The organism is Enterobacter sp. Ag1, from assembly GCA_000277545.1.
In the GTDB taxonomy this organism is placed as follows: domain Bacteria; phylum Pseudomonadota; class Gammaproteobacteria; order Enterobacterales; family Enterobacteriaceae; genus Cedecea.
In genome coordinates this window covers 55,711-101,685 of sequence record AKXM01000032.1, presented here as the reverse complement: position 1 = coordinate 101,685, position 45,975 = coordinate 55,711, and the positions used below count along the sequence as shown (strand labels likewise).

41 protein-coding genes and 1 tRNA gene are annotated in these 45,975 nt (G+C 56.8%); 20 read left to right on the top strand and 22 right to left on the bottom strand.

All coding sequences use genetic code 11. From position 1 onward, the window contains the following. From A936_RS22870 to dsdX, 3 genes are all read right to left on the bottom strand, one after another. Positions 1-312 (bottom strand): helix-turn-helix domain-containing protein (locus A936_RS22870; protein WP_008458766.1); only part of this gene is annotated, 312 nt, incomplete at its 3' end. A gap of 117 nt (positions 313-429) precedes the next feature. Continuing rightward, positions 430-1,758: a D-serine ammonia-lyase gene (gene dsdA / locus A936_RS13720; RefSeq protein ID WP_008458764.1), complete on the bottom strand. Its 1,329-nt coding sequence runs from the start codon at positions 1,756-1,758 to the stop codon at positions 430-432. A 17-nt stretch (positions 1,759-1,775) separates the two neighbouring features. After that, the gene (gene dsdX / locus A936_RS13715) at positions 1,776-3,113 is read right to left on the bottom strand and encodes a D-serine transporter DsdX (protein WP_008458762.1); all 1,338 of its coding nucleotides are present in this window, start codon (positions 3,111-3,113) and stop codon (positions 1,776-1,778) included. A gap of 224 nt (positions 3,114-3,337) precedes the next feature. Here dsdX and dsdC point away from each other — a divergent pair, with 224 nt between their 5' ends. Further along, entirely contained in the window at positions 3,338-4,273 is a 936-nt protein-coding gene (gene dsdC / locus A936_RS13710) for a DNA-binding transcriptional regulator DsdC (RefSeq protein WP_008458760.1), read from the top strand. Here the strand turns inward: dsdC and emrD are convergent, their stop codons facing one another. After that, positions 4,274-5,458 (bottom strand): multidrug efflux MFS transporter EmrD, encoded by a 1,185-nt coding sequence (gene emrD, locus A936_RS13705; protein WP_008458757.1) that lies wholly within the window; start codon positions 5,456-5,458, stop codon positions 4,274-4,276. 362 nt (positions 5,459-5,820) lie between these two features. Here emrD and fhuE point away from each other — a divergent pair, with 362 nt between their 5' ends. Then, a complete protein-coding gene (gene fhuE / locus A936_RS13700) occupies positions 5,821-7,986 on the top strand; it encodes a ferric-rhodotorulic acid/ferric-coprogen receptor FhuE (RefSeq protein ID WP_008458755.1) in 2,166 nt (721 codons plus the stop codon). Positions 7,987-8,044: 58 nt separating this feature from the next. On the opposite strand, the gene A936_RS13695 is transcribed toward fhuE, so the two are convergent. From A936_RS13695 to A936_RS13685, 3 genes are all read right to left on the bottom strand, one after another. Beyond that, on the bottom strand, positions 8,045-8,323 hold the full coding sequence (locus tag A936_RS13695; protein WP_008458753.1) for a hypothetical protein: 279 nt from the start codon (positions 8,321-8,323) through the stop codon (positions 8,045-8,047). 112 nt (positions 8,324-8,435) lie between these two features. Then, a complete protein-coding gene (locus tag A936_RS13690; protein WP_008458750.1) occupies positions 8,436-9,218 on the bottom strand; it encodes a metallophosphoesterase family protein in 783 nt (260 codons plus the stop codon). Then, positions 9,208-10,746, bottom strand: coding sequence for an MFS transporter (locus A936_RS13685; RefSeq protein WP_008458748.1), 1,539 nt, complete (start codon positions 10,744-10,746; stop codon positions 9,208-9,210). The genes A936_RS13690 and A936_RS13685 overlap by 11 nt, the downstream gene beginning before the upstream one ends. A gap of 114 nt (positions 10,747-10,860) precedes the next feature. On the opposite strand from A936_RS13685, the gene A936_RS13680 reads away from it, so the two are divergent. The 7 genes from A936_RS13680 to idnR all read left to right on the top strand — a co-directional run bounded on the left by A936_RS13680 (position 10,861) and on the right by idnR (position 18,030). Then, positions 10,861-11,754, top strand: a complete 894-nt coding sequence (locus A936_RS13680; protein WP_008458746.1) for a LysR family transcriptional regulator — start codon at positions 10,861-10,863, stop codon at positions 11,752-11,754. Positions 11,755-11,839: 85 nt separating this feature from the next. Further along, the gene (locus tag A936_RS13675; RefSeq protein ID WP_008458743.1) at positions 11,840-12,451 is read left to right on the top strand and encodes a hypothetical protein; all 612 of its coding nucleotides are present in this window, start codon (positions 11,840-11,842) and stop codon (positions 12,449-12,451) included. 260 nt (positions 12,452-12,711) lie between these two features. Beyond that, entirely contained in the window at positions 12,712-13,212 is a 501-nt protein-coding gene (locus tag A936_RS13670; RefSeq protein WP_008458740.1) for an HAD-IA family hydrolase, read from the top strand. Between the two features lie 419 nt (positions 13,213-13,631). Beyond that, positions 13,632-14,663: an L-idonate 5-dehydrogenase gene (idnD, locus tag A936_RS13665; protein WP_008458737.1), complete on the top strand. Its 1,032-nt coding sequence runs from the start codon at positions 13,632-13,634 to the stop codon at positions 14,661-14,663. A gap of 24 nt (positions 14,664-14,687) precedes the next feature. After that, a complete protein-coding gene (idnO, locus tag A936_RS13660; protein WP_008458735.1) occupies positions 14,688-15,452 on the top strand; it encodes a gluconate 5-dehydrogenase in 765 nt (254 codons plus the stop codon). 194 nt (positions 15,453-15,646) lie between these two features. Next, positions 15,647-16,966 carry a gluconate:H+ symporter gene (locus A936_RS13655; RefSeq protein ID WP_008458734.1) on the top strand — a complete coding sequence of 440 codons (1,320 nt, stop codon included), beginning with the start codon at positions 15,647-15,649 and terminating at the stop codon, positions 16,964-16,966. Positions 16,967-17,031: 65 nt separating this feature from the next. After that, on the top strand, positions 17,032-18,030 hold the full coding sequence (gene idnR, locus A936_RS13650) for a DNA-binding transcriptional regulator IdnR (RefSeq protein ID WP_008458732.1): 999 nt from the start codon (positions 17,032-17,034) through the stop codon (positions 18,028-18,030). Positions 18,031-18,450: 420 nt separating this feature from the next. Here idnR and A936_RS23490 read toward each other — a convergent pair. The 3 genes from A936_RS23490 to A936_RS13640 form a co-directional block, all read right to left on the bottom strand. Further along, positions 18,451-18,545, bottom strand: a tRNA-Sec gene (locus A936_RS23490). A 128-nt stretch (positions 18,546-18,673) separates the two neighbouring features. Next, positions 18,674-19,588 (bottom strand): alpha/beta hydrolase, encoded by a 915-nt coding sequence (locus A936_RS13645; RefSeq protein ID WP_008458730.1) that lies wholly within the window; start codon positions 19,586-19,588, stop codon positions 18,674-18,676. An 83-nt stretch (positions 19,589-19,671) separates the two neighbouring features. Next, a complete protein-coding gene (locus A936_RS13640; protein ID WP_008458728.1) occupies positions 19,672-20,007 on the bottom strand; it encodes a nuclear transport factor 2 family protein in 336 nt (111 codons plus the stop codon). Between the two features lie 204 nt (positions 20,008-20,211). Between A936_RS13640 and A936_RS13635 the strand changes: the two genes are divergently transcribed. Beyond that, positions 20,212-20,433, top strand: a complete 222-nt coding sequence (locus tag A936_RS13635; RefSeq protein WP_008458725.1) for a YgdI/YgdR family lipoprotein — start codon at positions 20,212-20,214, stop codon at positions 20,431-20,433. Positions 20,434-20,484: 51 nt separating this feature from the next. Here the strand turns inward: A936_RS13635 and fdhE are convergent, their stop codons facing one another. Genes fdhE through fdnG form a run of 4 tightly spaced genes read right to left on the bottom strand, consistent with a single transcriptional unit; the run spans position 20,485 to position 26,008 of the window. After that, positions 20,485-21,414, bottom strand: coding sequence for a formate dehydrogenase accessory protein FdhE (fdhE, locus tag A936_RS13630; RefSeq protein ID WP_008458723.1), 930 nt, complete (start codon positions 21,412-21,414; stop codon positions 20,485-20,487). After that, positions 21,411-22,046 carry a formate dehydrogenase cytochrome b556 subunit gene (gene fdoI / locus A936_RS13625; RefSeq protein ID WP_008458721.1) on the bottom strand — a complete coding sequence of 212 codons (636 nt, stop codon included), beginning with the start codon at positions 22,044-22,046 and terminating at the stop codon, positions 21,411-21,413. Before fdoI ends, fdhE begins: the two co-directional genes overlap by 4 nt. Continuing rightward, the gene (fdxH, locus tag A936_RS13620) at positions 22,043-22,945 is read right to left on the bottom strand and encodes a formate dehydrogenase subunit beta (RefSeq protein ID WP_008458719.1); all 903 of its coding nucleotides are present in this window, start codon (positions 22,943-22,945) and stop codon (positions 22,043-22,045) included. Before fdxH ends, fdoI begins: the two co-directional genes overlap by 4 nt. Before the next feature lie 12 nt (positions 22,946-22,957). After that, entirely contained in the window at positions 22,958-26,008 is a 3,051-nt protein-coding gene (gene fdnG / locus A936_RS13615; protein ID WP_157141417.1) for a formate dehydrogenase-N subunit alpha, read from the bottom strand. A gap of 179 nt (positions 26,009-26,187) precedes the next feature. On the opposite strand from fdnG, the gene fdhD reads away from it, so the two are divergent. Next, a complete protein-coding gene (gene fdhD, locus A936_RS13605; protein ID WP_008458712.1) occupies positions 26,188-27,012 on the top strand; it encodes a formate dehydrogenase accessory sulfurtransferase FdhD in 825 nt (274 codons plus the stop codon). Between the two features lie 210 nt (positions 27,013-27,222). Here the strand turns inward: fdhD and exaC are convergent, their stop codons facing one another. The 4 genes from exaC to A936_RS13585 form a co-directional block, all read right to left on the bottom strand. After that, positions 27,223-28,761, bottom strand: a complete 1,539-nt coding sequence (gene exaC, locus A936_RS13600) for an acetaldehyde dehydrogenase ExaC (RefSeq protein WP_008458710.1) — start codon at positions 28,759-28,761, stop codon at positions 27,223-27,225. 135 nt (positions 28,762-28,896) lie between these two features. Next, the gene (gene selB, locus A936_RS13595; protein WP_008458708.1) at positions 28,897-30,732 is read right to left on the bottom strand and encodes a selenocysteine-specific translation elongation factor; all 1,836 of its coding nucleotides are present in this window, start codon (positions 30,730-30,732) and stop codon (positions 28,897-28,899) included. Next, the gene (selA, locus tag A936_RS13590; RefSeq protein ID WP_008458707.1) at positions 30,729-32,117 is read right to left on the bottom strand and encodes an L-seryl-tRNA(Sec) selenium transferase; all 1,389 of its coding nucleotides are present in this window, start codon (positions 32,115-32,117) and stop codon (positions 30,729-30,731) included. The genes selB and selA overlap by 4 nt, the downstream gene beginning before the upstream one ends. A 69-nt stretch (positions 32,118-32,186) precedes the next feature. Beyond that, positions 32,187-32,795 carry a glutathione S-transferase gene (locus A936_RS13585; protein ID WP_008458705.1) on the bottom strand — a complete coding sequence of 203 codons (609 nt, stop codon included), beginning with the start codon at positions 32,793-32,795 and terminating at the stop codon, positions 32,187-32,189. Positions 32,796-32,926: 131 nt separating this feature from the next. Between A936_RS13585 and A936_RS13580 the strand changes: the two genes are divergently transcribed. Beyond that, positions 32,927-34,516: a KAP family P-loop NTPase fold protein gene (locus A936_RS13580; protein ID WP_008458702.1), complete on the top strand. Its 1,590-nt coding sequence runs from the start codon at positions 32,927-32,929 to the stop codon at positions 34,514-34,516. 84 nt (positions 34,517-34,600) lie between these two features. Here A936_RS13580 and A936_RS13575 read toward each other — a convergent pair whose 3' ends face one another. Further along, positions 34,601-35,491: a LysR family transcriptional regulator gene (locus A936_RS13575; RefSeq protein ID WP_008458699.1), complete on the bottom strand. Its 891-nt coding sequence runs from the start codon at positions 35,489-35,491 to the stop codon at positions 34,601-34,603. 100 nt (positions 35,492-35,591) lie between these two features. Between A936_RS13575 and A936_RS13570 the strand changes: the two genes are divergently transcribed. From A936_RS13570 to A936_RS13545, 6 genes are all read left to right on the top strand, one after another. Then, a complete protein-coding gene (locus A936_RS13570; RefSeq protein ID WP_034809208.1) occupies positions 35,592-36,191 on the top strand; it encodes an NAD(P)H oxidoreductase in 600 nt (199 codons plus the stop codon). Between the two features lie 466 nt (positions 36,192-36,657). Then, entirely contained in the window at positions 36,658-38,577 is a 1,920-nt protein-coding gene (locus A936_RS13565) for a PTS mannitol transporter subunit IICBA (protein ID WP_008458694.1), read from the top strand. Positions 38,578-38,720: 143 nt separating this feature from the next. After that, a complete protein-coding gene (mtlD, locus tag A936_RS13560; RefSeq protein ID WP_008458692.1) occupies positions 38,721-39,869 on the top strand; it encodes a mannitol-1-phosphate 5-dehydrogenase in 1,149 nt (382 codons plus the stop codon). Between the two features lie 45 nt (positions 39,870-39,914). Then, positions 39,915-40,454 carry a mannitol operon repressor MtlR gene (mtlR, locus tag A936_RS13555; protein WP_008458691.1) on the top strand — a complete coding sequence of 180 codons (540 nt, stop codon included), beginning with the start codon at positions 39,915-39,917 and terminating at the stop codon, positions 40,452-40,454. A 71-nt stretch (positions 40,455-40,525) separates the two neighbouring features. Next, on the top strand, positions 40,526-40,888 hold the full coding sequence (locus tag A936_RS13550; RefSeq protein WP_008458687.1) for a YibL family ribosome-associated protein: 363 nt from the start codon (positions 40,526-40,528) through the stop codon (positions 40,886-40,888). Between the two features lie 260 nt (positions 40,889-41,148). Next, positions 41,149-41,394: a YdgH/BhsA/McbA family protein gene (locus A936_RS13545; RefSeq protein WP_008458685.1), complete on the top strand. Its 246-nt coding sequence runs from the start codon at positions 41,149-41,151 to the stop codon at positions 41,392-41,394. A gap of 43 nt (positions 41,395-41,437) precedes the next feature. Here the strand turns inward: A936_RS13545 and A936_RS13540 are convergent, their stop codons facing one another. From A936_RS13540 to A936_RS22865, 3 genes are all read right to left on the bottom strand, one after another. After that, entirely contained in the window at positions 41,438-41,965 is a 528-nt protein-coding gene (locus tag A936_RS13540) for a GNAT family N-acetyltransferase (protein WP_008458683.1), read from the bottom strand. 4 nt (positions 41,966-41,969) lie between these two features. Further along, positions 41,970-42,299 carry a DHCW motif cupin fold protein gene (locus A936_RS13535; protein WP_008458680.1) on the bottom strand — a complete coding sequence of 110 codons (330 nt, stop codon included), beginning with the start codon at positions 42,297-42,299 and terminating at the stop codon, positions 41,970-41,972. 89 nt (positions 42,300-42,388) lie between these two features. Next, positions 42,389-42,562, bottom strand: a complete 174-nt coding sequence (locus A936_RS22865; protein ID WP_008458678.1) for a DUF1127 domain-containing protein — start codon at positions 42,560-42,562, stop codon at positions 42,389-42,391. A gap of 177 nt (positions 42,563-42,739) precedes the next feature. On the opposite strand from A936_RS22865, the gene A936_RS13530 reads away from it, so the two are divergent. Both A936_RS13530 and A936_RS13525 read left to right on the top strand, forming a co-directional pair. Further along, the gene (locus A936_RS13530; RefSeq protein ID WP_008458676.1) at positions 42,740-44,149 is read left to right on the top strand and encodes an aminotransferase-like domain-containing protein; all 1,410 of its coding nucleotides are present in this window, start codon (positions 42,740-42,742) and stop codon (positions 44,147-44,149) included. A 182-nt stretch (positions 44,150-44,331) separates the two neighbouring features. Then, positions 44,332-45,969 carry an STY4199 family HEPN domain-containing protein gene (locus A936_RS13525; protein ID WP_008458674.1) on the top strand — a complete coding sequence of 546 codons (1,638 nt, stop codon included), beginning with the start codon at positions 44,332-44,334 and terminating at the stop codon, positions 45,967-45,969. Positions 45,970-45,975 lie beyond the last annotated feature (6 nt).

The following is a 45,975-nucleotide window of genomic DNA, read 5'->3' as shown; positions in this document are numbered from 1 at the left end:
GGGCAACTGATGCCCGTGGTCTTCAAGCCAGCCCTTAATCTTGCGGGCTCCCCAGCGTGGATGTGTGGCATGTGCCATCCGCAGCAGGTCGGTAATGCTGTCGTCGGTTCTTGCGGGGGAAAAGTGTGGTGCACGTGAACGGTCAGCAAGACCGGCAGTGCCGTCCTGTAACCAGCGATGAAGCCACTTGTAGCCAGTGGCAGGAGAAATGCCATAGCGACGGCACAGAAGACGAATGTTCGCCCCGTCCTGCGAGGCGAGCAGAACAAACTCAGAACGTAATGACATGGTATCTCTCGCATCCCACGGCATAAGCGGCTCCATAAACGGGTTCTTATGCCTTAGTTGTAAGTGTCTACCATGTCCCCGAACAAGTGTTCACGATGTCCCCGGACCGTACATGGGGAGAGGGCTGGGGTGAGGGGCTAATCAGCGAGCCTTCGTTAAATACTGCGCCATCTCAGCCTCAGGAACCATACCGCCTCCGGTGGCCCAGACCAGGTGCGTCGCGTTATCAAGCTGTTGGGCGCTGAAGCCCTGCAGCTCATGGTAAGACGTCGTCGCGCACACGCGCTGCGGCCCGGCCATACCAGCCAGGGCCGACGGCTCCAGGCGAATATTTTCCTCTTCAGCCAGCCAGCCTAGCAGGTTGTACAGCGTTTGATCGTCCACGGTATAGAAGCCGTCCAGCAGCCTTTGCATTGCTCTGCCGACAAAGCCGGAAGCCCGTCCCACGGCCAGACCGTCGGCGGCGGTCAGGTTATCTATCCCGATATCCTGCACGGAAAGCGCATCATGCAGGCCGGTATAAACCCCCAACAGCATGCAGGGGGAGTGGGTTGGCTCGGCAAAAATACAATGAACGTGGTCGCCAAAGGCCAGTTTCAGCCCAAACGCCACGCCACCGGGGCCGCCGCCGACGCCGCAGGGCAGATAGACAAACAAAGGGTGCTGCTCATCGACGGTAATAGCCTGTTGCGAGAATTGATCTTTTAGCCGTTGCCCGGCGACGGCGTAGCCAAGGAACAGCGTGCGGGAATTTTCATCATCGATAAAGAAGCAGTTGGCGTCAGCCTCGGCGGCTTTTCTCCCTTGCTCAACGGCAACCCCGTAATCTTCGGCGTATTCAACCACCTCCACGCCGTGGCTGCGCAGTTTAGCTTTTTTCCATTCGCGGGCGTCGGCGGACATATGCACCGTGACGCGGAAGCCAATTCGGGCGCTGATGATCCCAATCGACAGACCCAGGTTGCCGGTAGAGCCAACGGCGATGCTATAGCGGCTGAAAAACTCGCGTAATTCAGGAGAAAGCAGCTGGCTGTAGTCATCTTCAGGACTCAGTAGGCCCGCCTCGGTAGCCAGTTTTTCTGCGTGAGTCAGGACTTCATAAATGCCCCCGCGAGCCTTAATCGAGCCAGAAATAGGCAGATGGCTGTCTTTTTTCAGCCACAGTTTACCGAAGAGCCGCTGCCCATTTTCTTTTTCCAGGCGCTTTTGCATCGCCGGAATGGCGGCCAGCTCTGACTCGATAATCCCACCGGTTGCGGCGGTTTCCGGGAATGCTTTGGCCAGATAAGGCGCAAAACGAGCCAGCCTGGCGTGCGCCTCTTTCACGTCCTGCTCAGTCAGGCCAACATGCGGTAAGCCTTCGGCAAGGGAGGTGGCTCCCGGATTAAACCAGGTCGTTTCGTTCAGGGCGGTAAGCTCGCTGAGCAGCGGAAATTTTTCGGTTAACGCGTGTAATTCTGTCGATTGCATAACGAGCCTCCTGGCGCTCAGATGATAAAGGAAAGCAGGAATGTGCCGGCCAGTGCAACTAAAGAAGCGATGAATGTCGCCGTGGTGTAGTACTTAAAGGTTTCATGGAGCGTCGCGCCGCAGTACTGCTTCACCAGCCAGAACAGCGAATCCGTCACAATGGTGCAGCCGATAGCGCCGGAGCCGATGGCGAGCGTCACAATCTCCGGACTGACGTTGGGATAGAGCGGCAGCAGCGGAGCAACGATAGCCGTGGCGCCCATCATCGCCACGGTCGCAGACCCGACGGCGGCGTGAAGGATAAGGGCAACCAGCCAGGCCAGCAGGATCGGATGCATATGCAGGCTGGAAAGGCTCAGCGCCAGGCTGTCTGCCATGCCGCTGGCCTTGAGAATGGCGTTAAACGCGCCGCCTGCCCCGATGATCATCAGGATATTCGCGATGGAGCCAAAGCCAGTTTCGGTGTGGCTCAGCAGCGTAGCTATACCCATGTTCTGACGCAGTCCCAGCAGATAATAGGCCACGAAAACGGCGATAAACATGGCGGTAATCGGGTTGCCGATAAACTCCAGCGCGGTATAAGCCGTGCTGCCCGGGGTCATGTTCAGCTCAGCGAGCGTCTTCGCCAGCATCAGGCCAATGGGTAGCAGCACGGTAAACAGCGTGGCGCTCAAGGACGGCAGAGAAGCCGCATCGCGCGTTTGCAGATATGAAAATTCGACGGGAACGGATTTAAACGGCAGACGCTTGCCCAGGCATTTCAGAAAGAGCGGGCCACCCACCAGAGACGCCAGCAGGCCAACCGCTAAGCCATACACAATCACGGTGCCTACATCGGCGCCGAGTTTATTGGTCACAAACAGCGCCGCCGGATGTGGGGGCACCACGCAGTGAACGGCCATCAGCGCGGTACACAGCGGGATCGCCAGTTTCAGCAGCGAAGTGTGGGTCTTTTTGGCGATGGAAAAGGCCAGCGGGATGAGCAGCACCACGCCAACCTCAACGAACAACGTAATGCCGCAAATCAGGCCGACCAGTACCATAATCACGTCGGCGGAAAGCCAGCGGCAGCGCTGCAGCGCCAGGCCAATGCGTTCGGCGGCGCCGGAGACTTCCATCATTTTTCCCAGAATGGTCCCCAACCCGATGACCGCGGCTAAAAAGCCGAGTGTGCCGCCGATGCCGCTTTCCACTGCGTTGACCATCTCCAGCGGGCCCATGCCCATCATCACGCCGACGAAAAAGCTCGCCAGCAGCAGCGCGAGGAAAGGATGAAGCTTCAGTTTTATGATGGTCAACACGATTAACACTATGCTGGCAAGCAGCGTACCCACCACCCAGATTTGCGATCCCATTAGCCCTTCTCCTGTGCATCATTTGCGGGCTATTGGATATAAATCCATCCGGGCTGACAAACGATAAAACTGGCCTTTCACATGAGGTAAATTGAATCAATAGGGTGATTTGAGTCGAAATCAGGCGATGAAATGTGTTTCAGGTTCGCTTTTCTTCAACTAAATGCTGCTGGTTAGCCACGGATTTTTTAAACTTGGCCGCTGGAATTGAGAGAGAGGTCACGATGGAAACGTCACGCGAGGGGCGAAATCGGTTATTAAACGGCTGGCAGCTGTCGAAGCTGTACACTTTTGAGGTGGCGGCGCGCCATCAATCTTTTGCACTGGCGGCGGATGAACTGTCACTCAGCCCCAGCGCGGTTAGCCACCGGATAAACCAGCTGGAAGAGGAGCTAGGGATCCAGCTTTTTGTTCGCTCGCATCGTAAAGTGGAACTGACGCACGAAGGCAAGCGGGTGTTCTGGGCGCTGAAATCGTCTCTGGACACGTTGAACCAGGAGATTCTGGATATCAAAAACCAGGAACTCTCGGGGGTGCTGACCGTGTACTCCAGGCCGTCGATCGCCCAGTGCTGGCTGGTGCCCGCGCTGGGGGATTTCACCCAGCGCTACCCTGCTATCTCGTTAACTATTCTGACCGGGAACGACAACCTCAATTTACAGCGTGCGGGTATCGATCTGGCGCTCTATTTTGACGATGCGCCTTCCTCGCAACTGAGCCACCATTTTCTGATGGATGAGGCGATTCTGCCGGTTTGCAGCCCGGAATATGCCCGCCGCTTTGAACTCAATTCCCGGCCTGCTCAACTGCGCCACTGTACTTTGCTGCATGACCGGCAGGCGTGGAGCAATGATTCCGGCACCGATGAGTGGTACAGCTGGGCTCAGCAGTTTGGTATTGAACTCCCGGCCTCGACGGGCATAGGCTTCGATCGCTCTGACCTGGCGGTGATTGCCGCGATGAACCACGTTGGCGTAGCGATGGGGAGAAAAAGGCTGGTGCAAAAGCGGCTGGAGCGGGGCGAGCTCATCGCCCCGTTTGGGGAGAAAACGTTAAAATGCCATCAGCATTACTACATTTCGACCCTCAGTGGCCGACAATGGCCGAAGATTGACGCTTTTATTAGCTGGCTGAAAAACCTTGCCGAAGAGGCTAAATAACTAAACTGTCTCGCCATGATGCTGGAACCGCTGCGCCAGCGGCAGCCAGCAGCACAGGATCAGCACGCCCATCGCGGTCATCAGCATGCCGATGCTGTATTGCCCGGTTTGTGGCATCAGCGCGGAGAACCAGGCCATCACGCCGGAGCCGATGTTTTGCAGACCGCCAACCAGCGCCCCTGCGGTACCGGCCAGGAACGGGAACGGCTCCATCGCGCCGCTGGTCGCCAGCGGGAACAGCATGCCTGCGCCGAAGAAGAACAGCGCCGCAGGTACCAGCAGTGTCCAGATATTCATGATGCCGAACCAGCCTGGGATCCACATGAAAATCCCGGCGAACAGGCAGCTCAATACCGCCTGCCACATCAGGCTGGAGAAACGCACGTTCTGGCGGCCCGCGTACCAGGAGCCAAAAAACGCCGCCGGAATGGGCAGAATAAACAGAATGCTGACCACCACGCCGTTCAGGCCGAGTACGCCGCCCATCAGTACGCCGGAGCAGGCTTCAAACACCGCCACGCCCGCCAGGCCACCAACCAGCATCAGCAGATAGCAGTTAAAGGAGATATTGCCGAGCAGCATTTTGTAGCTGCGCATCAGGCGAGGCGGCGTGGCGTCTGCCGGGCGAGTTTCGGGCAGCCAGCGCCACATAGAAAACGCGACAATGGCACACAGCAGCAGCAGGAAACCGTAGCAGGCCCGCCAGCCCCAGACGCTGTCCAGCATCCCGCCAATAACCGGTGCCAGCAGCGGACTCACCAGAATGCCCATGTTCAGCAGGCTGTTGGCCTGGCGTAAATCACCGCCTTCGTAGAGATCGCGCGGCATGGTTCTCGCCATCACGCCCGCGACCCCGGTGCCCATGCCCTGCAGGGCGCTTGCCAGCACCAGAATATGCAAATTAGTGGTAAACAGTGCACCGAGCGTCGCCAGCATAAAAATCACCATGCCGGCGAGGATCACCGGGCGGCGGCCAATGCGATCGGAAAGCGGGCCATAAAACAGCTGAGACACGCCGTAGGTAAACAAATAGGCCGCCATCACGCGCTGAATCGCGCCGCTGCGTACGCCCATTTCATGAGCCATATCGGGAATAGAAGGAATATAAATCGTCTGTGTCATCTGCCCGACAGCAACCAGCAGAATCAACATCATCAGCAGGTGGATATTGGCTAACTTTCTCATGGCGTCCGATCGTTTACCTGAAAAAAGAGAGAGGCTTCGCAGCGTATTTTGCTGTGTATGTTTTGAAAGCGAGAGGAATCTATCACAACCTATGCAATAAGCCAGATGATGAGGCTGTTTTAACAGCAGAATTACGTGTCGGTTTGTAAAGCGAAAGCGGCAATTTTTATTGCCACCAAACGCCCATTTTTGCCCCGCAACGGTGCAATCTTCGTTAACCCTCAGAGGATTACATTTGTTTACAGGTTAAATACAAATGCGTATATTTCTCATCCGCATTTAATCGTGCGCGTCTTTATAAAAATCAAAAAAAGGTGCCGGCCACGGAAAACGCCGCAGCACTGCAAAAATGAGGGTTTAACATGGCATTTGTTAACTTCTCCAGGGATCGGTTCACGTTACGGGCAGGCGGCCCATCACTCCTGGCGGCGGCCATTGCGCTGGCGCTGCTGCCTTCTGCGCAGGCAGAAGACACCATCACGGTGAATACTCAGGCGGACAATCCGCTGGCGGGACAGGAACAGGATTACAGCGTCAAAACCACCACCACCGGCACCAAGCTGCTGCTGGTTCCGCGCGATATCCCGCAATCCGTCAGCGTCATCAGCCAGCAGCGTATTCAGGATCAGAACCTGCAAACCATCGGCGAGGTGCTGGATAACACCACCGGCATCAGCACCAAGCTGGTGGACAGCAGCCGTGCCACCTACTTTGCGCGCGGCTTCTTCATCAGCAACTATGCCTACGACGACATGCCCACGCAGGTTAGCGACGTCTGGGACTTCGGTGATACCGGATCGGATACCGCCGTGTTTGAAAATATTGAAGTAGTGCGCGGCGCGGCGGGGCTGATGAGCGGCAGCGGCAATCCATCGGCGTACATCAACATGGTGCGCAAGCACGCCGACAGCCGCGAATTTAAAGGCAACGTGTCCGCCAGCTACGGTAGCTGGGACAAGCAGCGCTATGTGGCCGATCTTTCCGCGCCGCTGAGCGAGTCCGGCAACGTGCGGGGCCGCGTGGTCACCGGCTACCAGGACAACGACACCTGGCTGGACAAAAGCCACTACCGCAAGAAATTTATCTACGGCGTGGTGGATGCCGATTTGACCGACTCCACCACGCTTTCCGTCGGCTACGACTACCAGGAAAGCAATGACGACAGCCCGACCTGGGGCGGCCTGCCCACCTGGTATGCCGACGGCAGCCGGACGCACTTTAGCCGCAGTGCCACCACCGCGCCGGACTGGGCTTACTCCAATAAAGACGCCACCAAAGTGTTCGCCAACCTGGTCCAGCGCTTTGATAACGGCTGGGAAGCGCGAATTAACACGCTGCACGCCGAAACCAACTTCGACTCTAAGCTGATGTACGTCACCGGCTTCCCGGATAAAGTCACCGGCGCGGGCACCAGCGCCTATGGCGGCTGGAACCGGGGCGAGCGTAAACAGGATTCGGTGGATGCGTTTGTGCGCGGCGGCTTTGACCTGTTTGGCCGCCAGCACGAGCTGATGTTCGGCGGCAGCTACAGCCGCCAGCGTAACCACTACGACAACGCCATGCCGAACACCGGCTTGCCTTACGGCGGCATCGCGATGGACAGCTTCTACAGCAGCGTCGCAGACCCAAGCTGGTCAGCCTTCTCGCTCTACAGCAAAGATGTGGTGCGCCAGCAGGCCGCCTACACCGCCGCACGTTTCTCGCTGGCTGACCCGCTGCACCTGATTGTGGGCGCCCGCTATACCGAATGGGACGCGGACTACAATCCGTCCACCGCGCCGCAAACCAGCCTGAGCAGCAAAAAACACGACGTGACGCCGTACGCGGGGCTGGTTTACGACATCAATGACACCTGGTCGGCCTACACCAGCTATACCTCCATCTTCCAGCCAACCGACAAGCGCGACGTCAACGGCGATTACCTCGACCCAACCACCGGGAAGAGCTATGAAGCGGGCGTGAAAGTAGACTGGTTTAACACGCGCCTGACCACCTCGCTGGCGGTGTTCCGCATCGAACAGGACAAAGTTGCCCAGTCGCTCGGCACGCCGGTTAACGGCAACCCTGGTGAAACGGCGTATAAATCCGTGGACGGCACCGTAAGCCGCGGCGTGGAGTTTGAGCTGAACGGCGCGCTGACCGATAACTGGCAACTGACCTTCGGGGCTTCCCGCTATGTGGCAGATGACAATAACGGCGACGCGGTAAACCCGGACCAGCCGCGCACCACGCTGAAGCTGTTCACCCGCTACCAGCTACCGATGCTGCCGGAAGTGACCGTGGGCGGCGGTGTGAACTGGCAGAGTAAAACCTGGCAGGATGCCTACGGCCCGAACGGCAACACCCGCATCAAACAGGGCAGCTACGCGCTGGTGGATCTCTTCACCCGTTACCAGGTAACGAAAAACTTCGCCGTGCAGGGCAACATCAATAACCTGTTCGACAAAGAATATGAATCCTGGCTTTCCGACTATGTGGTTTATGGCGCCCCGCGCAGCTTCTCGCTGACGGCAAACTACAGCTTCTAAGCGTGACGGGGAGGTCAGTGACCTCCCTGATTATGTGGGGAGAAATGGCGCCAACCGTTTAGAAATGTACCGGCTGGCCGAAACCGTCGCCGCTGTCGGTACTGTTATCCCTGCGGCCTCTGGCTTCCAGCTGGTCGGCGCGGATGCGGTCCCGGATATCCTGGCGCTGTTCCGGCGTCAGGTAGCGGCTATTGTAGTAGGGATCGGGCCACGGGGAGCGCATAAAGCTGTCGTCCAGGCGTTGCCTGTCCTGGCGGTCTATTCCTGAATTGTCTGATGACGAACAGGCCGCCAGCAGCAGCGGAGCCAACAGAACGAGTGCATATTTAGAGGCCATTTTTCTTCCTGAAGCGGCAAGCAATGAAAGTGAGGCAGTATCGCGCATCGACATATTGATGTGCGTTATCTGCCGCCAATATTGCGCAGCTTATCACGAAATAGTGAGCCGCTCAGAATACCGACAGCGCCCGTGAACAGGCCATGCCGTGTTGATACAGCTCCTCCGCGTAAAAGTCAGGCAAGGGGCTGTCTTTAATCGCCTGGGCCACGGCGGCGACGTCATAATTTACCGTTTGAACCGCCAGTTTTAGCTTCCCGTGACGGTAGTGCCCCCTCAGCCAGGTGGCCTGCGGCTCGCCGGGTTTGATTCGCCCGACGGCACCGGTATTGGCGACGATTAGTCTGCGGCCATCGCTGCGGACTAATTCGCGAATATCCGCGTAGTGCGTATGCCCGGAAACCATCACATCGAACTGATGCGTGGTTTGCCACTTCATCAGTTGGCTGCAGGAGAACTGGCGATGCACATACTCGGACAGAGAATCCGGGCTGGCGTGAACAAGCAGAATTCTGAGCGGCCCGGCGTAAAACGCTCTCGACCGGGGCAGGGCGCTGAGCCAGCGGCGGTTCTCCTCCGTCAGTGTGCGTTTGCTCAAGGCAATCGCCTGTTCACGGGCTTGTTGTTCATGGACGGAGTGCTTAGCCAGCGGCGTGACCGGCTCGTCCATTGCTACGCGGCGGTCGTGGTTGCCCATCACCACCGGAATGTTGCGGCTGCGAATCAGGTTTATCACTTCATTAGGCCACGGCGCAAAATCCACCAGATCGCCCAGGCACCAAATTTGGTTGATGTGGTGGCGGTCAATGTCCTGCAAAACGGCCTCAAGTGCCGGTAAATTGGCGTGAATATCGCTGAAAATCGCAAACTGGAAATCAATATCTTTAGCGTTCATTGAGCTGACTCCCGGCGCGATCCCGCACGGTGAAAACGACAACCAGAGCAATGAAGAAAGCGAACAGCGCAGCGCAAACCAGCATCAGCGAGAAGCCGCTGGCGTAGCTGTGGCGGATCAGCGAGCTTAGCGTCTGAGCCTGTTTCTCCGGCCACAGCGCAAGGGCGCGTTGCACATCTCCGGCCACAACCTGAGTAATAAAATCGTCGCGTACCGGCAGGTTGCTAGCCTGCATCGTTGAGGTCAGCACGTGACGCGTATGCCCGGCCAGAATGGCCCCCAGCAGCGCAAAACCTTGCAGAATGCCGGAGAAGCGCGCCGTGGTGCTGATCCCCGAAGCCATGCCCGCCCTTTCGTGAGGCACGGTGCCCATAATCGCCTTCTGCGTTTCGCCGTTAAGAATACCTCCGCCGCTGCCCAGCACGGCCATACCGGCGATAACCAACCAGGGCCACTGCGCCAGCACACCGCTGGCGATAATCAGGTTGCCGACGCCAACCAGCCCTAATCCGGCGGCTAAGATCCAGCGGGCGGCCATGCGGTGTGCCATCCAGCGGGCCACCATCGGGAAGAACAGCATGGCGAGCGCGAACGGCAGCATACCCACCCCGGATGCCAGGGCGGTTTTCCCCTCGACGTTTTGCAGCATCAGCGGCAGCAGCGAGGTCATTACCTGCGCCGTAGCCGCATAGGTAAACATGGCCAGCACTGCGCCAATAAACGGCAGCGAGCGGAACAGGCGGAGATCGAGCATTGGCTGGCCTTTGTAACGTTCGACCAGCGCAAAGAACAAAAAGAACCACGCCGAAGCGATAAAGCGCCCCATCACTTCGGGACTGCCCCAGCCGTGCTCCGGGGCGAGGATCAGCGCCCAGGTGAGAGAAAACATGGCGGCGATAAACAGCGAAATGCCATGTACATCCGGCTTACCGGCGGCAGGATTGCTGGACTCTTCGATGGTGCGCAGCACCGCCATCGCCAGCAGCAGGCAGATGGGAATGTTGATGTAGAACGCCCAGCGCCAGCCGAAATAGGCGCTGATGATGCCGCCGGCCAAAGGCGCGAGCACCATGGTGATGCCCATCATGCCGCCCCAGATGGCCCACGCCCGGCCCCGTGCCTGAGGTTCGCGGAAGGTATGGCCGATGATCGCCAGCGCGGGTGCCAGCAAGAACGCCGAGCCTACGCCCTGCAGCGCGCGGGCAATATTCAGCATCAGGATGGTGGTGGCCGCTCCGCAGGCAAGGGACGCCAGGGCAAACAGGGCGATACCGAATAAAAAAATCCGCCGTCTGCCGAAGCGGTCCGCCAGCGAACCGGCGGGCAGCAAAAGGGAAGAGAAGCACAGCACGTAGGCGCCAATCACCCACTCCATATCGGCAAACGTGGCGTCCAGCCCGCGGGCGATGGTCGGCAACACGACGCCAACGATATTTGTGTCGATGACCGTCATCGCGCAGCCCATGGAAGCAACCAGCAGCACGGTGGTGTCGTTTTTGGCCACGGGCGCGGCCAGCACAGTAGACATAAAAGCTCCGAAAACGCGGGAAGAACACGCCTTAAGCTTCACGATCCGGGGCGCGGTATTCAATTTCCACGTTCGGCATTATTATTAGTTAATACCTAATAATCAGGAGTAAACATGGAGCTTCGCCATCTGCGTTATTTCCTCGAAGTTGCCCGAACGCTCCATTTTGGCGCGGCGGCGGAAACGCTGAATATCTCCACGCCGACGCTGTCGGTGCAAATCAGTCAGCTTGAGCGGGAGTTTGGCACCCCGCTATTTTTACGCACCAAAAGGCGCGTACAGCTGACCCAGGCCGGGGAGATTTTCCGCGAAGAAGCCGAAGCCACTCTGCGGCAGGCTGAGCTGACGCGTGAGCGTGTGCTTAGCGCTGCACGCGGCGAGCAGGGCTACATTCGCGTCGGCTACGTGGCGTCTTCGCTTTGGTCGGGGACGCTTAGCTCGGTGATGGGGGCGTTTCGGGGGAGATATCCGGATATCTCGCTTGGTGCGCGAGAAGTGCTGATGGACAGCATGGCGGCAGCGCTGGTGGAGGGCAAAATCGACGTTGGGTTTGTGCGAGCCCCGGTTGCGCTGCCGTCAGAAGTCGGGCACCTGTTGGTGCAAAGCGACTGTTTTTGCCTGGCGCTCCCCGCTTCCCATCGTCTGGCTTCCCGCGCGGAAGCTATCGACCCTGCGGCTCTGGCCGGGGAAAGCTTTATTCTGCCGGAGCAGACTGCTGGCTCACATGAAGTCGCCCGCCGGGGTGGGTTTGTGCTCAACGATGCCATTCGCTCCAGCACGCTGACCGAAGTGCTGGCGCATATCGCGCTGGGCAACGGCATCGCGGTTATCCCGGAGATCATGGCGAAAACTATTGGCGTGCCGGAGGTGGTCTATCGCCCGATTGCCGGGGCAGAGATCCCTTCGGCTATCTGGATGCTGTACCGTAAGCGGGAGCGCACGCCGCTGATTAAACGCCTTATTCGCTTCGCAAAAGAGCACGTTTCGGGTGGGTCAGGAAACGTTTGAACACACTCTTTCACCCCCGGGATTCATTTGGCGGTTACGCTTGATCCAGAGCAGTCCTTACCCTGACCTGAATCCTGGAGAAAGCATGATCAAGCCTCGTTTGTTTATCCCGGCCCTAAGCCTCCTGCTGCTGAGCGTGGGCGCTGCGGCAGCGGACAATGTCATTACCCCGGTGCGCGGCACCATTGATGCGGTCAATGATTCCTCGCTGCAAATCACCACCCGTCAGGGGGAAAAGCTTTCCGTTGGCCTGACGGACAAAACCCGCATCAACGGCGTGAGCGAAGCGAAGATGAGCGACATCAAGCCCGACAGTTTCATCGGCACCGCCGCCGTGCCGCAGGCGGACGGCACGCTGAAGGCGCTGGAGGTACACGTTTTTGCCCCTAGCCTGCGCGGTTCCGGGGAAGGGTTTAATCCGTTTGAATCCGCCAACGGCCAGGTGAACACCATGACCAACGGCACGGTCGGCACCCTCGTGAACAGCCACGGGCGCACGATGACGGTGAAATTCCACGGCCAGCAGAAAACCGTGCAGGTGCCGGACGACGTGCCGGTGGTGCTGATCAGCCCCGCCGACAAATCCGTGCTCAAGCCGGGCGTGAAAGTGGTGCTGTTTGCCACCAAAGATGACAAAGGCCAGGCCGTCGCGCGTGGGATTTCCGCCGGGGTTAACGGGCTGACGCCGCCGATGTAATTTGTGGTGATTATCAGAACAGTGGCGACATCTATACAGAGAACCTGTCAGTAAGCTTTACAGGTTGAATCATTGATCTGTATTTCCCTTCTCCCTTTTAGGGAGAAGGTGGTTGCCCAGGTGAACAATAAATAACGCCCATGTATGATGCTCCGCAGACCATCCGACTCCTGTGGAGAGCACGTCATTGACAGCACAGACGGGCAATATTCTTTTTAGCGGCCAGCGCTTTCCTGCCCACCATTCACGGCGTGCGTGCGGTGGAGACGATTGCCCGCCAGAATCAACCGGGCGTGGATGCCGAAGCCGAAGCACAGCGGATTACCGAAGCTGAAATCGCCGATGTGGATGGCGTGGAAGCCATCGGCGGCGCGCGAGAGTTTTTGCAGGTGCTGCCGATGGATCGCTGGGCCATTGTTACCTCCGCCCCAAAAGCGTTGGCGCTGCGCCGCATTCAGGCCGCCGGTTTGCCTGAACCCAAAGTCATTATTGCGGCGGAAGACGTCCGTCTCGGTAAACCCGCCCCGGAGGGCTACCTGCTGGCGGCGGAAAAATTGGGCGTAAACGCGGCCGACTGCCTGGTGTTTGAGGATGCCCTGGCGGGTGTACAAGCCGGTGAAGCGGCAGGCGCAAAAATCTTTGTCATTTCCGGCACCAACGCTCACCACACCGGGGAGCTCTCTCGTTATACCGGCGCGGAAAATTACGATGCCCTGCGAGTTGAGGCCGACGGCTCGGGTATTCTCTTGCAGCTAAGCTAATTATTCAGGCTCTCTTTTGTGGCAGAGCCTATTCAAGGTGATTGACAGATTCCCGGCCGATGAGTGCCGGGTTATCTCTTTCATTCTCATGGGTAATTAAAAATATTACTCTACTTTGTAAATAAATAATTCATACTTTTCATGATGGCTAATATTTGATTTGCAGAACGTTCATGTATTTTTCTTTTAAAGGTTTTTGATGTTTTTTATTTATTTACCAGCTTCCTCAGAAGCTATTTTTTTATTTTCCGCATTACATCGCCCCATCCCTGGCGCCAACCGCTAAGAACTAAAAGGTGCGTCACGTTATGCGTAACATCCTTCTGTAACAGCCTTTAAGTGTGACTCTCATCACAATTATGGGCAGGTAAAAGCCTTTAAATAGCGCTGAGTTTTACCCGCTGACTATTGAGGCATTGATGAAAATTAACACTGAATCCTGTGTGATCTCAGGCAAGCAAACCGTTTCCGTTAGCCATCATGAAATTGAGTGGAATAATAAAGGGACGTTGCTGAAGATTTCCCGGGGAGGCATTTGCGGGTCCGATTTGCATTATTATCAGGAAGGGAAGGTCGGCAACTTTGCCGTAAAAGCCCCAATGATTTTAGGCCATGAAGTTATTGGCACGGTAGTGCATACCGATTCTCCTGAATTACATGAAGGGCAGACGGTCGCTATTAATCCATCCAAACATTGTGGTCATTGTAAATATTGCCTTAGCCAGGAAGAAAATCAATGCACAACCATGCGCTTCTTCGGCAGCGCGATGTACTTCCCACACGTTGACGGCGGCTTTACCCGCTTTAAAACCGTCGACAGCGCGCAGTGCGTTCCCTATCCCGCTGAAGCGGATGAAAAAGTGATGGTGTTTGCCGAGCCGCTGGCGGTGGCCATCCACGCCGCGCACGAGGCGGGAGATCTGCAGGGCAAGCGCGTGTTTATCTCCGGCGTAGGGCCGATTGGCTGCCTGATCGCCAGCGCGGTAAAAACGCTGGGAGCGGCAGAAATTGTCTGCGCCGATGTCAGCCCGCGCTCGCTTTCGCTGGCCGCGCAGATGGGCGCCGACACGCTGGTGAACCCGCTGCACGACAGCCTGGACGGCTGGAAAGAGGAAAAAGGCTACTTCGATATCAGCTTTGAAGCCTCCGGCCACCCTTCGTCAGTAACCACCTGCCTGGAAGTGACCCGCGCCAAAGGCACCATGGTGCAGGTGGGAATGGGCGGCGCAGTGCCGGAATTCCCCATGATGATGCTCATCGCCAAAGAGATTTCGCTGAAAGGCTCTTTCCGCTTCACCACGGAGTTCAATACGGCCGTTTCCTGGCTGGCTAACAAGGTGATTAACCCGCTGCCGTTGCTGAGCGCAGAGTATGCCTTTACCGACCTGGAGCAGGCGCTGATCTTTGCCGGGGATAAAACCCAGGCCGCGAAAGTCCAGCTGGTTTTCTGAGGCCTGTTAATAAGGATTAAGGCAATGAACGATCTTTTTTCACTGAAAGGCAAGAACATCCTGATTACCGGCTCTGCGCAGGGGCTCGGGTACCTGATGGCTACCGGGCTGGGTCAGTACGGGGCGCAGATTGTCGTCAACGCCAGCACGCCAGCTAAGGTCGAGGCTGCGGTGCAAAAGCTGCGGGACGAAGGGATCCGCGCCGTGGGCGCCCCGTTCGACGTGACGCAGAAACAAGATGTCGATGCGGCTGTGGAGCGCATTGAGCAGGAAGTGGGCCCGATTGATGTGCTGGTGAACAACGCCGGAATTCAGCGCCGCCATCCTTTTACCGAGTTCCCCGAGCAGGACTGGAATGATGTGATTGCGGTGAACCAGACCGGCGTTTTCCTGGTTTCGCAGGCGGTGACCCGCCGGATGGTGGCGCGCCAGGCCGGGAAGGTGATCAATATCTGCTCCATGCAGAGTGAGCTGGGGCGCGACACGATCACGCCTTACGCCGCCTCGAAAGGCGCGGTGAAGATGCTGACCCGGGGCATGTGCGTTGAGCTGGCCCGCCACAACATTCAGGTCAACGGCATCGCCCCCGGCTACTTCAAAACGGAAATGACTCAGGCGCTGGTGAATGACGAAGCGTTCAGCGGCTGGCTGTGCAAACGGACGCCCGCCGCACGCTGGGGTGACCCGCAGGAGCTGATTGGCGCCGCGGTGTTCCTCTCTTCAAAAGCTTCAGATTTCGTTAACGGGCACCTGTTGTTTGTTGATGGCGGCATGCTGGCCGCCGTTTAACGGCGCGAGTGTCTGCCGAAAAGTGAAGGCGGGTAGACCGAATAAAAGGTGGAGAGCATGGGCCTTCTCTCGCCGCAGAAAGCTGAAAATCAAGCGATTGGTTTTCAGCTTTTTTAAACGCGCTGACTGCCCGACCTGACCACTAACCTGCAGCGCTTCGCGCTGCTTTTTTTGCACTGATAAGAGATAAGCGTATGCCATTACTTATTATTGCCGCAGGCGTCGCCCTGCTGCTGGTCCTGATGATCGGTTTTAAAGTGAACGGCTTTATCGCGCTGGTTCTGGTGGCGGCGGTGGTTGGGTTTGCGGAGGGAATGGATCCCCAGGCGATTCTGCACTCCATTCAAAACGGGATTGGCGGCACCCTCGGCGGGCTGGCGATGATCCTTGGCTTTGGGGCGATGCTCGGGAAGCTGATTTCGGATACCGGGGCGGCGCAGCGCATCGCCACTACCCTGATCGAGGCCTTCGGCGCGAAGCGCGTACAGTGGGCGCTGATGATTGCCGGGCTGGTGGTTGGGATGGCGATGTTCTTTGAGGTCGGCTTTGTGCTGCTTTTACCGCTGGTGTTCACCGTTGTCGCCTCGTCCGGCCTGCCGCTGCTGTATGTGGGGGTACCGATGGTGGCCGCGCTGTCGGTCACGCACTGTTTCCTGCCGCCGCACCCGGGGCCGACCGCGATTGCCACCATGTATAACGCCAATCTCGGTACCACCCTGCTATACGGGCTGATTATCAGCCTGCCGACGATTATCGTTGCCGGACCGCTGTTCTCCCGTTTGTTAACCCGGTTTGAAAAGCAGCCGCCGGAAGGTCTGTTCAGCTCGCGGGTGTTCAGCGAGGCGGAAATGCCTTCGTTCTGGAACAGCCTGCTGGTGTCCATCACGCCCGTGCTGCTGATGGCCATTGCCGCGCTTTGTAACGTGGTGCTGCCTGAAAAAAGCGGGCTCAGATCTTTCCTCGACTTTATTGGTAACCCGGCGGTCGCGCTGTTTATTGCCCTGACTATCGCCACCTTTACCCTCGGCTGGCGCAAAGGGCGAAGCATGGAGCAGGTGATGAACATCGCCGGGGACTCTATCGGCGCTATCGCGATGATCGTGTTTATCATCGCCGGTGGCGGCGCCTTTAAGCAGGTGCTGGTCGACAGCGGCGTAGGGCAGTACATCGCGCACCTGATGAACGGCGCGCCGCTCTCGCCGCTGCTGATGTGCTGGACGGTAGCTGCTCTGCTGCGTATTGCGCTGGGTTCGGCGACCGTCGCGGCGATCACTACCGCAGGCGTGGTGCTGCCTATCATCAGCGTGACCCACGCCGACCCGGCCCTGATGGTGCTGGCGACCGGGGCGGGGAGCGTGATCGCCTCTCACGTTAACGATCCGGGATTCTGGCTGTTTAAGGGCTACTTTAACCTCAGCGTGGGGGAAACGCTGCGTACCTGGACCGTGATGGAAACGCTGATCTCAGTCATGGGGCTGCTGGGCGTATTGACGATAAATGCCGTTTTGCATTAAATCGTTGTATGACTCGCCGACAGGCCACCGGGTGCGCGCGCTGCGCCCCGGTATAGAGAGGGCCGATGAGAAACCATCGCATTTCTTTGCAGGATATCGCCACGCTGGCTGGCGTAACGAAGATGACCGTCAGCCGCTACATCCGTTCGCCTAAAAAGGTTGCAAAGGAAACCGGGCTGCGCATCGCCCGAATCATGGAAGAGATTGATTACGTGCCCAATCGGGCCCCCGGTATGCTGCTGAATGCCCGCAGCTTTACGCTGGGGGTGCTGATTCCTTCTTTTCAGAACCAGCTCTTCGCCGACATTCTCGCCGGCATTGAGTCCGTCACGTCCGGGCAGAATTACCAGACGCTGATCGCCAACTATAACTACAACCGCGAGTCGGAAGAGGAGTCGGTGATTAACCTGCTCTCCTACAACATCGACGGCATTATTCTCTGCGAGAAGTACCACACCTTCCGCACCGTGAAGTTTTTGCGGTCCGCTGCCATCCCGGTTGTGGAACTGATGGATATTCAGGGCGACCGGCTGGATATGGAAGTGGGGTTTGATAACCGCCAGGCCGCGTTAGACATGGTTGGCACCATGCTGGACAAGCGACAGCGGCGCAGGATCGTCTACCTCGGTTCAAAAGATGACGTGCGCGACGAGCAGCGCTTTCGCGGCTACTGCGATGCCATGACGCAGCGCGGCCTGGAGCCGCAGCGCATCAACCCGAAAGCCATTTCATCCATCCACCTCGGCATGCAGCTGATGCGCGACGCAATGGCGACTTACCCCGATCTGGACGGCGTATTCTGCACGAACGACGATATTGCGATGGGCGCCCTGCTGCTCTGCCGCGAGCGGGGCCTGCTTGTCCCGGAACAGATCTCGATCGCCGGTTTTCACGGGCTGGAGATGGGGCGCCAGATGATCCCCAGCCTGGCAAGTGTGATCACCCCCCGCTTTGACATTGGCCGGGTGGCGGCCAGAATGCTGCTGGATAAGATCGGCAATGAAGACCTGAACCACAACACCATTGATTTGGGCTACCAGATTTACCACGGGCAGACGCTGTGAGCGGGTTTTGTGAGGCAGGCGCCAGGAAGGGAACACGCCGTTGATGACGCCGCGTATTTTTCCCCTCTCCCTTTTAGGAAGAGGGTCGGATGAGGGGCTAGTGAATATTATTCCGGACTGGCTATCGATCGTTGCCAGACCTGAATCTGCGCGGACAAAGCGGGGCGCTCGCAGGCTGTCGATCAGAAGGTTAAACATCGTGATTAACAGAGAGCTGCAATATTTCCGTACCTGGAAGTGGCCAGCATCATCTATGGATGTATAAGATTTGTATCGCGCTGAAAGTTAATAAGGATTATTACGAATTTTTGGAATGTTGCATGAAGTAGATTGCACGCTAAAACATTAATGTGCTTTGGTGGAAATATTTTAATATTCTCAACCAATTATTTTATTTAGATGTTTTTGATATTTTAAACTTGGCGGAAAGTCACAGGAGTCGAACCTGCCCGGCGCCGCTGGCGGCACCAACTGGAGTTGAAGTCCAGCCGCCTCACCGGAGACGACGACCTTCCGCGCCTGCATTGCTACATGGAGGCGGGCGCAGTATACCGGGTTTCATGCTGCTGCCCAATGGGTCAGTAAGAATATATCCTGCGCCTAAAGTGAAATTATTTGCTAAATCAGTCTAACGACCTGGGAATCACTCCGTTGACGCGGTTCGCCAGGCTATGTCTCTTATGGCCTCTCTCGCTGTCAGGCTAATGCCGCCCAGCTGAAAGAAACCGTGGATCACGCCCAGATAGCGCTGGCAGCTTGCCGTAACACCTTGTTCTATAAGCTGGGAATAAAGTAATTCGCCCTCATCGCGCAGGGGATCGTATTCGGCGGTGAGGATATGCACTGGTGGCAGCCCGGCAAAATCTTCGCGCCACAGCGGGCTGGCTTCCGGATGCATCACATCCGTTCCAGGGAAATAAGCTTCAAAGCCACTGAGCAGCGTGTCGCGGGTGATAATGTAGTCTTCGCCGTTCTGCTGGTAGCTTGGTTGCTGAGCGCTGGCGTCGAGCATCGGATAAATCAGCATCAGGCTAGCCGGGAGCCATTCCTTGGCGGCTTTCAGACGCAGGGCGGTTACCAGGGCGATATGCCCGCCCGCGCTGTCTCCGGCAAGCGTGATACGCTCACTATCGACGCCTAAATTCATGGCGTGCTGCCTGATTAATATGGCAACACGTTCGGCATCATCATGGGCGGCAGGGTAAGTGTGTTCTGGGGCCAGGCGATACTGCACGGCAATGACCCGGCATCCGCTGTGAAAAGCTAACTGGCGGAGCTGATTATCGTGAGTGGCAAACCCGCCGCTGACAAAGCAGCCGCCGTGATAATAAATCACCGTCGGTAGTGTTCCACTGGCGTCGAGTGGGGAAACGACCCGTAACGGCATTCCCTCCAGTGAAATATCTTCCACCTGGACTCTGGTTTCCGTTTCACCGGCCAGCACGGTACTGGCGATATAGCCCGCCCGGCGGTCGGCAAAACTTTGCTGGCGGGAAGAGGGGCGACCGGCGGCAATAAAGTCATTCACCAGCCGGGCAATAGCGGGTTCGAGGGCCATAATACGTCCTTTTACTGGATGAATATCCATATCCTATGCCGACAAACTGGCCAGGTAAACCCATCATTTATGGCGGGCAGGGTTCAGCCAAAAAAGAACCATGCCGTTTTTATCAGCCCATTTTCCACTTCGAAAACGGCCATGCTTTCAATCGGTTCATCGCTCAGGCCGTGGATCTTCTCGTGATCGAACACCTTGTTGCCCATTGCGGTGCGGGAAATGATTTCTGCTCGCAGGGCCGGGTTATTGAAGCGGTGATCTTTGTAGAAGGCATACAGGGCATCGCGTCCTGCCAGAGAAGGCGTTACGGCTGGCGGGCGATAGGCGGTGAAATCTTCGCTAAAGCAGGCTGTAAAGGCGTCGAGGTCGTGGGCGTTGTACGCCTCGAACTGGCGGATGACGGGGTCTGTGACTGACATAAAAGTATCCTGATAAGAGAAACTGGCGGGCTGCCAAAATATGGTTGTGTGCCGGGACAGCGTCTCTTGCCCGATGGAAAATGTCTAATGAAAGGAATGGTGACGAGGTTAAGCCTCCTGTCTCTCTTCGCAATACACATTAACAACCGGTTGCATTTCATCCCGTTACAATCCCGTGTCTAAAACAATACAGGGTTGGCAAAAATGAAAAAACTTTTCGGGATGATGTTGGTTGGCGCGGTGGCGTTCTCGGTTGTGGCCTGCTCCAGCAGCTACGTAATGGCGACCAAAAATGGGGAAATGATCGTCACCAAAGGTAAACCAGAGGTGGATAAGCAAACCGGACTGACGCGCTATTATGACGCGCAGGGCGTGGAGCATCAGATCCAAAACGATCAAATCACCCAGCTGATTAAGCGCGGGTGATCGTTAGAAAAGAAAACTACCGGCCAGCGCGAGCTGGCCGGTAGTTAAGATTTATTCCCCTTCGCCAGGGAATAAGAATGGGTTGATGCTGCTGCGGGCGAAGCCTTCCTGCTCCATACGGGCGTCAAGCACCAGCGAGGCCAGGTCGTCGGCGACGGCTTCCACTTTCGGGTCCTTTTCCTGATAGAGAATTTTCAGGTAGGTGCCGCAGTCGCCGCAGCTTTCGGCTTTGATCGCCGCCTGTTCGCTGTCCAGCGACCAGTAGTTTAAGTCGCGGGTCTGCTCGCAGTTGCTGCACTTCACGCGCACCACGTGCCATTCGGTTTCGCATAGATTGCAATGCAAATAACGCAGGCCGTTAGTGGTGCCGATGTGCACCATGCTGGAAACCGGAATCGAGCCGCAAACCGGGCAGAACTGGCGCTGTTCGCCATATTCGGCTTTGGCTTTGCCGGGGATAAGCGTCGCCATTTGCGCCCAGTAGAGCGACAGCGCGGCCCAGATAAACGGTGCCTTGTCGCTGCTGACGAGCGCGAAGTCGGCGTTGAACAGCGCGGTGGCCATCTCTTCCAGCTCCTGGGAAGACGCCTTTTCAAGATTTTCAATCACCGCTAACGCCGGGCCGTCCATCTCTGGCTTCAGCTCGGCAATCAGCGACTGCAGCAGGCGCTGCCAGTGCGGGTCGCGCGGCAGGACGTGAATATCCAGCGGCGGCTTGCCGGTTTTAGCTGCTTCGGCAATCAGGGCGGTTAAATCCATCTCCAGCGGGTGGTCGTACAGCACCACTTCCTGCGCGTGGGCAATCAGCGCGGCAAAGCGCAGATAGTCGCCCAGCGGGTTGCTGGCAGCCAGCTCGCGCAGGCGTTCAGCACGGCGGTTGTAGAGATTTTTGAGCCTGGGGAATAATAGCGGCGGAATCACTTCCGCCGTGCGTTTCTCGCTCTTCTCCAGCTGATCTTGCGGGATTATGCGAATACTCATTCAGATGACTTTTCCTGTTTCCGGCGGACTTCGCGATACCATTTCGGGTGATGTTTCTTCGCCCACGTCGTGGTAACCCAGCCCTCCACCATCGCGGTGATGGTGCCTTTTACCCAAAGGGCGGCGTAAATATGCACCATGATAACCACAATTAACGCTACCGCGGCAAATGAATGCAGCATTAACGCAAATCGAATAACCGGAATTGGGAAGGCTGGCGCAAAGTAAGGACGCCAGATAATCACGCCGCTCGCCAGCAACAGCACCAGGAAAATAATCGCCGCCCAGAACACGCATTTCTGGCCGAAGTTATAGCGCCCGGTGTCTCCCACTTCCTCGTTGACGACGATCTTACGAATATTCTTCGCCCAAAAGATATCATCCCGATTGATTAGGTTGTGGTGCCAGTAACGGAAAAACATGATGATGAAGGAGGCGAACATCACCACCCCAACGAACGGGTGGAGGATGCGCGCCAGCTGCGGCGTGCCGAGAATGCCCATCAGCCAGTTGAAGGACGGGAAGAAAAAGCCCAGTCCGCTCACCGCCGCCAGCACGAAGCAGAAGGCGGTGATCCAGTGGTTGATGCGCTCCGGCGCGCTATAGCGCTGAATGGTCGGTTGCTTTTTCATTTACGCACCTCGTCGTCGTCATGGTGCAGATTATCGTCCTCTTCATCGGCACGGTTCGGGCCGACCCCAACGTAGTGGAAGACGCTGGCGGCGAAGGTTGCCGCAAAGCCGATGGCGGCCAGCGGTTTCCAGACGCCTTTCCAGAACTTCACGGTTGGGCTGATGGACGGGTTCTCCGGCAGGCCGTGATACAGCGTCGGCTTGTCCGCATGGTGCAGCACGTACATTACGTGCGTCCCGCCAACGCCTGCCGGATCGTACAAACCTGCGTTGTCATAACCACGGGTTTTCAGTTCCGCCACGCGCTCGCCGGCGAGGGTCTTCATATCCTCTTTCGAGCCGAAATGAATCGCCCCGGTCGGGCAGGTTTTCACGCATGCTGGCTCCTGGCCCACGGTGACGCGGTCTACGCACAGGGTGCATTTGTAGACGCGGTTGTCTTCCGGGTTCAGGCGCGGCACGTCGAACGGGCAGCCCGCAATACAATAGCCGCAGCCGATGCACTGTTCGGACTGGAAGTCGACGATGCCGTTGGCATACTGAATAATCGCCCCTTCCGATGGGCACGCCTTCAGGCAGCCCGGATCCGCGCAGTGCATACAGCCGTCTTTGCGGATCAGCCATTCCAGTTTGTCGTTCTGCTCCACTTCCGAGAAGCGCATCACCGTCCAGGATTTGGCGGTCAGGTCCGCCGGGTTGTCGTACACCCCGACGTTGTGCCCCACTTCATCACGGATGTCGTTCCACTCCGAGCACGCCACCTGGCAGGCCTTACAGCCGATGCAGGTGGTGACGTCGATAAGCTTGGCGACCTCTTGCTGGTGATCCCGCGCCTGAGGCGCGGGCGTGAAGCCGTTAGTGGCGGAACGACGGATAATGTCCTGAGATTGATAAGCCATAATTCGTCTCCGTTACACCTTTTCCACGTTGACCAGGAACGCCTTGAACTCTGGCGTTTGCGTGTTGGCATCCCCGACAAACGGCGTCAGGGTGTTGGCGATAAAGCCTTTCTTCGCCACGCCCTCGTAACCCCAGTGAATCGGGATCCCGATGGTGTCCACTTTCTGGCCGTGAACGTCCAGCGTGCGGATACGCTTGGTCACCACCGCTTTGGCCTTGATGTAGCCGCGGTTGGAGGAGACCTTCACCGTGTCGCCGTGGGCGATGCCGAGCTTGTTGGCCAGTTTCTCGCCAATCTCGACAAACTGCTCCGGCTGCGCGATGGCGTTCAGCAGCGCGTGCTTGGTCCAGTAGTGGAAATGCTCCGTCAGACGATAGGTGGTGCCGACATACGGGAACTTGTCGTGCGTGCCCATCGCCTCCAGGTCATCTTTAAACACGCGTGCCGCCGGGTTGGAGACCACGTTCGGGTGCAGCGGGTTGGTGCCCAGCGGCGTTTCAAACGGCTCGTAGTGTTCCGGGAACGGCCCTTCTGCCATCTTGTCGAGGGCAAACAGGCGACCCAGGCCTTCCGGCTGCATGATAAACGGCCCGACGCCGCTGTCCGGCGCAGCGGTGCTGTAGTCCGGCACGTCGATGCCGCCCCATTTCGCGCCATCCCAGGAGATCAGGCGGCGTTTTTCATCCCACGGTTTACCCGACGGATCGGCGGAAGCACGGTTATACAGAATGCGGCGGTTAAGCGGCCACGCCCATGCCCAGCCGAGCGTGTTGCCCAGGCCTGACGGGTCGGCGTTGTCGCGGCGTGCCATCTGGTTGCCGTCCGGTGTCCAGCTCCCGGCGAAGATCCAACAGCCGCTGGACGTTGTCCCGTCGTCGCGCAGCTGAGCAAAGGAGCTGAGCTGCTGCCCTTTTTTCACCAGCACCGCGCCGGTGGCCGGGTCAATCAGGTCTGCCAGCGCCTTGCCGTTGCTTTCCATGGCCACTTCTTCCGGCGCCGGGTTATCCGGGGTCAGGTACTGCCAGGTCATGTTCAGTACCTGCTCAGGCACTTTGCCGCCGTCGCGCTCGTACATGCGGCGCAGGCGGGTGAAGATGCCGGAGAGGATTTCGCCGTCGTTCAGCGCTTCCCCCGGCGCATCCGCCCCCTTCCAGTGCCACTGCAGCCAGCGCCCGGAGTTGACGATGGAGCCGTTCTCTTCCGCGAAGCAGGTGGATGGCAGGCGGAACACCTCGGTCTGGATTTGCGACGGATCAACGTCGTTCATCTCGCCGTGGTTCTGCCAGAAGTTGGAGGTTTCGGTGTTCAGCGGGTCAATGGTGACCAGGAACTTCAGCTTCGAAAGCGAGGCCACGACCTTGTTCTTGTTAGGGAACGAGGCCACCGGGTTAAAGCCCTGGCACAGATAGCCGTTGACCTTGCCCTGGCTCATCATCTCGAAGTACTGCAGCACGTCGTAGCCTTTGTCCCACTTCGGCAACCAGTCGTAGCCCCAGCCGTTTTCTTTCGTCGCTTTGTCGCCAAAGAAGGCTTTCATCATCGAGACGAAGAATTTCGGGTAGTTGCCCCAGTAGTTCACTTGGCCTTTCAGCAGCGGTTTCGGCGTGTTGGCCGCCAGATAGCTGTCGATATCCACCTGTTTTTCGCTCGGCAGGTTCATGTAACCTGGCAGGCTGGTGGAAAGCAGGCCGAGGTCAGTCAGACCCTGAATGTTGGAGTGGCCACGCAGGGCGTTAACGCCGCCGCCCGCCATCCCCATGTTGCCGAGCAGCAGCTGGATCATCGCCATGGTGCGGATGTTCTGCGCGCCGATGGAGTGCTGTGTCCAGCCCAGGGCGTACAGGAACGATGCGGTTTTGTCCGCCACGCTGGTTTCGGCGATGTACTCGCACACCTTCAGGAAGTCTTCCTTCGGCGTACCGCAGATGCTGGTGACCACATCCGGCGTGTAGCGGGAAATATGCTCTTTCAGCAGGTTCCACACGCAGCGCGGGTGCTGAAGCGTCAGATCGCGTTTGGCGAAGCCTTCTTCATCCAGCTCGTAGTTCCAGGTGGTTTTGTCGTACTTGCGGTTTGCCGCGTCGTAGCCGGTGAACAGGCCGTCGTCGAAGCCGAAGTCCTCACGCACAATCAGGTTGGCGTTGGTGTAAGACTCGACGTATTCGCGATTGAATTTGTTGTTGTTTATCAGGTACAGCAGGACGCCCGACAGGAATGCAATGTCGGTCCCGGAACGGATAGGCGTGTAGAAATCCGCCACCGAAGCGGTTCGCGTAAAGCGAGGATCGATCACAATCAGCTTCGCGCCGTTGTGAATTTTGGCTTCCATCGCCCAGCGGAATCCCACCGGATGCGCTTCTGCCGCGTTCCCACCCATTACCACGATGAGGTTGGCGTTTTTGATATCAACCCAGTGGTTGGTCATCGCACCGCGACCAAATGTTGGAGCAAGACTTGCTACCGTTGGTCCGTGTCAGACACGCGCCTGGTTATCCACGGCAAGCATGCCGAGGGCGCGGGAAAATTTCTGGGTTAAATAGCCGGTTTCGTTGCTGGACGCGGAGGCGCACAGCATCCCCGTGGAGAGCCAGCGGTTGACCGTGGTGCCCTGATCGTTCTTTTCGATGAAGTTGGCGTCGCGGTCTTCTTTCATCAGCTTCGCGATGCGGTTAAAGGCATCGTCCCAGCTGATTGGCTGCCATTTATCGGAGCCTGGCGCGCGGTAAGAAGGCGTTTTCAGGCGGCTTTCGGAGTGGATGAAGTCCACCAGACCGGCCCCTTTCGGGCACAGCGCGCCGCGGTTTACCGGGTGGTCCGGGTCACCTTCGATATGAAAAATTGAGGCTTTTGCGTTTTTTGCGCCGTCGCCGAGGCTATACATCAATAGCCCACAGCCCACGGAGCAGTATGTGCAGGTGTTACGGGTTTCACGGGTGCGCAGCAGCTTGTACTGCCGGGTTTCCGCTAGCGCAGCGCCGGGGGCAAAACCCAGTGCTGCTGCCGTGGTGCCTGCCATACCGCCAGCGCAGATCTTAAAGAACTGCCTTCTGCTGACCTGCATGGATCGCTCCTTACATTTCGACATTTCACATTGCTTAGGATTTATTTTGCGGGGTAACCCGCAAAGGTTCACAATTAGAACCAGTATAGATTTTGATGGCTTTCTTCCCTTCATCCGGAAGGGGTATTAAGTAGAATACCACAATGGTCCTGAGGGTGTTCTCGAATGGTTAAAACTAAGTGAACAAATTTCGCTACTCTGAAAAAGAAACCGTGGCGCAGATCACCGGCGCGCGCACGATTGATCTTTGGCACCGGGGCAATCTCACCGTGGCAGAAACCGACTGGCTGGCGGAGGAAGTGCCCGTGGCGCTGGTTTACAACGGCATTTCACACGTTGTGATGATGGCATCGCCTAAAGACCTCGAAGCGTTTGCTCTCGGGTTTTCTCTGTCTGAAGGCATCATTGAAAGCCCCGCGGAGATTTATGGGATGGATGTGTCTCCGTCCTGTAACGGTATTGAAGTGCAAATTGAGCTGTCCAGCCGCCGCTTTATGGGGCTGAAAGAGCGCCGGCGAGCGCTGGCCGGGCGAACCGGCTGCGGCGTTTGCGGCGTCGAGCAGTTAAACGACATTGGCCGCCCGGTTCCGCCGCTGCCGTTTACCCAGACGTTTGCCCTGGAAAACCTGGATGCGGCGCTGAAAAAAATGCGTGACTACCAGCCCGTCGGCGAGCTGACCGGCTGTACCCATGCGGCACTTTGGCTAGATCCAGAGGGCCACATCCTCGACGGAAGGGAAGATATTGGCCGCCACGTAGCGCTGGATAAAATGCTCGGCGTTCGCAGCCGTAACCCGTGGCACAACGGCGCTGCGCTGGTGTCGAGCCGTGCGAGCTATGAAATGGTGCAGAAGGCCGCGATGTGCAGCATTGAAATCCTGTTCGCGGTGTCTGCGGCGACCTCATTAGCGGTTGAAGTTGCGCAGCGGACAAATCTCACGCTGGTAGGCTTTAACCGGCCTGGGCGGGCAACGGTTTATACGCATCCTGAGCGGCTGCGCTAGGTTTTCCCCTCACCCCGGCCCTCTCCCCAAAGGGGAGAGGGAGGAAAGAAGTGGAAGATGAAGCAATCCTCTCACCATAGGAGCGAGGGAGTAAATAAGTGGAAGGTGAAGCAATCCTCTCCCCAGGCGAGCCAGGAGAAAATATCTAACAGGCAACGCTAACTCGTCCCCTCTCCCTTCCAGGGAGAGGGGACGAGTTAGGGTCAATCCTCAGAACAGGCCCAGCGGCTTATCGGAATAGCTCACCAGCAGGCACTTCGTCTGCTGATAATGCTCCAGCATCATCTTATGGGTTTCGCGCCCAATCCCGGACTGTTTGTAGCCCCCGAACGCCGCGTGCGCCGGGTAGGCGTGATAACAGTTGGTCCACACGCGCCCGGCCTGAATGCCGCGCCCCATTTTATACGCCAGGCTGCCGTTACGGCTCCACACGCCCGCGCCCAGGCCGTATTCCGTGTCGTTTGCCAGCTCCAGCGCCTCTTCCACGGTTTTAAACGTAGTGACGGCGAGCACCGGCCCGAAAATTTCCTCCTGGAACACACGCATGTTGTTTTTACCGAACAGGATGGTCGGCTCAAGGTAGTAGCCCGCCTGCAGGTCGCCCGTCAGCGCTTTTCTGCGCCCGCCAGTAAGTACATCCGCGCCTTCTTTCTTGCCGATGTCGATGTAGTTGAGGATGGTTTCCATCTGCCCCTGAGACACCTGCGCGCCCATCTGGGTGCGACTGTCCAGCGGGTTGCCGGAGCGAATGGCTTCTACGCGGCGGATCGCGCGTTCAATGAAACGTTCGTAGATGGACTCCTGCACCAGCGCGCGGCTCGGGCAGGTGCAGACCTCGCCCTGGTTGAAGGCGAACAGCGCAAAGCCTTCCAGCGCCTTGTCGAAGAAGGCGTCTTCCTCTTCCATTACGTCGGCGAAGAAGATGTTCGGGGATTTGCCGCCCAGCTCCAGCGTGACCGGGATAATGTTCTGGGTGGCGTACTGCATGATCTGCTGGCCGACTTCGGTGGAGCCGGTAAACGCCACTTTAGCGATGCGTTTGGAGGTCGCCAGGTATTCACCTATTTCGCCGCCCGCGCCGTTGACCACGTTAACCACGCCCGGCGGCAGCAGGTCGCCAACCAGCTCCATCAGCAGCAGCACGGAGAGCGGGGTCAGTCGCGCAGGCTTCAGTACGATGCAGTTGCCCGCCGCCAGCGCCGGGGCCATTTTCCAGCTCGCCATCAGCAGTGGGAAGTTCCACGGGATAATCTGCGCCACCACGCCCAGCGGTTCGTGGAAGTGATAGGCCACGGTGTCTTTATCCACCTCGCTGATGCCGCCTTCCTGGGCACGAATGCAGGAGGCGAAGTAGCGAAAGTGGTCGATAGCCAGCGGCACGTCGGCGGCGCTGGTTTCGCGAATCGGTTTGCCGTTGTCCCAGGTTTCCGCCGTCGCCAGCAGCTCAATATTTTGCTCCATGCGGTCGGCAATTTTTAGCAGGATAGTCGCGCGCTCCTGCACGGACATCTGTCCCCAGCCCTTTTTAGCCGCGTGGGCAGCATCCAGCGCCAGGTCGATGTCGGCCTTGCCGGAGCTGGCGATTTCGCACAGCGGCTGGCCGGTTACCGGGGTGAGGTTTGCATAGTACTGGCCGCCAACCGGGGCAACCCACTGGCCGCCGATGTAGTTGTCGTAACGGGGTTTAAGTTTGAGCGGGAAACCATACTCGCCGGGAATAATACGGGTATCGGGAGGATTATTTGTCATGGCCGTCTCCTTGTGATGGTTCACTCACAAGGGTAGTTCGGGCTGTCTGTTTCTTCGCCATTTCGCGTCGGCTTTACGACATGCTTCACGGATTCCCTGGGGAAGAGGACAGACCTCTTCCCGCAGAATGGAATATTACGCCGGTAAAAATAGCGCCTTATCGCGCAGCAGATGGTCGTTGCCGCGCCGCCGGGTGAAGCCAATTTTGTCGAAATACTCCAGAATCTGAATCGCCAGTTTGCGGCCCACGCCCAACCTGTCGCGGAAGTCGGCGGCGTTGGTCGCGCCGTGGGTTTGATCCAGCTCGCGGATCAGATCGGCAAACGCCTGCAGGCGATCGTTCCGATAATAACGATCTTTCAGAATCGCGGTGACCAGCCCTTGCTGAGCGGCGGATCTTAGCAGCTGGCGCATGACCTGCTCTTCTTCACCGGTTTCTTTGGCCAGGTCACGGACCCACCACGGCTCGTCGCCGAACAGGGCGTCGACTTTATCCCACACGGCCTGCTGTGCTGAGGAAAACCCAGGTTCATGTCCCGGCAGATGCAGCCAGCCCTGGCGGCTCATTATTAGGCCTTCACCGCGCATTTTTTCGATGAGCGACAGTACCAGGCCTTCATCCTCTGCGGGCAGCGCCATACGGCGCAGGCGTTCTCGCCCCGGCCCCGGCTGATCGTCGTGTTGCTGGTGGTAGCGAGCCAGCACGTCGAGCAGTTTTTGCTGCCAGAGAGCGGCCACGTTTGGGCTTAACAGCGCGTTGCCCGCCTGCAAGTATCCCGGCTTCGCAAGTAAGGCCTGAAGCCCTTGCGTTGTTAACTGACGCGCCCAGCTAAATTCGTTGAGCAAAACGGTGCCTCGCGCCAGATGTGTTACCAGCGCCTGTTGGTCATCGGTGGTTTCTCCCAGCTCACCCAGCCAGCTCAGGAAGGCAGGCTGGCGTTTACCACGGCGTGGCGCATGAAGCAGCACGGTACGGGCTCCGGCGAGCGTGATGCGCGCGCTGATATCGCGCAGCACCAGGCGGTCGTTATCCGCCAGCCACAGCGGGACATCCAGCACCAGCTCGGCCAGATTACCTTCGAGCAGCGAAACTCGCCCGGTCACGTGGCGGGCAGAATGGTGAATATGCAGCGGCTGCCATTGCTGGAGCGGCTGCAGCGTTTGCAGCTCGACGATGACGCGCTCAACCGGCTGCAGCGGTTTGTCGCTTAGCAGCCAGTCGCCCCGGCTTATGTCGGTTTTTTCCGCGTCACCGCTGATGTTCAGCGCAATACGCTGCCCGGCCATCGCGCGGGTTACCGGCTGGTTTTGAGCGTGGAGGCCGCGCACGCGCATCGGTTTTTCTGCGCCCGTCAGCCAGAGTGAATCGCCGATATTGACTTCGCCGCTCAGCGCCGTGCCGGTCACAACCAGCCCTGCGCCCTTGACCGTAAAGGCGCGGTCGATGGCGAGACGGAAGCGATGTGCCGTGGCATGAGGACGTTCGCCCAGCCCTTTGAGATGCTGCTGTAGCGCCTCGACGCCTTCCCCGCAGGTGGCGGCGGTCACAAAGATTGCGGCCTGGGTATCACCCAGTAATGCAGTAACTTCATCGCGGACTTCCGCAATGCGGCTGTCGCTCACGCGGTCGGCTTTAGTCAGCGCGACTGTGATCTGCGGGTTGCCGGTCAGCTGTAAAATCGCCAGGTGTTCGCGGGTTTGCGCCATCACTCCATCATCGCAGGCGATGACCAGCAGGGCATGATCGATGCCGCCGACGCCAGCCAGCATGTTGGCCAGAAACTTTTCATGCCCGGGCACGTCGATAAAGCCGATAACCCGGCCATCCGGCTGCGGCCAGTAGGCGTAGCCGAGGTCGATGGTCATGCCGCGTTTTTTCTCTTCCGGCAGGCGGTCTGCGTTCACGCCGGTCAGCGCCTGAAGTAGGGTGGTTTTGCCGTGGTCGACGTGCCCGGCGGTGGCGATAATCACTGGGCGAGTCCCTTCAGCAGCAGCGCTTCGTTTTCGAGGCAGCGTAAATCCAGCCACAGGCGGCCCTCGGCCACGCGGCCAATCACCGGCCTTTCCAGCGCTCGCAGAGTTTGCGTCAGCAAGGCGAGCGTTGTGCCACGTCCGTCTTTTGGCGTGAAGGTCAGAGCGGCACCGGGCAGGCGATCAACGGGTAAAGAGCCGCTGCCGATTTGCGACATGCACGCTTCAACGCGCACGTCGAACCGCTTGCCAAAGCGCTCTTCAAATGCGGGCAGCAGGCGGCTGGCCTGCCGGTGGATATCTTCGGCGCTGCGGGTCAGCAGGCGCAGGGTTGGCAGGCGTTCAACCAGCGTTTCCGGGTGCTGGTACAGCCGCAGTGTGGCTTCCAGCGCCGCCAGCGTCATTTTGTCGGCCCGCAGCGCACGCTTCAGGGGGTGGCTCTGAATGCGCTCGATCAGCGCCTTTTTGCCGACGATAATCCCGGCCTGCGGGCCACCGAGCAGTTTATCGCCGGAGAAGCTCACCAGGCTCACGCCATCGGCGATCAGCTGCTGCGGCATCGGCTCCGGCGGCAGGCCCCACTGGCTTAAATCCACCAGCGAGCCGCTGCCCAGATCGGTGACGACCGGCAGGCCTAGTTCGTTGCCCAGCGTAACCAGCTCGGCCTCGCTAACGGCTTTGGTGAAGCCTTCAATGTGGTAATTGCTGGTGTGGACCTTCATCAGCAGCGAGGTGTTTTCCCCCGCTGCCGCGCGGTAATCTTTTAGGTGTGTACGGTTGGTGGTGCCGACTTCAACCAGCCCGCAGCCCGCCTGACGCATGACGTCGGGGATGCGAAACGCGCCGCCAATCTCCACCAGTTCGCCGCGCGAGACCACCACTTCACCGCCGTCTGCGCAGGCCGCCAGCATCAACAGAACCGCCGCCGCATTGTTATTGACGATGCAGGCGTCTTCCGCCCCGGTCAGCTCACAAAGCAGGTCGGCGATGGCGCGATCCCGGTGGCCGCGGCCGGCATCGTCCAGTGAATATTCCAGCGTGACGGCGGAGCGCATGGATTCCGTCACTGCCGCGATAGCTTCTTCAGCCTGTAATGCCCGGCCAAGATTGGTGTGCAGCACGGTACCGGTCAGGTTGAACACGGGCTGGAGAGCGCTGCGCTGGCTGGCCTCGAGCACGCTACGCGTTTTCTTCGCCCAGTCCTCGCTCCAGTCCGGCAGCTTGCTTGCCGAGCGGATGTGCTCGCGCGCTTCGTTTTGCAGCGTTCTCAGCGTGGCAACCACGCGGGTATGGCCGAACTCGGCAAGCAGGGCGGTAAAGGCGGCATCGCGCAGCAGGCGGTCGGTCGCCGGAAGATGGCTAAAAAGTGTTTGAGCTGTCGTCATGGCAAGGACTGAATTAAGAAATTTGTGGGCGATATTACAGGGGACAGCGTCCCCTGTCCTGGCCGCAGATCATGCCGCGGGCGGTTCGGTACGGGCAAAACTCTCGCGCTGGAACAGCTGTTCTACCAGCTTGACCAGGTGAGGGCGGTTCACGCACCAGCCCGGTGAAACGCGGCGGAAATTAAGATAGCCCACTGCGCAGGCCGCGGAAATACTGGCCAGATCGAGCGGCTCGGCGGCCAGGGTGCCGTCGGCGGCGTATTCTTCCAGCAGGTCGAGCGCGCGGCCAATCTTCTCGCGCTGACGCACCATGACTTCTTCAGACTGCTGTTCCGCCGGGCGCAGTTTCTCACGCACCGACGTTAACGCCGCGTCCAGAATGCCGTCGGAAAGCGCCTCAAGCTGGCGCACTTTCAGCGCCGCTTTTGGGTCGTGCGGAATGAGCTCTGGCGCAATGTTTAGCAGCTCAAGGTATTGGGCGATGATCGGCGAATCAAACCAGCGCTCGCCTTCATCGGTGATAAGCGTAGGGACTTTGCCTAGCGGGTTGTACTGCGGAGCCGGGCTGTCGCCAACCCACGGGTTGACGTTAATAAATTCAAAACTGAGGCCTTTTTCAAGCAGGATGACCGAGATCTTTCGCACGTAGGGGCTGGTGTAATTACCGATCAGTTTCATGACATTATCCGTTTTTGCCAACTTGAGGTAAGTATGGCATCAAACTACAGATTTTAATGGGTGCAGAAAACCTGAAATCTACAATAAGATAGTGAAATGAGCTATTCACGAGAAGAGATGTAAGAAAATCAATGACAATAATTGCAGACGATAAACCAGATCTTACTTTTGACTGGAGTCAGGTATCCAATGATTTACCTCCCGATATGTTGGACCGGGCTCGTTATGCTCAATTTTTAACGGGCTTTTTGGTCGGTAAAGGGAAAGAAGGTAACTATGTTTTAAACATTAATGCCACATGGGGTGCTGGAAAAAGTTGGTTTCTCAAACGCTGGGCTAATGAAATTGAATCTCGCTATCCGACAGTTTATATCGATGCATGGAAAAATGATCATTCAAAAGATCCCTTTCTTACCGTCGTTTCGGAAATACAAAATACACTGATTCAAAAAACGGATAAATCATTACTGGCCTCGCCTTTGATGAACAGTGCATGGCGTATGATAAAATCTGTTGCACCTGAAGTAACGAAAGCGATTATCAAAAAAAAGCTTGGAGTGGATATTGAAAAAGCAACGGACTGGATTGATAAAGAAGGGGCGGCAAATATTGGCAGTAAGATTGTAGAATCGGCTCTTAAAGCCCATGATGACGCGAATAAATCCATTTCAGATTTTAAGTCAGCTATTTCATCCTGGCTTGAGGCAGTGATAGGCATATCGAAAAAAGGCTTTCACTATCCACTCTTTATTTTTATTGATGAACTTGATCGTTGCAGGCCAACTTTTGCGATAGAAATGCTGGAAACGGTAAAGCATATTTTTGATATGAAAAATGTGGTTTTTGTTATAGCCACTGACAAGGAGCAGCTTCAGCATTCTATTAAGGCTATTTACGGTGATGGTTTCAATTCTCAGCGCTATCTTGAACGTTTTTTTCAACGTACTGTCACGTTACGGCAGATGACGCTGGATACCTTTTTGAAAGAAAAAATTGTTAACTCATCCGCATTTACTCAATATTGTGAAAATGAGAGTAATTTCTATTATTCAATCAATAAGGAGTCAATGATTTACCAAGTAACACATCTTATGGTTGTGATCGCGAACAGCTTTCACCTTGATTTACGGTCTGCTTCTTTATGGTTTGAACGCCTGGAATCAATCCTGCAAAATAGAAAAAGCCAATTAGATTTAGCGATAGTGGCAACACTTCTTTTATTATTAGATCGCTACCCAAATGATTATTATGAAATAACTGGTAACGTGAATAAATTAATGCTTCGTCATCGAGAAAATGCTGGTGATCTACACATCATTTCATTTATTCAAGAAAGTTCTCGTCAGTTGAATAGTATTGATGTAACTCTTCAATGGCCGCAAGCTCCTTATTCCATGGGTGATTTTCAAAGTAATGGATGTCGTTTTGATTATCAGGTAAGGGAGAGTGATTGCTATAATGTTAAATTTTTAGAGCTACTATTTGCTTTGTGTCATTCAATTGAAAATAATAATGAATTTAATGCTTATGATGTCAGCTTAACACTTGAGGATATATATAACAAAAATCAAGATGATAAGCCTCTTAAATTGAGGGTTGGAGAATGGAGTCGCGATTTTCCCTCTATAATTCTATATCGTTGTGCACAGTACCATCGTATACATAACATCAGCTTGAGAACCTATTTCGACTATTGCGAACTGGCCACTACCCTAGAATAAGCGCCCATCATGCTATTGAATGAACTTACGATAAATATTTTTAATAAGAGTTTCTGAGGTATCCTCAAACATTGGTGAAAAAGTCTACGCCTGCTGCGTTTTTATGTAATCAACGAAGGCACGCAGCGCGCTGGGCATGTATTGCCGATTTGGGTAATAGAACTGGAACGGCGGCAGCGCAGGCAGCCAGTCTTCGAGCATTGAAACCAACCTGCCGCTTGCCAGGTGTTCTTCTACCTGCTGCTGATAGAGATAGCCGATGCCTGCGCCGCACAGCACCGCTCCCAGCTCAGAGTCGAGATCGTCCACGATGATGTTGCCGCACGGCGTCACTTCCAGCTTGCCCTCCGGCCCGTAAAACTCCCAGCAATAGGGGCGGCCGCTGTGAAAACGAAAGATGACGCTGCAGTGATTAACCAGCTCGCGAGGGTGCATTGGCGCAGGGTTTTGCGCCAGGTATTCCGGCGTGGCGACGACGCAAATCCTCGCTTTTGGGCCGATGGGAACGGCAATCATGTCTTTTTCCACCGTGGTGCTCAGCCGTATCCCGGCGTCGTACTCCTGCTTCACTATGTCCACCAGCCTGTCGTCGGTGGTCACTTCGACTTTGATGTCGGGATAGCGGGCGGTAAACCCGGCGACCAGCGGCATCAGCACAAGGCGTGATGCCAGCCGCGAACTGTTGATTTTGAGGGTGCCCATCGGCGTGTCCCGAAACGAGTTCACCTCATCGAGAATAGTATGAATCTCGTCGCAGGCCGGGCGCAGGCGCTCGTAGAGGTTGTTACCAGCCTCGGTCAGCGAGACGCTGCGGGTGGTGCGGTTGAACAGCCGAATTTTCAGGCGCTGCTCGAGCTGTTTGATGCCGTGGCTGATCGCCGAAGGAGACAGCCCCAGCTCGTCTCCGGCGGCGCGAAAGCTTTTGTGCCGCGCCACGGCGATAAAGGTCGCGAAGTCGGTAAAATTCAGCGCCATTAGTGAAAATCCTTCATTAACCCATCTCAAATACTACGTTTTACAGAATTATCCAGCGGTCGTAAAGTGAACGTACATCCCCACTGGCTGAGATAACTCCATGAAATCAGAGAATATGTATATTGTTTGGGCGCACCCGCGCAGTGAGTCGCTAACCGCGCAGGTGGTGCAGGAAATTCAGGGCGAGGCGGCCGAGCGCGGCATTAACGTCTCCTCCCTGGATCTGTACCGCAGCGGCTTTAACCCGGCGCTGGGCATGGAAGATGAGCCGGACTGGAACAACCCGCAGAAACAGTATTCCCCGGAAGTTCATCGCTTGTTTGGCGAGTTAGAAGATAAAGACACCGTGGTGATCGTGTTCCCTGTGTGGTGGTACAGCTTCCCGGCCATGCTCAAAGGCTATCTGGATCGCGTGTGGAACTTCGGCCTGGGCTACGGGCCAGGCAGCACGCTGGGCAATAAGAAAATCCGCTGGGTGGCGCTGGTCGGCGGCTCACAGGCCGGGTTTGTGAAATATGGCTGGGAAAAAAACATGGCCGATTATATTCACGGCTCAATGGGGTATCTGGGCGTGGAAGATGCAAAAATTGAGTTCCTCTATAACACCATCGGCGTGGAAGAGGGGATTGGCGACAGCGACGCCCATTACCAGCAGCTGTTTGCTCAGGCGCGCGGCATTGTCGCGGACTTAGATAACTAACTTTTCATTCCAGCGCGGCATTCAACGTCGCGCTTTCTGCCAGCCGCTTCGCTGTAATTTACTTTCATCCCTTTCTTGCCCGCCGTTTGTTGTCAACGCCCAGATTTTAACTGGATCACATTAGGATTAATCTGCCCCAAAATACTTTGTGAAGTGGGTCACAAATAAATAACAAAGACGTCATAACAAAATGTGATTTTAGTCACATTAAAAGGTCAATCAGGGTTAAAAATTCCACGGTGTACTTTTTTTACACTGCAATTATGTGATCGTCATCACTCAATGTGGAAGGTGGATCCCTGAGTATTAGTGATCTAAATCACATAATTAGGCGGTTGCTGGACAGATTAACGATTCAGTGCCAGATTCGCGTCACTTTACTGCATAAGGCCGGCGACCCTGCCGCTACGTTAACAATAAACCTCGGGCTGCTTTTCAGCGCGGAACACCAACAAGGGGTATGTGTATGTCATCCGATATCAAGATCAAAGTGCAAAGCTTTGGTCGTTTCCTCAGCAATATGGTTATGCCAAATATCGGGGCGTTTATCGCCTGGGGTATTATCACGGCCTTATTTATTCCTACCGGATGGTTGCCAAACGAAACGCTGGCGAAGCTGGTAGGCCCGATGATCACTTACCTGCTGCCGCTGCTGATCGGCTTTACCGGTGGTCGCCTGATTGGCGGTGACCGCGGCGGCGTGGTGGGTGCGATTACTACCATGGGCGTTATCGTCGGGGCAGATATGCCGATGTTCCTCGGCGCAATGATTGCGGGTCCTCTGGGCGGCTGGGCAATCAAGCACTTCGACAAATGGGTCGACGGTAAAATCAAATCCGGCTTTGAAATGCTGGTGAACAACTTCTCTGCCGGTATCATCGGGATGATCCTGGCGATTCTGGCATTCCTCGGCATCGGCCCGGCGGTTGAAGTCCTGTCCAAAGTTCTGGCGGCAGGCGTTAACTTCATGGTTGTGCACGACATGCTGCCGCTGGCGTCTATCTTTGTAGAACCAGCTAAGATCCTGTTCCTGAACAACGCCATCAACCACGGTATCTTCTCGCCGCTGGGTATTCAGCAGTCCCACGAGCTGGGCAAATCCATCTTCTTCCTGATTGAAGCGAACCCGGGTCCGGGTATGGGTGTTCTGCTGGCGTACATGTTCTTTGGGCGCGGTAACGCTAAGCAGTCTGCGGGCGGCGCGGCAATCATCCACTTCCTGGGCGGTATCCACGAAATTTACTTCCCGTACGTGCTGATGAACCCACGTCTGATCCTGGCCGTTATCCTCGGCGGTATGACCGGCGTGTTCACCCTGACCGTGCTGAACGGCGGCCTGGTGTCTCCGGCTTCCCCGGGTTCTATCCTGGCGGTACTGGCAATGACGCCGAAAGGCGCGTACTTCGCTAACATCGCGGCTATCTGTGCGGCAATGGTTGTCTCCTTCGTGGTCTCCGCCATCTTGCTGAAAACCAGCAAAGTGAAAGAAGAAGACGACATCGAAGCTGCGGCTCGCCGTATGCAGGAAATGAAAGCCGAATCCAAAGGTGGCGCAGCGCCGCTGGCGGTAGGTGCTGGCTTGTCTAACGACCTGAGCCACGTGCGTAAAATCATCGTTGCCTGCGACGCAGGGATGGGGTCCAGCGCCATGGGCGCAGGCGTGCTGCGTAAGAAAGTGAACGACGCTGGCCTGAAAAATATCTCCGTGACCAACTGCGCGATCAACAGCCTGCCGGACGACGTTGACCTGGTGATTACCCACCGCGACCTGACCGAGCGTGCGATGCGCCAGGTGCCGCAGGCGCAGCATATCTCCCTGACCAACTTCCTCGACAGCAGCCTGTACGCTAACCTGGTTGAGCGTCTGGTGGCTTCCCAGAATCTGAGTCAGAAAGAAGAAAAAGTCATGCACAGCCTGGAAGACAGCTTTGTTTCCAGCGAAGACGCGGTGTTCAAGCTGGGCGCGGGTAACGTGTTCCTCGGCCTGAAAGCCAGCAACAAAGAAGAAGCGATTCGCTTCGCTGGTGAACAGCTGGTGAACGGCGGCTACGTGCAGCCGGAATACGTGGACGCGATGTTTGAGCGCGAGAAACTGACCCCGACCTACCTGGGTGAAGGTATCGCGGTTCCTCACGGCACCGTGGAAGCAAAAGACCGCGTGCTGAAAACCGGCGTGGTGTTCTGCCAGTACCCGGAAGGCGTTCACTTCGGTGAAGAGCCGGAAGACGTGGCTCGCCTGGTGATCGGTATTGCAGCCCGCAATAACGAACACATCCAGGTCATCACCAGCCTGACCAACGCGCTGGATGATGAGTCGGTGATTGAGCGCCTGGCGCACACCACCAGCGTCCAGGAAGTGCTGGATTTGCTGGCCGGTAAGAAATAAGACCCTGCCCCTCACCCCTGAGGGGCAGCAGGTGCAAAGCATTACTCCCTCTCCCCTTTTGGGAGAGGGCTAGGGTGAGGGGATTCGCATACAGTATCCTTACCCCAGCCCTCACGGGTGAAATAATCAGGAAGGTTAACGCAATGAAAGCATTACATTTTGGTGCAGGTAATATCGGTCGTGGCTTTATCGGTAAACTGCTGGCGGACGCCGGTCTGCAGCTGACTTTTGCCGACGTAAACCAGGTGGTTCTGGATGCCTTGAACGCGCGTCACAGCTACCAGGTTCACGTAGTCGGCGAGCAGCAGCAGATTGATACCGTCTCCAACGTGAATGCCGTCAGCAGCATCGGCGACGACGTTGTGGCCCTTATCGCTCAGGTTGATCTGATCTCCACCGCCGTCGGCCCGGTTGTGCTGGAGCGCATCGCACCAACGCTTGCCAAAGGACTGGAACTGCGCCGTGCGAACGGCAACGAAACGCCGCTGAACATCATCGCCTGTGAAAACATGGTGCGTGGCACCAGCCAGCTGAAAGAGCACGTCAAGAAAGCGCTGTCTGCTGACGCGTGGGCGTGGGTAGAGCAGCACGTTGGCTTTGTCGATTCTGCAGTTGACCGCATCGTTCCGCCGTCTGAATCCGCCACTAACGATCCGCTGGAAGTGACCGTGGAGACCTTTAGCGAGTGGATTGTCGATAAAACCCAGTTTAAAGGTGACCTGCCGAACATTCCTGGCATGGAACTTACTGATAATCTTATGGCGTTTGTCGAGCGCAAGCTCTTCACGCTGAATACCGGGCATGCTATAACCGCGTACCTCGGTCAGCTGGCCGGGCACCAGACTATCCGCGATGCCATTCTTGATGAGAAAGTGCGCGGCGTAGTGAAAGGGGCGATGGAAGAGAGCGGTGCGGTGCTGATTAAGCGCTACGGCTTTGAAGCCGACAAACATGCCGCGTACATCAAGAAAATCCTCGGTCGTTTCGAAAACCCGTATCTGAAGGATGACGTGGAACGCGTTGGCCGCCAGCCGCTGCGTAAACTCAGCGCGGGTGACCGCCTGGTTAAGCCGCTGCTGGGGACGATTGAGTACGGTTTGCCTCACGCTAACCTGATCAAAGGGATTGCGGCGGCAATGCACTACCACAGCGAGCAGGACCCGCAGGCGCAGGAGCTGAAGCAGCTTCTGGCAGATAAAGGCCCGCAGGCGGCGCTGGCGGAAGTGTCCGGTCTGGATGTAAACAGCGAAGCCGTGACTGAGGCGGTGAAGGCGTATAACGCCATAGCGTAACCCTATGCAGGCGCGGTGGATACCGCGCCTGAAACATGTTTAGTGATGCAGGCAAAAATGGAAGAAACCCAGGCCTTTGAAAACCGCGTGCTTGAGCGACTGAATGCCGGCAAAACCGTAAGAAGCCTGCTGATTGCTGCCGTCGAGCTGTTAACCGAAGCGGTAAATATCCTGGTGCTGCAGGTGTTCCGCAAGGACGACTACGCGGTGAAATATGCGGTTGAGCCACTGCTGGACGGCGACGGCCCGCTGGGCGACCTGTCGGTTCGCCTGAAGCTTATCTACGGGCTGGGCGTGTTGAACCGCGCCGAGTACGAAGACTGCGAGCTGCTCATGGCGCTCCGGGAAGAGCTGAACCACGATGGCAACGAGTACAGCTTCACCGATGACGAAATGCTTGGCCCGTTTGGCGAGCTGCACTGCGTGACGGCGCTGCCGCCGACGCCGACCTTCGTTGATGGCAGCGATCCTGAACTGCTGGCGATGCAACGTCAGCGCTATATGCAAATCGTTCGCTCCACGATGGTCCTTTCCCTGACTGAGCTGATCTCCCGGATCAGCTTAAAAAAAGCCTTCCAGAAATAGCCGCTTTTCGCCCTGTCCCTCAGGATCGTGTATCCTTGCCAGCAAGCCATCTTTATTCACGGTAAGTCAAAATGAAAGAAATCGAAAAAGCAGAAATTAAACGCCTCAGCGACCGTCTGGACGCTATCCGCCACGAAATGCCAGGCCTGCACCTGATCAACGAAGCGGAAAAATATGCCGAGCTGGAAAAAGAGCGGCAGAAGCTGGAAATCGAAATCGCTCGCCTGCAGGCGGTGCGTAACCAGAAGCTGAGCAAAGAAGCGCAGAAGCTGGTAGCGCTGCCTTACAAGCGTGCGATTACCAAAAAAGAGCAGGCCGATATGGGCAAGCTCAAGAAAAGCGTGCGTGGCCTGGTAATTGTCCATCCGATGACCGCTCTGGGTCGCGAGATGGAACTGACCGAGATGACCGGTTTCTCCCGCACGGAATTCTGACCGCGTTCTCTTTTCGGTGAAATAAGCCGATAAAACTCGTCATCGTTTTCAGATTAAATCCTCATCCGGCCTTGTTGTTAAGCGCCGGGTGCGGGGTTTAACCCTCAGTTTCTGTCGCTATTATCATGATCACTTTGCGTTCAGTTTTTTTGAAGTAGATAAGCGAATTGTTCCGCTAACAAACAAAGCACGGCGGCGCTATTCTTATCTCATTGAAGGCAGTCAGCCTTCCAACTAAACAAAATGCAAAGGTAACCATCATGAAAAGCATCAAATATTTTGCCGTAGTTATGACTCTCGCTGCTTCCTTCTCCGGCTTCGCTGCGGAAACTCAGCCAGCTGTCAGCCAGAAAATGGGCACCGTATCGGTCAGCGGCGCGTCTAACCTCGACAGCCTGCAACACCAGCTGCAGCAGAAAGCCGAGCAGGCAGGCGCGAAGTCTATCCGCATTGTTTCCGCCGGTGGTGATAACAAAATGTACGGCGTGGCTGAAATCTACAACTAAGTCTTGAATCACGCAGTATGGGCCGCCTTGTGCGGCCCGTGTTTTATCTGAATTCCCGGGCCAGCAGGCCAAAAATCCAGTCATCCTGCCAGCGTCCATTCAGCCAGTAGTTCTCCCGCAGAATGCCTTCCTGCTGAAACCCGACTTTCTCCAGCACTTTCTTCGACGGAATATTTCCGGCGGTGACCGTGGCCACAAGCTTGCGGATGCCGACCTCCGCAAATGCAAAGGCGCACACCTCGTACAGCGATTCATACCCGTAGCCCTGACCGTGAAACGACGGGTCGAGTAAAAATCCGACTTCCGCGATATCGTCCTCACGCAGAATGAAGCCGGTGACGCCAATCGGCACGCCGGTTTTGCGGTGACGCATCACCATACAGAGCCAGTGGCGGCTGCCCGGCTGCCAGTTGGGAAGACGGGCGTCAAAAGCCTGGCGAATCTCTGTCTCCGGTCGGTTATCGGCCACGTAGCGCATGACGTCCGGCTGCTGCTGCAGGTAGCGGAAAAGTGGCCAGTCGGCTTCGGTGATTTGGCTGAGTGCCAGGCGTGGCGTCAAAAGCGTCGGCATGGCGTTAATCCACAATAAACAGGACGGCACCTGATGCCGTTGAGGAACGGTGAGGCTCCGCGCCGTCGGCCACCTGGTAACTCATACCCGGGGTTAACGTAAACTGGCGGCCATCTTCCAGCTCAGTTTGCAGCTCGCCCTTCAGGCACAGCAAAACGTGCCCTTTTTGGCACCAGTGATCGGCCAGATAGCCGGCGGTGTATTCCACCATGCGCACGCGGATGGGCCCAAACTGCTGCGTGCGCCAAAGCGCTTTGCCGGTGATGCCGGGGTGTTCGGTGGGGATTAGGGTGGCCCAGTCGGTGGTATTAAAAGGCAAGTCGGTGATGTTCATGCGGCTCCTGAGTATTGTTGTTGTTGTCTGGTCCTCCTTTTGATAGCAGTAAATAAAAAACGGTGCCAGCGTGTGGCACCGCTTAAGCGTTATTCCCAGCGGGATAAATCATCCCTCGTCAGCCCCATATCCCTGAGTTGTTCCGGACTAAGTTCGCGTAACGCCCGTAAAGTCTGGCGGCGCTGGCGGCTGCGGCGAAAATACTGGTAAAGCATTACCAGGCCATAAAACGGTCTGCGATGGTGGTTCTCTTCAAAGCCCATGCTGTGACTCCTCGCGGTTTGCCTGGGGGTAATCATGGGGCCAGCGGGCAAAAGCAGACAGATTCAAAAATTACTTTTCTTTAACATACAGAAGGGCTAAAACATGAGCTGAATGGCATTTTTTGCGCCATTCTGTATCGGTTTTTCCTTCTGTATGGCTTCCGGTGAGGATACAGCATGACGCGTTACCAACATCTCGCCACGCTGCTGGCTGAGCGCATTGAGCAGGGGCTTTATCAAAGCGGGGAGCGCTTGCCCTCGGTGCGGAGCCTGAGCAGCGAACACGGCGTCAGTATCAGTACCGTGCAACAGGCGTATCACGTCCTGGAAGACAAGCAGCTGATTTCCCCTCAGCCACGTTCCGGCTACTTTGTTTCGCCGCGCAAAGCCGTGCCGCCTGTGCCGCGCTTAACGCGTCCAGTACAGCGCCCGGTGGAAGTGACGCAGTGGGATGCGGTGCTGGAATTGGTGAACTCCCGGCAGGATTGCGAAGTGATCGCCTTCGGCAGCGGATCGCCGGATCTCACCCAGTCGACGATGAAACCGCTGTGGCGAGAAATGGGGCGGCTCGCGCAGTACCAGGAGCCTGAGCTGCTGGGCTACGACGGTATGTTCGGCGTGAAAGCCCTGCGCGAGCAAATTGCCCGCCTGATGCTGGACAGCAACTGCATGGTGAATGCCGATGAGATCGTGGTGACCAACGGCTGCCATGAAGCACTGTCGATTGCGATTCGCGCGGTGTGTGAGCCGGGGGACATAGTGGCGGTTGAGTCGCCGTCATTCCACGGCACCATGCAGATGCTGCGCGGTTACGGTGTTAAAGTAGTTGAAATTCCTACTGATTCTGTCACCGGCATTAGCCTGGAAGCACTCGAGCTGGCGCTGGAGCAGTGGCCCATCAAAGCCGTGATTCTGGTAGCCAATTGCAATAATCCTCTTGGCTTCATCATGCCGGAGGCGCGTAAAAAAGCGGTGATGAATCTTGCCCGGCGCTTTGATATCGCCATCATCGAGGATGATGTCTACGGTGAGTTGGCCTATGAATACCCGCGCCCTATGACGATCAAATCCCTGGATGTGGATGGCCGCGTCCTGCTGTGCAGTTCGTTTTCAAAAACGCTGGCACCGGGGCTGCGCGTGGGCTGGATTGTGCCGGGACGTTACCTCGACCGCACGCTGCACACCAAGTATATCGGCACCGGCAGCAGCGCGACCTTCACCCAGCAGGCGGTAGCGGCCTTTATTCGCAACGGGCATTACCACCGCCATATCCGGCGTATGCGCCAGCACTACCAGCGCAATCTGGAGGTGTTTACCTGCCGCGTGCGGCAATATTTCCCCTGCGGGATTTGCGTCAGCCGGCCTCAGGGGGGCTTTTTGATGTGGATTGAACTCCCGGAAGAAGTCGATGCGGTGCGGCTGGGCAGCGCATTGAAAGAGGCAAAAATCCATATTGCGAGCGGCTCGCTGTTTTCAGCCTCTGGAAAATATCGCCAATGCCTGCGGTTGAACTATTCTTTGCCGTTCAACGCCGTTACCGAGGCGGCCCTGAAAAGATTGGGCGAAATCGTCGAATGTGAGATTTGAAAATGCCCGGCTAAATCGCTCTTTTTATCGCCATTGATTCCCGGCGGGCTGCTTTACACTCGGCTGTAATGGCGAAGTGTGGCCTTGGCATTAATAACCATAAAAAAATAGCCGCCTGGGGCGGAAAAAAGCCGTTTTTCTGCGTTCGGCAACGTAAGGCCGGACATCGACAAAGGACTATCATGAGCAGCGCAACATTGCAGATGCGGGAGCACTTTGAGACGTGTCTGGGGATTATTCGGCAGGCTTCACTTCAGATCCTGCCGCTATTGAATATTCGTGCCGCCGAAGGCAAAGATCCGCAGTGGTTTTTCCAGCAGCTGGAGCAGGCCCGTATGGCGCTGGGCAGTTGGGGGGCGGTGGCGAAACGGCTGAATCTTAACGACTCCGAAATTTCACAATTCACGCTGCTGCTGCGCCATTTGCAGCAGCTGGTGCCGCAGTATGAAAGCGGGCAGGAAGTTAGCCAGAACCAGCTCCTCGCCGCCTTGCGCTTCACCAGTTATCTGGAGCATGTGCGCTTCAAACAGCCCTTGCTGGGCTACTCCACCGAGCTTTCCTCCGACGTTGACAGGCTACAGAAAGGCGCCCAGCAGCAGATGCGCGCCATTGAACTGATGCTGAAAGGGCTGGTCAATCAGGCGTGGGAAAACCAGGCGGAGCTGGTTAATCAGCTAAAAAGCCAGTTTGGGGCTGACAAAGTTCGCCGCTGGCTGAAGCGAGGCGAGCGGGGCGATGTGCTGAGCGGCATGAAGTTCAGCGAGCTGGCGCTGATGCTGGTGGATAAGAAAGAGTTTGCCCATCACTACGCCAAAGTTTACCAAAACTCGCCTCAGTTGGGTTTTCTTATCGACCAACGTAAAACCCTGCAAATCTTCCTCGATGGCACCCGTCAAATCCGCAACGACCTGATGCACAAGCAGCCGCTCACGAGCGTGCAGGTGGCTTTGCTGGATAGCTATTTCGGTGAAATCAGCGGCCCGGTACAAAAAGCCTTTAGCGAAGGCCGCACTAAAGTGAATCCCTCCTCGCTGCTGGACGCGGATGATACGGCACTGCAAAGCTACCTTGACCAGGCGCGTAAAAATCATGCGGCCCAGGGCGGCGATCCGGCAGAGATCAGAGAATCCATCGAGCGTTATGACCCGCGCACGGCCAAAAAACAGCATGATACTACCGACATGATCTCCACCGCGCTGTGGGCATCGGTAGGGATTGTGGTGGTGGCAGTGGCGGTGATTGGCCTCTATCTGTTAAGTGATGCCACTTCAAAACCTGAGGTGACGGCGGTTCCGCCAATAGTGAGTACGCCGGTGCAGCAGAAAGAGCGGCCGGAATCCAACAGCCCGCGGGATATGCTTGCCAATATGGGCATCACCTGGGACGAAAATAACCTGCGGGCGGCGATTAACCGTAATGACGCGCGTATTGTGCGCCTGTTTATGCAGGGCGGGATGAACTGGAAAGTCTATTTTGCCGAGCAGGCGCTGGCGGCGGATGACCGCGATGTGCTGACCATTTTGCTGCAATACCGCCCGCAAATGGACGAAACCCGGCCCTGCCGCAGGCTGATTGGCTCCACCGAGTTAGGCATGAAGAAAGGGCAAAAGCTGACTTCGCTGAGAAAGCAATTCCTCGCCAGCTTCTGCAGTTCAGCCCCGGCGGTACAGCGCCAGAAAGAGGAAGTAGAGCGCGCTCAGCTGCGCCTGGCGGCGCAGAAGCAGCGCTACGAAGATGCGACCGCCCAGGGGCTGGAGCCAGAGCCGGTGGATGAGCAGACCGTCAAAATTCAGCAGGCGATATACAACGCGATGCGCTAGCCGTGC

Excerpts from the sequence above, each read along its gene's own strand:
- dsdA (WP_008458764.1), bottom strand. The coding sequence starts at position 1,758 with ATGCAATCGACAGAATTACACGCGTTAACCGAAAAATTTCCGCTGCTC.
- dsdX (WP_008458762.1), bottom strand. The coding sequence starts at position 3,113 with ATGGGATCGCAAATCTGGGTGGTGGGTACGCTGCTTGCCAGCATAGTG.
- dsdC (WP_008458760.1), top strand. The coding sequence starts at position 3,338 with ATGGAAACGTCACGCGAGGGGCGAAATCGGTTATTAAACGGCTGGCAG.
- emrD (WP_008458757.1), bottom strand. The coding sequence starts at position 5,458 with ATGAGAAAGTTAGCCAATATCCACCTGCTGATGATGTTGATTCTGCTG.
- fhuE (WP_008458755.1), top strand. The coding sequence starts at position 5,821 with ATGGCATTTGTTAACTTCTCCAGGGATCGGTTCACGTTACGGGCAGGC.
- A936_RS13695 (WP_008458753.1), bottom strand. The coding sequence starts at position 8,323 with ATGGCCTCTAAATATGCACTCGTTCTGTTGGCTCCGCTGCTGCTGGCG.
- A936_RS13690 (WP_008458750.1), bottom strand. The coding sequence starts at position 9,218 with ATGAACGCTAAAGATATTGATTTCCAGTTTGCGATTTTCAGCGATATT.
- A936_RS13685 (WP_008458748.1), bottom strand. The coding sequence starts at position 10,746 with ATGTCTACTGTGCTGGCCGCGCCCGTGGCCAAAAACGACACCACCGTG.
- A936_RS13680 (WP_008458746.1), top strand. The coding sequence starts at position 10,861 with ATGGAGCTTCGCCATCTGCGTTATTTCCTCGAAGTTGCCCGAACGCTC.
- A936_RS13675 (WP_008458743.1), top strand. The coding sequence starts at position 11,840 with ATGATCAAGCCTCGTTTGTTTATCCCGGCCCTAAGCCTCCTGCTGCTG.
- idnD (WP_008458737.1), top strand. The coding sequence starts at position 13,632 with ATGAAAATTAACACTGAATCCTGTGTGATCTCAGGCAAGCAAACCGTT.
- idnO (WP_008458735.1), top strand. The coding sequence starts at position 14,688 with ATGAACGATCTTTTTTCACTGAAAGGCAAGAACATCCTGATTACCGGC.
- A936_RS13655 (WP_008458734.1), top strand. The coding sequence starts at position 15,647 with ATGCCATTACTTATTATTGCCGCAGGCGTCGCCCTGCTGCTGGTCCTG.
- idnR (WP_008458732.1), top strand. The coding sequence starts at position 17,032 with ATGAGAAACCATCGCATTTCTTTGCAGGATATCGCCACGCTGGCTGGC.
- A936_RS13645 (WP_008458730.1), bottom strand. The coding sequence starts at position 19,588 with ATGGCCCTCGAACCCGCTATTGCCCGGCTGGTGAATGACTTTATTGCC.
- A936_RS13640 (WP_008458728.1), bottom strand. The coding sequence starts at position 20,007 with ATGTCAGTCACAGACCCCGTCATCCGCCAGTTCGAGGCGTACAACGCC.
- A936_RS13635 (WP_008458725.1), top strand. The coding sequence starts at position 20,212 with ATGAAAAAACTTTTCGGGATGATGTTGGTTGGCGCGGTGGCGTTCTCG.
- fdhE (WP_008458723.1), bottom strand. The coding sequence starts at position 21,414 with ATGAGTATTCGCATAATCCCGCAAGATCAGCTGGAGAAGAGCGAGAAA.
- fdoI (WP_008458721.1), bottom strand. The coding sequence starts at position 22,046 with ATGAAAAAGCAACCGACCATTCAGCGCTATAGCGCGCCGGAGCGCATC.
- fdxH (WP_008458719.1), bottom strand. The coding sequence starts at position 22,945 with ATGGCTTATCAATCTCAGGACATTATCCGTCGTTCCGCCACTAACGGC.
- exaC (WP_008458710.1), bottom strand. The coding sequence starts at position 28,761 with ATGACAAATAATCCTCCCGATACCCGTATTATTCCCGGCGAGTATGGT.
- selA (WP_008458707.1), bottom strand. The coding sequence starts at position 32,117 with ATGACGACAGCTCAAACACTTTTTAGCCATCTTCCGGCGACCGACCGC.
- A936_RS13585 (WP_008458705.1), bottom strand. The coding sequence starts at position 32,795 with ATGAAACTGATCGGTAATTACACCAGCCCCTACGTGCGAAAGATCTCG.
- A936_RS13580 (WP_008458702.1), top strand. The coding sequence starts at position 32,927 with ATGACAATAATTGCAGACGATAAACCAGATCTTACTTTTGACTGGAGT.
- A936_RS13575 (WP_008458699.1), bottom strand. The coding sequence starts at position 35,491 with ATGGCGCTGAATTTTACCGACTTCGCGACCTTTATCGCCGTGGCGCGG.
- A936_RS13570 (WP_034809208.1), top strand. The coding sequence starts at position 35,592 with ATGAAATCAGAGAATATGTATATTGTTTGGGCGCACCCGCGCAGTGAG.
- A936_RS13565 (WP_008458694.1), top strand. The coding sequence starts at position 36,658 with ATGTCATCCGATATCAAGATCAAAGTGCAAAGCTTTGGTCGTTTCCTC.
- mtlD (WP_008458692.1), top strand. The coding sequence starts at position 38,721 with ATGAAAGCATTACATTTTGGTGCAGGTAATATCGGTCGTGGCTTTATC.
- mtlR (WP_008458691.1), top strand. The coding sequence starts at position 39,915 with ATGCAGGCAAAAATGGAAGAAACCCAGGCCTTTGAAAACCGCGTGCTT.
- A936_RS13550 (WP_008458687.1), top strand. The coding sequence starts at position 40,526 with ATGAAAGAAATCGAAAAAGCAGAAATTAAACGCCTCAGCGACCGTCTG.
- A936_RS13545 (WP_008458685.1), top strand. The coding sequence starts at position 41,149 with ATGAAAAGCATCAAATATTTTGCCGTAGTTATGACTCTCGCTGCTTCC.
- A936_RS13540 (WP_008458683.1), bottom strand. The coding sequence starts at position 41,965 with ATGCCGACGCTTTTGACGCCACGCCTGGCACTCAGCCAAATCACCGAA.
- A936_RS13535 (WP_008458680.1), bottom strand. The coding sequence starts at position 42,299 with ATGAACATCACCGACTTGCCTTTTAATACCACCGACTGGGCCACCCTA.
- A936_RS22865 (WP_008458678.1), bottom strand. The coding sequence starts at position 42,562 with ATGGGCTTTGAAGAGAACCACCATCGCAGACCGTTTTATGGCCTGGTA.
- A936_RS13530 (WP_008458676.1), top strand. The coding sequence starts at position 42,740 with ATGACGCGTTACCAACATCTCGCCACGCTGCTGGCTGAGCGCATTGAG.
- A936_RS13525 (WP_008458674.1), top strand. The coding sequence starts at position 44,332 with ATGAGCAGCGCAACATTGCAGATGCGGGAGCACTTTGAGACGTGTCTG.